The organism is Nocardia sp. NPDC005366, from assembly GCF_040606855.1.
Taxonomy (GTDB): Bacteria; Actinomycetota; Actinomycetes; order Mycobacteriales; family Mycobacteriaceae; genus Nocardia.
On record NZ_JBEXFQ010000024.1, the window covers coordinates 1 to 57358 of the forward strand.

The 57358-nt window shown below is 66.9% G+C and carries 52 protein-coding genes and 2 pseudogenes (1 of these 54 cut by a window edge); 31 read left to right on the top strand and 23 right to left on the bottom strand.

Going from position 1 to position 57358, the window contains the following annotated elements:
• Positions 1 to 41: 41 nt before the first annotated feature.
• The 3 genes from ABZS43_RS24755 to ABZS43_RS24765 form a co-directional block, all read right to left on the bottom strand.
• Positions 42 to 932, bottom strand: a complete 891-nt coding sequence (locus ABZS43_RS24755; RefSeq protein ID WP_355038334.1) for a hypothetical protein — start codon at positions 930 to 932, stop codon at positions 42 to 44.
• Positions 933 to 1032: 100 nt separating this feature from the next.
• Positions 1033 to 2181 carry a nucleotide pyrophosphatase/phosphodiesterase family protein gene (locus tag ABZS43_RS24760; protein WP_355038335.1) on the bottom strand — a complete coding sequence of 383 codons (1149 nt, stop codon included), beginning with the start codon at positions 2179 to 2181 and terminating at the stop codon, positions 1033 to 1035.
• Between the two features lie 43 nt (positions 2182 to 2224).
• Complete coding sequence (locus ABZS43_RS24765; RefSeq protein ID WP_355038336.1) at positions 2225 to 2536, bottom strand: nuclear transport factor 2 family protein; 312 nt, start codon at positions 2534 to 2536, stop codon at positions 2225 to 2227.
• 201 nt (positions 2537 to 2737) lie between these two features.
• Here ABZS43_RS24765 and ABZS43_RS24770 point away from each other — a divergent pair, with 201 nt between their 5' ends.
• Positions 2738 to 3628 carry an LLM class F420-dependent oxidoreductase gene (locus tag ABZS43_RS24770; RefSeq protein ID WP_355038337.1) on the top strand — a complete coding sequence of 297 codons (891 nt, stop codon included), beginning with the start codon at positions 2738 to 2740 and terminating at the stop codon, positions 3626 to 3628.
• Between the two features lie 109 nt (positions 3629 to 3737).
• Here ABZS43_RS24770 and ABZS43_RS24775 read toward each other — a convergent pair whose 3' ends face one another.
• The 5 genes from ABZS43_RS24775 to ABZS43_RS24795 all read right to left on the bottom strand — a co-directional run bounded on the left by ABZS43_RS24775 (position 3738) and on the right by ABZS43_RS24795 (position 8707).
• Positions 3738 to 4343: an HAD hydrolase-like protein gene (locus ABZS43_RS24775; protein WP_355038338.1), complete on the bottom strand. Its 606-nt coding sequence runs from the start codon at positions 4341 to 4343 to the stop codon at positions 3738 to 3740.
• A gap of 121 nt (positions 4344 to 4464) precedes the next feature.
• On the bottom strand, positions 4465 to 5058 hold the full coding sequence (locus tag ABZS43_RS24780; protein ID WP_355038339.1) for a hypothetical protein: 594 nt from the start codon (positions 5056 to 5058) through the stop codon (positions 4465 to 4467).
• Between the two features lie 162 nt (positions 5059 to 5220).
• Positions 5221 to 5361 carry a hypothetical protein gene (locus tag ABZS43_RS24785; protein WP_355038340.1) on the bottom strand — a complete coding sequence of 47 codons (141 nt, stop codon included), beginning with the start codon at positions 5359 to 5361 and terminating at the stop codon, positions 5221 to 5223.
• A gap of 1649 nt (positions 5362 to 7010) precedes the next feature.
• On the bottom strand, positions 7011 to 7418 hold the full coding sequence (locus tag ABZS43_RS24790; RefSeq protein ID WP_355038341.1) for a nuclear transport factor 2 family protein: 408 nt from the start codon (positions 7416 to 7418) through the stop codon (positions 7011 to 7013).
• A 143-nt stretch (positions 7419 to 7561) separates the two neighbouring features.
• Positions 7562 to 8707, bottom strand: coding sequence for an LLM class flavin-dependent oxidoreductase (locus ABZS43_RS24795; protein ID WP_355038342.1), 1146 nt, complete (start codon positions 8705 to 8707; stop codon positions 7562 to 7564).
• Between the two features lie 280 nt (positions 8708 to 8987).
• Between ABZS43_RS24795 and ABZS43_RS24800 the strand changes: the two genes are divergently transcribed.
• Entirely contained in the window at positions 8988 to 10493 is a 1506-nt protein-coding gene (locus ABZS43_RS24800) for an NAD(P)/FAD-dependent oxidoreductase (RefSeq protein ID WP_355038343.1), read from the top strand.
• A gap of 8 nt (positions 10494 to 10501) precedes the next feature.
• Here the strand turns inward: ABZS43_RS24800 and ABZS43_RS24805 are convergent, their stop codons facing one another.
• Entirely contained in the window at positions 10502 to 11125 is a 624-nt protein-coding gene (locus ABZS43_RS24805; protein ID WP_355038344.1) for a helix-turn-helix domain-containing protein, read from the bottom strand.
• Positions 11126 to 11166: 41 nt separating this feature from the next.
• On the opposite strand from ABZS43_RS24805, the gene ABZS43_RS24810 reads away from it, so the two are divergent.
• Both ABZS43_RS24810 and ABZS43_RS24815 read left to right on the top strand, forming a co-directional pair.
• A complete protein-coding gene (locus ABZS43_RS24810) occupies positions 11167 to 14406 on the top strand; it encodes a carboxyl transferase domain-containing protein (RefSeq protein ID WP_355038436.1) in 3240 nt (1079 codons plus the stop codon).
• A gap of 144 nt (positions 14407 to 14550) precedes the next feature.
• Positions 14551 to 16389, top strand: a complete 1839-nt coding sequence (locus tag ABZS43_RS24815; protein WP_355038345.1) for a long-chain fatty acid--CoA ligase — start codon at positions 14551 to 14553, stop codon at positions 16387 to 16389.
• A gap of 9 nt (positions 16390 to 16398) precedes the next feature.
• Here ABZS43_RS24815 and ABZS43_RS24820 read toward each other — a convergent pair whose 3' ends face one another.
• The 3 genes from ABZS43_RS24820 to ABZS43_RS24830 all read right to left on the bottom strand — a co-directional run bounded on the left by ABZS43_RS24820 (position 16399) and on the right by ABZS43_RS24830 (position 21499).
• Positions 16399 to 16827 carry a hypothetical protein gene (locus ABZS43_RS24820; RefSeq protein WP_355038346.1) on the bottom strand — a complete coding sequence of 143 codons (429 nt, stop codon included), beginning with the start codon at positions 16825 to 16827 and terminating at the stop codon, positions 16399 to 16401.
• Positions 16828 to 17040: 213 nt separating this feature from the next.
• Positions 17041 to 19878, bottom strand: coding sequence for a TIR domain-containing protein (locus tag ABZS43_RS24825; RefSeq protein WP_355038347.1), 2838 nt, complete (start codon positions 19876 to 19878; stop codon positions 17041 to 17043).
• Positions 19879 to 20254: 376 nt separating this feature from the next.
• A complete protein-coding gene (locus tag ABZS43_RS24830) occupies positions 20255 to 21499 on the bottom strand; it encodes a patatin-like phospholipase family protein (RefSeq protein ID WP_355038348.1) in 1245 nt (414 codons plus the stop codon).
• A gap of 915 nt (positions 21500 to 22414) precedes the next feature.
• Here ABZS43_RS24830 and ABZS43_RS24835 point away from each other — a divergent pair.
• The gene (locus ABZS43_RS24835; protein ID WP_355038349.1) at positions 22415 to 22828 is read left to right on the top strand and encodes a YciI family protein; all 414 of its coding nucleotides are present in this window, start codon (positions 22415 to 22417) and stop codon (positions 22826 to 22828) included.
• Positions 22829 to 22837: 9 nt separating this feature from the next.
• Positions 22838 to 24094 (top strand): DUF6596 domain-containing protein, encoded by a 1257-nt coding sequence (locus ABZS43_RS24840; RefSeq protein ID WP_355038350.1) that lies wholly within the window; start codon positions 22838 to 22840, stop codon positions 24092 to 24094.
• A 2-nt stretch (positions 24095 to 24096) separates the two neighbouring features.
• Here ABZS43_RS24840 and ABZS43_RS24845 read toward each other — a convergent pair whose 3' ends face one another.
• A complete protein-coding gene (locus ABZS43_RS24845) occupies positions 24097 to 25476 on the bottom strand; it encodes a phosphatidylglycerol lysyltransferase domain-containing protein (RefSeq protein ID WP_355038351.1) in 1380 nt (459 codons plus the stop codon).
• Between the two features lie 231 nt (positions 25477 to 25707).
• Between ABZS43_RS24845 and ABZS43_RS24850 the strand changes: the two genes are divergently transcribed.
• The 3 genes from ABZS43_RS24850 to ABZS43_RS24860 all read left to right on the top strand — a co-directional run bounded on the left by ABZS43_RS24850 (position 25708) and on the right by ABZS43_RS24860 (position 28532).
• Complete coding sequence (locus ABZS43_RS24850) at positions 25708 to 26355, top strand: pentapeptide repeat-containing protein (RefSeq protein WP_355038352.1); 648 nt, start codon at positions 25708 to 25710, stop codon at positions 26353 to 26355.
• Between the two features lie 113 nt (positions 26356 to 26468).
• On the top strand, positions 26469 to 27578 hold the full coding sequence (locus tag ABZS43_RS24855; protein ID WP_355038353.1) for an AraC family transcriptional regulator: 1110 nt from the start codon (positions 26469 to 26471) through the stop codon (positions 27576 to 27578).
• Between the two features lie 93 nt (positions 27579 to 27671).
• Positions 27672 to 28532: an SDR family oxidoreductase gene (locus tag ABZS43_RS24860; protein WP_355038354.1), complete on the top strand. Its 861-nt coding sequence runs from the start codon at positions 27672 to 27674 to the stop codon at positions 28530 to 28532.
• Positions 28533 to 28800: 268 nt separating this feature from the next.
• Here the strand turns inward: ABZS43_RS24860 and ABZS43_RS24865 are convergent, their stop codons facing one another.
• Together ABZS43_RS24865 and ABZS43_RS24870 are read right to left on the bottom strand one after the other, a co-directional pair.
• Complete coding sequence (locus ABZS43_RS24865; protein WP_355038355.1) at positions 28801 to 29400, bottom strand: YdeI/OmpD-associated family protein; 600 nt, start codon at positions 29398 to 29400, stop codon at positions 28801 to 28803.
• A gap of 164 nt (positions 29401 to 29564) precedes the next feature.
• On the bottom strand, positions 29565 to 30002 hold the full coding sequence (locus ABZS43_RS24870) for a carboxymuconolactone decarboxylase family protein (RefSeq protein WP_355038356.1): 438 nt from the start codon (positions 30000 to 30002) through the stop codon (positions 29565 to 29567).
• Between the two features lie 80 nt (positions 30003 to 30082).
• On the opposite strand from ABZS43_RS24870, the gene ABZS43_RS24875 reads away from it, so the two are divergent.
• Together ABZS43_RS24875 and ABZS43_RS24880 are read left to right on the top strand one after the other, a co-directional pair.
• Positions 30083 to 30658, top strand: a complete 576-nt coding sequence (locus ABZS43_RS24875; protein ID WP_355038357.1) for a MarR family transcriptional regulator — start codon at positions 30083 to 30085, stop codon at positions 30656 to 30658.
• A 631-nt stretch (positions 30659 to 31289) separates the two neighbouring features.
• Complete coding sequence (locus ABZS43_RS24880) at positions 31290 to 31598, top strand: hypothetical protein (RefSeq protein ID WP_355038358.1); 309 nt, start codon at positions 31290 to 31292, stop codon at positions 31596 to 31598.
• Positions 31599 to 31728: 130 nt separating this feature from the next.
• On the opposite strand, the gene ABZS43_RS24885 is transcribed toward ABZS43_RS24880, so the two are convergent.
• Positions 31729 to 31923, bottom strand: a complete 195-nt coding sequence (locus ABZS43_RS24885; RefSeq protein WP_355038359.1) for a helix-turn-helix transcriptional regulator — start codon at positions 31921 to 31923, stop codon at positions 31729 to 31731.
• Positions 31924 to 32142: 219 nt separating this feature from the next.
• Between ABZS43_RS24885 and ABZS43_RS24890 the strand changes: the two genes are divergently transcribed.
• Positions 32143 to 32493 (top strand): hypothetical protein, encoded by a 351-nt coding sequence (locus ABZS43_RS24890; RefSeq protein ID WP_355038439.1) that lies wholly within the window; start codon positions 32143 to 32145, stop codon positions 32491 to 32493.
• A pseudogene (locus ABZS43_RS24895) lies at positions 32475 to 33543 on the top strand (IS3 family transposase); the annotation flags it as partial. The gene ABZS43_RS24890 and the pseudogene ABZS43_RS24895, both read left to right, overlap by 19 nt.
• 119 nt (positions 33544 to 33662) lie before the next feature.
• Here ABZS43_RS24895 and ABZS43_RS24900 read toward each other — a convergent pair.
• The gene (locus ABZS43_RS24900; protein WP_355038360.1) at positions 33663 to 34235 is read right to left on the bottom strand and encodes a hypothetical protein; all 573 of its coding nucleotides are present in this window, start codon (positions 34233 to 34235) and stop codon (positions 33663 to 33665) included.
• Positions 34236 to 34862: 627 nt separating this feature from the next.
• Between ABZS43_RS24900 and ABZS43_RS24905 the strand changes: the two genes are divergently transcribed.
• Genes ABZS43_RS24905 through ABZS43_RS24935 form a run of 7 tightly spaced genes read left to right on the top strand, consistent with a single transcriptional unit; the run spans position 34863 to position 43968 of the window.
• Positions 34863 to 36134, top strand: coding sequence for a hypothetical protein (locus tag ABZS43_RS24905; RefSeq protein ID WP_355038361.1), 1272 nt, complete (start codon positions 34863 to 34865; stop codon positions 36132 to 36134).
• A complete protein-coding gene (locus ABZS43_RS24910; RefSeq protein ID WP_355038362.1) occupies positions 36131 to 37096 on the top strand; it encodes a glutamate ABC transporter substrate-binding protein in 966 nt (321 codons plus the stop codon). Before ABZS43_RS24905 ends, ABZS43_RS24910 begins: the two co-directional genes overlap by 4 nt.
• A gap of 34 nt (positions 37097 to 37130) precedes the next feature.
• Positions 37131 to 38315 carry a hypothetical protein gene (locus ABZS43_RS24915; protein ID WP_355038363.1) on the top strand — a complete coding sequence of 395 codons (1185 nt, stop codon included), beginning with the start codon at positions 37131 to 37133 and terminating at the stop codon, positions 38313 to 38315.
• Positions 38312 to 40687 (top strand): tetratricopeptide repeat protein, encoded by a 2376-nt coding sequence (locus ABZS43_RS24920; protein WP_355038364.1) that lies wholly within the window; start codon positions 38312 to 38314, stop codon positions 40685 to 40687. The genes ABZS43_RS24915 and ABZS43_RS24920 overlap by 4 nt, the downstream gene beginning before the upstream one ends.
• Entirely contained in the window at positions 40684 to 41958 is a 1275-nt protein-coding gene (locus ABZS43_RS24925) for a phosphatase (RefSeq protein ID WP_355038365.1), read from the top strand. The genes ABZS43_RS24920 and ABZS43_RS24925 overlap by 4 nt, the downstream gene beginning before the upstream one ends.
• A gap of 22 nt (positions 41959 to 41980) precedes the next feature.
• Positions 41981 to 43267 carry a VWA domain-containing protein gene (locus tag ABZS43_RS24930; RefSeq protein WP_355038366.1) on the top strand — a complete coding sequence of 429 codons (1287 nt, stop codon included), beginning with the start codon at positions 41981 to 41983 and terminating at the stop codon, positions 43265 to 43267.
• 5 nt (positions 43268 to 43272) lie between these two features.
• Complete coding sequence (locus ABZS43_RS24935) at positions 43273 to 43968, top strand: FHA domain-containing protein (protein WP_355038367.1); 696 nt, start codon at positions 43273 to 43275, stop codon at positions 43966 to 43968.
• 15 nt (positions 43969 to 43983) lie between these two features.
• On the opposite strand, the gene ABZS43_RS24940 is transcribed toward ABZS43_RS24935, so the two are convergent.
• Entirely contained in the window at positions 43984 to 44703 is a 720-nt protein-coding gene (locus ABZS43_RS24940) for a MerR family transcriptional regulator (RefSeq protein WP_355038368.1), read from the bottom strand.
• Positions 44704 to 44817: 114 nt separating this feature from the next.
• On the opposite strand from ABZS43_RS24940, the gene ABZS43_RS24945 reads away from it, so the two are divergent.
• Positions 44818 to 46035, top strand: coding sequence for an erythromycin esterase family protein (locus ABZS43_RS24945; RefSeq protein ID WP_355038369.1), 1218 nt, complete (start codon positions 44818 to 44820; stop codon positions 46033 to 46035).
• Here ABZS43_RS24945 and ABZS43_RS24950 read toward each other — a convergent pair whose 3' ends face one another.
• From ABZS43_RS24950 to ABZS43_RS24960, 3 genes are all read right to left on the bottom strand, one after another.
• Positions 46036 to 47022, bottom strand: a complete 987-nt coding sequence (locus ABZS43_RS24950) for a glycosyltransferase family 9 protein (RefSeq protein ID WP_355038370.1) — start codon at positions 47020 to 47022, stop codon at positions 46036 to 46038. It abuts the gene before it with no gap.
• The gene (locus tag ABZS43_RS24955; RefSeq protein WP_355038371.1) at positions 47019 to 47327 is read right to left on the bottom strand and encodes a hypothetical protein; all 309 of its coding nucleotides are present in this window, start codon (positions 47325 to 47327) and stop codon (positions 47019 to 47021) included. Before ABZS43_RS24955 ends, ABZS43_RS24950 begins: the two co-directional genes overlap by 4 nt.
• Positions 47328 to 47495: 168 nt before the next feature.
• Entirely contained in the window at positions 47496 to 47780 is a 285-nt protein-coding gene (locus tag ABZS43_RS24960; protein ID WP_355038372.1) for a hypothetical protein, read from the bottom strand.
• Positions 47781 to 47891: 111 nt separating this feature from the next.
• Here ABZS43_RS24960 and ABZS43_RS24965 point away from each other — a divergent pair, with 111 nt between their 5' ends.
• Positions 47892 to 49073 (top strand): MFS transporter, encoded by a 1182-nt coding sequence (locus ABZS43_RS24965; protein WP_355038373.1) that lies wholly within the window; start codon positions 47892 to 47894, stop codon positions 49071 to 49073.
• Here the strand turns inward: ABZS43_RS24965 and ABZS43_RS24970 are convergent.
• A complete protein-coding gene (locus ABZS43_RS24970; RefSeq protein WP_355038374.1) occupies positions 49033 to 50271 on the bottom strand; it encodes a glycosyltransferase in 1239 nt (412 codons plus the stop codon). The genes ABZS43_RS24965 and ABZS43_RS24970 overlap by 41 nt on opposite strands.
• 187 nt (positions 50272 to 50458) lie before the next feature.
• On the opposite strand from ABZS43_RS24970, the gene ABZS43_RS24975 reads away from it, so the two are divergent.
• The 9 genes and pseudogenes from ABZS43_RS24975 to ABZS43_RS25015 form a co-directional block, all read left to right on the top strand.
• Positions 50459 to 50872, top strand: a complete 414-nt coding sequence (locus tag ABZS43_RS24975; protein ID WP_355038375.1) for an STAS domain-containing protein — start codon at positions 50459 to 50461, stop codon at positions 50870 to 50872.
• 138 nt (positions 50873 to 51010) lie between these two features.
• Positions 51011 to 51436: an anti-sigma factor gene (locus ABZS43_RS24980; protein ID WP_355038376.1), complete on the top strand. Its 426-nt coding sequence runs from the start codon at positions 51011 to 51013 to the stop codon at positions 51434 to 51436.
• Between the two features lie 4 nt (positions 51437 to 51440).
• Positions 51441 to 52226, top strand: a complete 786-nt coding sequence (locus ABZS43_RS24985) for an RNA polymerase sigma factor SigF (RefSeq protein WP_355038377.1) — start codon at positions 51441 to 51443, stop codon at positions 52224 to 52226.
• A gap of 697 nt (positions 52227 to 52923) precedes the next feature.
• Entirely contained in the window at positions 52924 to 53130 is a 207-nt protein-coding gene (locus ABZS43_RS24990) for a hypothetical protein (protein WP_355038378.1), read from the top strand.
• 248 nt (positions 53131 to 53378) lie between these two features.
• Positions 53379 to 54092, top strand: coding sequence for a response regulator transcription factor (locus tag ABZS43_RS24995; RefSeq protein WP_355038379.1), 714 nt, complete (start codon positions 53379 to 53381; stop codon positions 54090 to 54092).
• Positions 54093 to 54261: 169 nt separating this feature from the next.
• Positions 54262 to 54786: a diaminobutyrate acetyltransferase gene (gene ectA, locus ABZS43_RS25000; RefSeq protein ID WP_355038380.1), complete on the top strand. Its 525-nt coding sequence runs from the start codon at positions 54262 to 54264 to the stop codon at positions 54784 to 54786.
• Positions 54783 to 56093, top strand: a complete 1311-nt coding sequence (ectB, locus tag ABZS43_RS25005; RefSeq protein ID WP_355038381.1) for a diaminobutyrate--2-oxoglutarate transaminase — start codon at positions 54783 to 54785, stop codon at positions 56091 to 56093. Before ectA ends, ectB begins: the two co-directional genes overlap by 4 nt.
• Positions 56090 to 56485, top strand: a complete 396-nt coding sequence (locus tag ABZS43_RS25010) for an ectoine synthase (RefSeq protein WP_355038382.1) — start codon at positions 56090 to 56092, stop codon at positions 56483 to 56485. Before ectB ends, ABZS43_RS25010 begins: the two co-directional genes overlap by 4 nt.
• A 3-nt stretch (positions 56486 to 56488) precedes the next feature.
• Positions 56489 to 56812, top strand: a pseudogene (locus ABZS43_RS25015) (hypothetical protein); the annotation flags it as partial.
• 126 nt (positions 56813 to 56938) lie between these two features.
• On the opposite strand, the gene ABZS43_RS25020 reads toward ABZS43_RS25015, so the two are convergent.
• Positions 56939 to 57358, bottom strand: the end of a protein-coding gene (locus ABZS43_RS25020; RefSeq protein WP_355038383.1) for an epoxide hydrolase family protein. 726 nt of this gene lie beyond the right edge of the window; the window shows 420 of its 1146 coding nt (coding positions 727-1146); the start codon falls outside the window, past its right edge; it ends in the stop codon at positions 56939 to 56941.

The window sequence follows — 57358 nt, forward strand, 5'->3', positions numbered from 1 at the left end:
CGGGGACTCCCCGGCCTCCGCGCGCACCTCGGTCGTATCAGTCACTTGGCTTCTCTCCCTTGACTATTGAGATCCGCCGTTAATTGGACACTCCCGGCCCCCGCGGTCACAAGCTTCACGAACGCGCTGCGAACGACGGTCGTGACGGCATCCCCACCAAGTCCTGACCATTGACAATCGGCAGAAGCGATCGGTGAAATAGTCCGGCGATGATCGAACCTGACCCCCAACTCGAAGAGGAACTCAAAGCCGCTCACAGCCTTTATCCGATCGGCGACCATGTGACTGGAGTAGTCACGCTCATTCCACGACCCGGCGTCATCGGGCTGTTCGTCGACTTGGGCCATCCTCCAACCGGATTCGTCGACGTCCTGAATCTGCCGTTTTCCTCCGACCAATGGCCGGCCGTCGGCACCGTGACCGAGTTCGAGGTCCTCCAGCACAATCGCGGTCAGGTTCGCCTCTGGCCCCTTGATCCCACCCTCCGATCGAGCACCACGAGCTATCCCGCCATGAGCGAAACCGAATGGCGCGCCGCCAAGAACCGCCACCCCGTCGGCTCCGAAGTCACAGCCGAGATCACCGACGTCTTCCCCATCAACCGCGAATACTTCGTCGAATTCGATGGCATCTGGTCCTGCCTGTTCTGGTCCGGCACGCCACCCGTCGTAGGCACCACCGCACAGTTCATCGTCGACCGACATCTCGACGCGACCAGAAGAATTCGGCTGCGCAGCGCCTGATAAGCCCGATGACGCCCAACGACTCGCCCCGGCGATGGTGCAGAGAACCTTGAAGAAGGGGTTCCCGTAGAACTCGCCGAATTTCGGGCGGATTTGAGGTCCCGCAGCGAACGGCGGGGTGGTAGCCCTGGTTGCGGCTCCTCCTGATACGGTGCGCCAGAGGCTGATCGAGTAGTAGAAAATGCGCATTGACCAGCATATGCGTTGTATTTTCCGCCGATGCTACGGCGACCCCGTCTTCGACCGCTCGGCGCGAACGGGACGCACCGTTCGGCGCGAACGTCGCTCATCAGGTCCCGGCGACGAAGGTGCGCAGCGGCACATTCGACTCGGCGGCGGTCAGCGAGCCGTGATGTCCGATCATCGCCGACTGCAATGGTTCCGCGCCGGATCGCACGACGGCGCGCGGGCCGGACGCTGCCACAACGAGATCCCCTATCCGGTCCGCGATTTCGTCGGTGACGACGGGGCCGAACCAGCCCCGCTCGATGATCTCCGCGCGCGGCAGCACTTCGAAATCCGCCCCGAGGTTCGCCCGCCAGGCGTCGGCGACATCGGCGACGGCGCCGTCGACGGTGTAGACGTGTCGGGCTCGCGGTTCACCACCGAGTTGCGCGACACCGTCGCGCAACTCGGCGACGTGATCGAAATCTACGGTGGATTTCAGTTCGACCATGCCGTGATCAGCGGTGACGAGGAGGGCCGAATCCGGGGGCAGATGAGCGGCGATGGTGTCGACCAGCCGGTCGACATGCGCGAGTTCGTACAGCCACGCGTCCGAGGACGGCCCGCGCACATGCCCGATGGTGTCGAGATCGCCGTGATAGGCGTAGACCAGGCAGCGATCGCTCGCGCGCAGGGCGGTGACGATGCCGTCGACCAGATCTCCGATGGCGAGACTCGGACGGAATTCGCAGCCGCGCAACACCGCTCGTGTGAGGCCTGATCCCGCCTGGTAGCCGGGGGCGACCTGGGTCACCGTGATGCCGTCGGCCGTCGCCCGTTCGAAAACGGTCGGGGTCGGCTGGAATCGCTCGGGGACGAGCTCGCGCAACAGATCGATCCGCGGCCCTTCGCCGTGCAGCCGCCAGCGCAGTGAATTCACCATCCGGTCGTACCCGGGCACATTCATCAGATATCCGACGATGCCGTGCTGGCCGGGCGGCACCCCGACCCCGAGCGAACCGAGACTCGTCGCGGTGGTACTCGGAAAACCCGCCGTCAGTGTGACGGCGGCTCCGCCGTTCAGTACCGGCGCGGCGTCGGCTCGCCGCGCCAACGCCTCGGCCCCGAGGCCGTCGACCAGCAGGACGCAGACACGCCGGACGGTCAGGTCGAGACCGAGGCGGTCCACCTCACCCGGCACTCCGAGGCAGGCCAGCACGGAGGGGAACACGTCTGCGAGGGAGCCCGAACCATAGCGGGGCGCGTCGAACACGGTCTTCAGCCTGCCAAGGCCGACGCGTCGCGGGCAAGCGAAATCAGGCCTGCCCGGTTTCGAATCTGCTGATTTTTCCGTCGCGCACCACGAATCGCCAGTTGGTGCGCATCGAACCCCAGCGTGTGTTCGTATAGTCGGCCACGAGTTCGGTACCGCCGTCGGTGACGGCCTCGACTCGCATACGGCCGTTGCTGTCGAAAACCTCCGAATCGGTCCACTGCGCGAGATTGCGCTCCACGCCGTCGTCGGACATGGTCGCGTCATCGGTGAGCAGGTCGTAGAAGCGGTCGCGGTCGTGGTCGTTCAGCGCGGTCACGAACCTTTCGACCACGGGATTCAGCGGTGCGGTCATTTCGGTCGTCCCTCTCCAGATCGGTATCGGCGCGAGCAACGAGAAACGAATATCCCGCACCCACTCTAGGGCCAGGACAGTGTGAGGTGCGGGCGCGACGCGTCGACGAAGTGCGGCGATGAGATCGGTGCGGGCCGCCGTCAACTCGGGTGAGAGTTTTCCGGATGGCAGACTCGCGGAAGGTTCGGTAGACAAGTACCCGTGACTGCACAGCGTGGATTCCGGTTCGGTGTCAATATGTTGGTTCCCAAATCGCGTTCCGAGTGGATCGAAAAGTGCAGGCGGGCCGAGGAACTCGGCTTCGACGTGATCGGCGTCGCGGATCATCTCGGAATGCCAGCCCCCTTTCCCGCGATGATCTTGGCGGCCGAGGCCACCGAGCGGGTCCGCCTCAACACCTTCGTGCTCAACACCCCCTTCTACAACCCGACCCTGCTGGCCCGCGAAGTCGCGACCGCGGATCAGTTCACCGACGGCAGGGTCGAACTCGGTCTCGGCGCCGGGTATGCGAAAGCGGAATTCGACGCGGCGGGCATCCCGTTCGAGAGCGGCGGTCAACGGGTCGCGCAGGTGGGGCGGACAATCACCACGCTGAGGAAACTCTTCGCCGACCCCGACTATCTGCCGCGTCCGGTGCAGCGACCGGGTCCGCCGCTGCTCGTGGCCGGTTGGGGTGACAAACTGCTGTCGGTGGCCGCCGAACACGCCGATATCGTCGGATTCACCGGCGCGGTGACCACGGCGGCCGGAACGTTGCAGATCGCCGGTCCCGATCGGATGGCCGAGCGCGTCGCCTTCACCCGCGATCGGCTCGGTGTTCGCGCCGATCAGGTCGAATTCAACCTTCTGATCCAGTGGGTGCTGCCGAGCCGAGATCTTCCGGCACTGCTCGAGGAATTCGGTTCCGCACTCCCCCCGGAAGTCGGCGGTCGACCCGAGAAGTTGCCCATCGCCCTGATCGGATCACCCGAGGAGATCGCCGAACGCGTCGGTGAGCTGCGGGCGAGTTACGGATTCAGCTACATCACCGTGCTGGAACCGAGTATGGAAGCGTTCGCGCCCGCCATGGCGATAGTGCGCTCGGCCGGCTGAATCCGGAGATGCGCGCGGCTACGTCCGTTGTCCTTCGTTGTGCCAGAGCACGGTGTATCACCACATGAGGCGACGGCGAGGTGCTGCGCGCCTCGATGACATGGCGGGTTCACGGTGTGCGTTCGGCCAGCCAATCCGGGAATTCGGTGAGGTCGCCCAGGATCACGTCGGCGCCCGCGTCGCGCAACTCCTCGGCGTCGCACGGACCCGTGGTCACGCCGACCGCGACCGCGTCCGCGGCTCGCGCGCCGACCATATCGCCCGCGTGATCGCCGACGAAAACGCTCGCACCGTACGTGCGCAGCACATCGGCCTTGCCCGCCGACCAGAGATCACCCGCAAGATGATGGACTTTCCAGCCGAGTTCGTCCAGATGCAATTGGGCGAGCGGTTGGTGTTTACCGGTGACGACGAGAACGCGCCCGCCGCGATCGCGGACCGCGTCCAACGCCGCCTCCGCGCCGGGCAGCGGCGGAACCTGCGGCACGATCGAGGGATACAGTTCGCGATACCGGGTGACCAGGGCCGGGATGAGTTCGTCCGGCGCGCCCGCGTCGGCGAGTAGTAGCGCCAACGGCGGGCCCAGGCGAGTCGAGAATTTCTCTCCGTCCAATGGCAGTTCGAATTCGACGCCGACCCGGTCGATGGCCTGTGCGACGCCGGGTCGCGAATCGATCAGCGTCATATCCAGGTCGAATCCCACCGTGAACGTCACCGATCGACTCTATCCCCGATCGGCGACCGGCCCGGCGTGAGGTTCGGTACTCAACCGACCACTGCCGCGCTTCCGCCGCGCTTCTGCGGCGGTGTCCACTGCCGCGCACCTTTCCGCACCATCACTGGTCACTGCTTTCGTTCTTTACGCCCGGGAGGTATTTGGTCCAGTCGATCCGGGCGAGCAGGACGACACCGACGAGTAGGACGACCTGAATCGTGATTCCCCAGGGCGAAGTGAACGAGGACATGAGCGTGTCGCTGAGATTTCGCTCGGCAACGCTGGTCGCGCCGATATAGAAGGAGAAGCTGACCAGTCTCCCCAGCACATGCGCGGCCGTCACCGGAAGCAGTCGAACGCCCATCAGTCCGGCCGCCTCGAACATTTGCGCCGACGGCAGTGGGGACAGCAGGAACAGCCCGAGCCCGGCGAACGAGCGGCCTCGGTGGCCGGTCAGGTAGTCGTTAGCGGCTTGCAGGCTGGCTTTGCGCTGTGGACCGAGATGGTCGCGGACGCGGTTGGTCGCGGCGGCGAGCATATAACGACCCGCACCCGAACTGAAGGCGCCGATGATGACGAGAGGGACCGGGGCGAGGTGCCAGTTCAGCTTGAATAACACCAGGACCAGCGCGTTGGGTGGGCCGAACGCCGGCATCAGGTTCACCAGGAACACCACGGCGAAGACGATCAGGAAGTGCAGCAGCGTCGTGTTCATTGCAGGCCAGTATCGCGCTGTATGGCAACGAAACCGGTAAGCGCTGGCGACCGAAGGGTTGAACCTGGGCGATATGGCGGGACAGACCTCGGCGGCGAGACCGTCGGGTAGGTCGGCGAGGGCCTGCGGGCCGATGCCGGTGTCGCGGTGCTCGCGGTTGTATCAGCGAGTGCAGGAATCCATGAAATGTCTTTCCTGGGTGAGCAATCCGAGGCGCTCGGGGAATTCCGGCCCGTACCTCGGAGTCTTGGACAGCGACTCCGAGGTGATCTCGTAGTCGGCAGTGATCGGCGCGAGGGCCATGCCGCCGAACTGGCGGTGCCCATCCGTATCAATCGCCGACGAGACAGGGCCATATGTCAGGGTAGATCGAATGGGATGTTCCCTTCGGCCCCGGCTCGTCTGCGACTCGGTGATGGGTCGGTGAGTGGTCAGAGGCAGAAGACGACGCTGCCCAGAGGGATGCAGAAGACGACTGATCCGGCTTGGGTTACGCCGGGGGAGGTGGACGGCGAGGTCGTGGCGGCCGATGCGATCGGAGCCGCGATAACACCCAGGGACAACGCGATGGCGGTCGCTGCGGCCGCCTTACTCACTTTTGAAGACATTACGTGACTTCCTTTATTCGTACGAGCTCTATTCTTCGGGCACTTTCGCTCCTCAGTGTTCGCCGGGAATGCGGCAGATACTAGACAAGAAAACGTCAAGCTCGGCAGTGGGAAATATCGGAGTGGTCACAGAAGGGGTGCTGAACAGTTATCCGGAAAGAGACATCCAAAAAAACGTGAGGCCAGTGAAATCACCTATAAACCGACCACAACTAGGAATTCTGCCCGCGTATGTGGCCGTTACCCGTCAGTGACTGTATGGCATTTCACTGTCGACACTCCGGGTGACTTCCGCGTGCTCACCAGGGGTTGCTGCGCGATCTGTGGCCGGGGCGCGAACAGGTGATCGTCGTGAGTGATCCGTGTCCGGACGCAGACAAGGCGACTTGACGTTTCAGGTGCTGTGGTTCGGATTCAGGGTGCCGAATCAGCGAATCCGCTGGTCACCACCCACGGCAGTTGGCTGGAGGTGGCGAAGAATGCTGGAACGGTCGCTGGCGAGGCCCATCGTTCGCCAATGAATCCGGCAGGCGTGGAAGTCATGTCCGGAGTGCCGGATCCCGTGGCTGCTGTTGTCTGGTCGCTGTCAGCACTTCCAAGGTGACGGGTTCGGTGAGCCGTCCGGCTGGGTCGATGGCGAGCAATGTGTTGCATCCGATCGAACCCTCGCGTCGGCCTCGTCATCTCTCGTGAGGCCGGATTGCGCGCCACCGCCGCCGCTCGATCTCCCGATTCTTCAGGGGTGCTCGTCACTATCACTTCCGCGCGAATCTGCGCACTCGCCGATTTCTGATTCCTCCGGATCGCGCACCGTCGCAACATCTCTCAACCGCATTCCGAATAGTCGCGTGGTGCTGCGCGCCGCCGAACGCGAGCGTATGCGGTATGTGAGAACTCGCGACCGACGTTATCGACGGGGAGCGCCGGAGCGAATCCGGATGAGCGCCAACGCCGCGGGGATGCCTGGGTGCGCAGGCCGCCGACACCGTCCCGAACGCATCGCAGGTGAGCAGTCGGCGCCGACCGCTCGGACGCGAGAAGACGCTGGGTGTGTGTCTGCTCGCGGCGGCGGTATGAACGGATATGCGTCCCGGCAGCTTTCGAGCTGCTCGGCCAACCACGCCACCGCCGCCGACCCCATCGGGGCCAGGCGGGCGGTGACGAGCGGCGGTGGTCGGCGGAACGTCGACGCGCGGCACGGCGACCCGCCGTGCTGATTCACGTGGAACTCCCGATGCACCGAGTGCCGATTCACGGAGCATTCGAAAAATGCGGTGTGACGTGGACATTCGTGATTCGTTGCACATCGTGCGGGTGCGCGTTCGGCGCAACTGCCCGACTGTGCTACCCCTCTTCGAGCTCCAATGGGAAGGAGTGATGTTCGTGGATCACCACCCAGCGACCCCGTTGCCGCCGCAGGCCGAATGTCAGCCGCAGGCGTTTCGCGGGGTCGCGCGCGAAATCCTCGGCGGTGCCGCACAGTAGGAGTGCGTAGGCGAATGCGATATCGCCGCCGACCTCGATATCGAGTGAAACGATGTCGAATGTCGCGCCCTGCGCCTGCCAATCGAAGAAGGCGGGCCACACATCGCGGTAGGCGTCGATTCCGCGCACACCCTCCTGAGGCGGCGGCACATCGAACATCACGATGTCTTCGGCGTGGTCGGCGACGGTCCCGGCGATATCGCCCGCGTGCACCGCCGCCGCCCATCGTTCGATCAGGATTCGGATCTGCTTTTCGTCATCGGACATTCGACTCGTCGTCCCTTCCGTACGGCCACTGAGGCTGCGTGGCCGTCGCTTTCCGAAGAGCGTGCCGAAAACCGCACGGTCGCGCAATGAAAGACGCGCGACGAAACATGTTCGGAATACGGTCGAGGGTCCGATGGGTGGGATCAGCTACTGGAGGACGCGGCGAAGGGGGTGGAGACGGCGGCGGCTTCGCGGCGGTGGGGGTGGCGCCACAGGCCCTTTCGTTCCAGGATCGGCAGCACACCTTCCCCGAACCAGTACGCCTCCTCGAGGTGGGGGTAACCGGAGAGGACGAAATGGCTGATGCCAACCTTCGAATACTCGACGAGGCGTTCGGCGACCTCCTCGTGGGAACCGACGAGGGCGGTGCCCGCGCCGCCGCGGACCAGGCCGACGCCCGCCCACAGGTTCGGGGCGATTTCGAGTCGGTCGGTGCTGCCGCCGTGCAGGTCGAGCATGCGGCGCTGACCTTCGGATTCACTGCGGGCCAGATTCGCTTGGACACGCTCGATATCGGCCGGGTCGATACCTTGCAGCAGGCGATCGGCCTCGGCCCACGCCTGCTCGGAGGTGTCACGGCTGATGACGTGGACGCGCAGGCCGTAGTCGAGGATGCGGCCCTCATCGACCGCGAGACGGCGCACCGCCTCCAATTTGCGGCTCACGGCCAATAGTGGTTCACCCCAGGTGAGGTAGGCGTCGGCGTAGCGGGCGGCGACCGGGAGCGCGGCGTCGGACGAGCCGCCGAAGAAGACGGGAGGCAGCGGATCGGGACGGTTGCTCAGCAGCGCGTCGACGACGCGGATATGTTCGCCCGCGAAGCTGATCGGCTCATGGGATGTCCACAGCTCTCGCACTACGTGCAGGAATTCGGCGGTACGCGCGTACCGCTGTCGTTTGTCCAGGAAATCGCCGTAGGCCTGCTGTTCGTGCGGTTCGCCACCGGTGACCGCGTTCAGCAGTAATCTGCCGCGCGAATGTCGTTGGAAGGTGGCCGACATCTGGGCGGCGAGGGTGGGGCTGACCAGACCGGGTCGGAAGGCCACCAGGAATTTCAACGTCTCGGTGGTCTCCACCATCATGGCGGTGGTGAGCCAGGCGTCTTCGCACCAGGCGCCGGTCGGGGTCAGCACCGCTTCGAATCCGTTGTCTTCCGCGGCCGCGCCGATCTGGTTGAGGTAGCGCAGCGACGCCGGTCGATCACCGGACATGAATGTGCCGTGCCCGCCCGCGACGAGGCCGCGGGAATCGCCGTAGGTGGGCAGGAACCAGTGGAACGACAGACTCATCGAAGCCACTCCCTTCAGGAGCCGGGGGGGACAGGTCGTTGCGATCGCCGGCACACGACACCGCGTTTGCGCGGCATCGCGGGCCACCTTCCGGATGCACCGCAGTCGTCCATGGTGCGCGCCGGATCGGGGGGTGTCACGGGTTGAAACCAGCGTGGTTCGAATTCGTGCGTCCGGGCGTCGGCGAGGTCCGCCATTAGGCGTTACTCTGAATAACATGTAGTCTTCGGCTGCGCTCGCACGAGGGTGCCCGGAGGACCGAGACGAAACGAGTAGCTCCATGACGCGGCATGTCGACGTACTGATCATCGGCGCCGGCCTATCCGGCATCGGTATGGCCTGTCACCTGTTACGCGAGAAGACCGGACGCAGTTTCACGATCCTCGAACGCCGCGAGGCCATCGGCGGAACCTGGGATCTGTTCCGCTACCCCGGCATTCGTTCCGACTCGGATATGTACACCTTCGGCTACGGATTCCATCCGTGGACCGGCACCAAGATCCTCGCCGACGGCCCGCATATCCGCCGCTATATCGCCGACACCGCCGAGGAGTACGGCGTCACCGACCACATTCGCTTCGGCCGCAAGGTGACCATCGCGCGCTGGTCGAGCGAGAACGCCCGCTGGACGGTCGAGGCACTCGATGAACGAACCGGACGCACCGAGACGTTCACGAGCGACTTCCTGGTCGGCTGCACCGGCTACTACGACTACGACAACGGCTACCGACCCGAATTTCCCGGTGAGGCGGAATTCGGCGGCCGGATCGTGCACCCACAGCACTGGCCGCAGGATCTCGACTATCGCGGCAAGCGGGTCGTGGTGATCGGCAGCGGCGCCACCGCCATCACGCTGGTCCCGGCCATGAGCAAGGACGCCGCGCACGTCACCATGCTGCAACGCTCGCCCACCTACATCACGGCCCTGCCCGCCGACGATCCCGTCGCCGTGGGCATGAAGGCGGCCAGGGTGCCCGCGAAATTCGCCTACCGCGTCGGACGCGCCCGCAATATCGCGTTGCAGCGCGCCAGTTTCCAACTGTCGCGCACCAACCCCGAGGCCGCGAAGAAACTGTTGCTCGGCGCGATCCGTCTACAAGTCGGCTCCGATATGGATATGCGCCACTTCACCCCGTCATACAACCCGTGGGATCAGCGGCTGTGCGTCGTTCCCAACGGCGATCTGTTCAAGGTGCTGCGCGGCGGGAAGGCCTCGATCGTCACCGACCGCATCGACACGTTCACCGAAACCGGAATCCGCCTGGTGTCCGGCGAGGAACTGGACGCCGACATCGTGATCACCGCGACCGGGCTGAAGGTGCAGATGTTCGGCGGCGCTGCCATCGAGGTCGACGGCGAACCGGTGGTCACTCGGGACAGAGTGGTCTACAAGGGCTCGATGCTCAACGACATCCCCAATATGATGATGATCCTCGGCTACACGAACGCCTCGTGGACGCTCAAGGCCGATCTATCCGCCGAATATTTCTGTCGCGTGCTGAATCACATGCGTGAGCACGGGTACACCTCGGTCGTGGCCGTCGGCCGCGAGGGGGACCGGTCGCCCGATTCGGTCATGGGCGGCGCGCTCACCTCCGGCTACATCCAGCGCGGTGACGCGGTGATGCCGCGTCAGGGCTCGCGCGGTCCGTGGCGGCTGGTCAACAATTACTTCCGCGACAGGCGGTTGCTTCGCAAAGAAGCGCTGGCCGACGGAGTGCTGAGCTTCGGTCGTGTCGAGCGCTCCCACGACGTCGGCGAACCGGCCACCTCACGCACCGCCTGACCGGCAGTTCAGCGCTGGAGCCCGAGCAGCGATTCCGCGACGACCCTGATGTGCTCACGGAATTCAGCCCGCGCCGCGGGGGAGGCGGTGCTGCGGGCCAGTGTGCCGTGAGTGAGGGTGTAGCCGACGGTTTCGGCGATGACGCGGGGTGGCGCGACCGGGGTCACCGTGCCCGCGTCGAGGTGTCGTTGCAGGTAGCGGGTGAAACGACGGATCGGACGCTCGGCGATCTCGTCGGCCAGCGGTGCGAGCGCGGGGTCGACGGCGCCGCGCTCCTCGATGAGGCGCAGCAGCGGTCCCGCGGTGTCGACGGCCGCGGCGAAGGATTCGATCGTGGCGCGCAACATGATCCGCGGATCGTCGGATTCCAGGTCGGGTTGCTGCGCGGCGAGGAAATCGTCGCGCACCCGGGCCGCCAGCGCGTGAAAGATCTCTTCCTTCGAGGCGAAATAGACATACATCGTGGCCCGGGACACGCCCGCCTCGGCGGTGATGGCGGCGACGGTGGTGTTCGCGAATCCGCGCGCGACGAAGACGCGAGCGGCAGCGTCGAGCAGGGCGCGATGCCGATCGGTATGCGAACGTTCGCGCGCTGACCTGACCGCCCAGGTGGAGTGGGTCACGGCATTCATGGTGGTTGACGTTGACGTCAATGTCAACGACACTTGCTGGCATGCGCGTCGCTGTGGTGAACCGAGGTGAGATCGCGGTCCGGGTGCTTCGGGCCGCCCGCGAATACGGTTACGAGACCCTCGCGGTCTACACCGACGACGAATCCGACGCCGCACACCTACGCCTCGCCGATGACACCGTGCTACTGCCGGGCCGGGGCGCCGCCGCGTATCTCGACGTCGGTGCGGTGGTCGCCGCCGCGCGCAAAGCGGGCCCCGGCGCGCTGGTCCACCCAGGATACGGATTCCTCAGCGAGAGCGCGGATCTCGCGGCGGCGTGTACCGCGGCCGAACTCACCTTCGTCGGTCCGACACCCGATGTGCTGCGGATATTCGGTGACAAGGTGGCCGCGAGGGCCGCGGCGAAACTGGCCGGCGCACCGGTACTTCCCGCCACGGCCGCCGGCGGCGGACTCGCCGAGATCGCCGCACTGCTGGATCGCTACCCCGATGGTGTGATGGTCAAGGCCGCCGCGGGCGGCGGTGGACGCGGTATGCGCGTGGTGCGCGATCCCGACCGGCTCGCGGCGGCATACGAGCGCTGCCGAGCCGAGGCGCTGGCCGGATTCGGCGACGACACCGTCTATGCCGAGGCGCTGGTGCCCGCCGCCCGGCATATCGAGGTGCAGATCGTCGCCGACGGGAAGAACGCGGTCGCGGTGGGCGATCGTGATTGCAGCGTGCAGCGCCGCCAGCAGAAATTCCTCGAGATCGCGCCCGCGCCGGATCTCAGCGCGGATCTGCGGGCCCAACTGCATCACGACGCGGTCGACATCGCCGAATCGGTGCGCTGCCGCGGGGTGATCACGGTGGAATTCCTGGTCAGCGGCGAGAACGCGTGGTTCCTCGAAGTCAATCCCCGGCTCCAGGTGGAGCACACCGTCACCGAAGAGGTCACCGGACTCGATCTGGTCGCCATCCAACTCGGTCTCGCACAGGGCCGCACCGTGACCGAACTCGGCGTGGACCTCGCGCGGGACGACTTCGCCTCGGAGACGCCGTTCGATGCCGTGCCGACCCGTTACGCCGTACAGGCCAGGGTGAACGCCGAAATCCTCACCGCGGGCGGGGAAGTGCTGCCCGGCAGCGGCGCCATCAGCCGCTTCACCACGCCGACCGGGGTCGGTGTGCGGGTCGACACCGCCGCGTATCCGGGGATGCGGCAGGGCACGCGATTCGATTCCCTGCTGGCCAAGATCGTGGCCCGCGGCGGGTCCTATCCCGCCGCGCTGAGACGCTGCGCGGACGCGCTGGCCGAGACCGTGATCGTCGGCGTCGACACCAATCTGCCCCTGTTGCGCGCCGTCGTCGCGGAACTGTCCGAGCTGGCAGCACACCCCGGCGGCCAGGCCGTCACCACCTCCTGGTTCGAGTCCAGGCTCGGTGAACTCCTCACCAGGGCAGCCGAATTCGGTGACGAGCCCGCCGTGCCGGACCGCGACGAACCGGAGCGCCCCGGGGTCGAGACCACACTGAGCGAGCACGAGCGGGCACTGCGGTCGCCGATGGGCGGCGCCGTCGTCGCACTCGCCGAGCCCGGGGCGGTGGTGGCGGCGGGAGCCGAGATCGCCGTACTCGAGGCGATGAAAATGCAGCATGTGCTCCGCGCCGAGGAACCGCTGCGAGTACTGCGCCATATCGTCGAACCCGGCGACACCGTCGACCCGCATACCCCGCTGCTGGTCTGGGAGCAGGCCGAGCACGAGGGTGAGGACGTGGACGAGGTGGCGACCGACCTGGACGCGATCCGCCCCGATCTGGCCGAGGTACACGAGCGACACCGCCGCACTCTCGACGCCGCCAGGCCCGAAGCGGTCGCCAAACGACACCGTCTGGGCCGCCGCACCGCGCGGGAGAACATCGCCGATCTCGTCGACGACGACAGCTTCGTCGAATACGGGGGACTCGCGGTCGCCGCGCAACGGGCGCGGCGCAGCCCCGAGGATTTGATCGCGAATACGCCCGCCGACGGACTGATCGCGGGCCTGGCCACCATCAACGCCGAACGGTTCGGCGTCGACGCGTCACGGACTGTGGTGCTGTCCTACGACTATTCGGTTCTCGCTGGCACCCAGGGCATGCGCAACCACGTCAAGACCGACCGGATGCTCGAGATGGCCCATGAGCAGCGCCTGCCGGTGGTGTTCTTCACCGAGGGCGGCGGCGGCAGACCCGGCGACACCGACTACGCGGGCATCTCCGGACTGGACGTCACCACCTTCCGCGCGATGGGCGCGCTCTCGGGCCGGGTGCCGTTGATCGGCATCGTGTCCGGGCGATGTTTCGCGGGTAATGCCGCGCTGCTCGGCATGTGCGATGTCGTCATCGCGACGCCGGAGGCCAATATCGGCATGGGCGGTCCGGCGATGATCGAAGGCGGCGGACTCGGCGTCTACCGGCCCGAGGACATCGGCCCGGTAGAGGTGCAACGCCGCAACGGTGTCGTGCACATCGTGGCCGCAGACGAATCGGAAGCCGTCGATATCGCCCGCCGCTACCTGACCTATTTCCAGGGGGCGCTCGACACATGGGAAGCACCCGATCCGCGGGCGGCGCGGCACGTGGTCCCCGAGAACCGATTGCGCGCCTTCGATATTCGCGACGCCATCGAATCGGTCGCCGACCTCGGTTCGGTCCTCGAACTGCGCAAGGACTGGGGCGTCGGCATCGTGACCGCACTCGTGCGCGTGGAAGGATGGCCGTTCGGCCTCATCGCCAACGACTGCCACCACCTCGGCGGCGCGATCGATGCACCGGCCGCCGACAAATTGAGCATGTTCCTGCGCCTGTGCGACGCCAACGGACTGCCGATCGTCTCCCTGTGTGACACACCGGGTTTCATGGTAGGTCCGGAAGCCGAAACCCACGCGACCGTCACCAAGTTCAGCCGCCTGTTCATCGACGCGGCTGCCCTGTCGGTGCCGTGGGGCACCGTCATCCTGCGCAAGGGTTACGGGCTCGGGGCCCAGGCCATGGCGGCGGGCTCGTTCCGCGCGCCACGTTTCGTGATCGCCTGGCCCACCGGCGAAATCGGCGGCATGGGGTTGGAAGGCGCGGTACGCCTCGGTTTCGCCAAGGAACTCGCCGCGATCGAGGACGAGGACCAACGGCGCGAGGCATTCGACAACCTCGTGCGGGCCGCCTACGACCACGGCAAAGCACTCACCGCCGCCACCGTCCTCGAACTCGACGACGTCATCGATCCCGCCGACACCCGCCGCTGGTTGCGGACCCTGCGCTGAGTTCGGCATTCCGTCGACATTCCGGGCACCCACTCCGGGGTGTAGAGGCAGCCGGATACGTCCGTACTCCGACGGCAGAGAAATGCCGACCGGGCAATTCTAAAAGAGGCCGACGGGGAACGCGGCGCTGATTAGAATGGTGTGATGACGTTCCTCCGAGAATCCGAGGAGCTTCCCAATCTCGGCAAGATCGAGAATCGGGCATTCTCGGTCGCCCAGATACTGCTCGACCGCATCGCCGCGACTCCGGACACGGAGGCATTTCGATTCCCTGACGGCGAGGGCTGGACCAGCGTGACGTGGAAGCAGTTCGGCGATCGCGTCGACATCCTCGCCGCCGGACTGATCGCACTGGGAATCCAGGCCGAGGACCGGGTCGCGCTGGTGTCGTCCACGCGCTACGAATGGGTGCTCGCCGACTTCGCCGTGATGTGCGCCGGTGCGGCCACCACCACCGTGTACCCCACCACCAACGCCCCCGACGTCGCGTTCATCGTCGCCAACTCGGGCAGCCGTGTCGTCGTTGCCGAAAATCAGGCCCAGGTCGACAAACTGATCGAGCATCGCGCCGAGTTGCCTGAGGTGCAACAGGTGGTGATCTTCGATGGCGAGGGCGACGGAACGTGGGTGATCACCCTCGATGACCTCGAAAAGCGCGGCCGCGCACTGCTCGCCGACTCTCCTGACGCGGTCGCCGAACGCGTCCGCGGAATCCGGCCCGAGCACCTGGGCAGCATCATGTACACCTCCGGGACAACCGGCATCCCCAAGGGCGTTCGGCTGCCGCATTCCGCGTGGACCTACAGCGCCGCGGCGATCGACGCCCTGAACGTTCTCGGCCCCGAGGACCTGAACTTCCTGTGGCTGCCGCTGTCCCACGCGTTCGGCAAGGTGATGTTGGCGCTGTCACCGCTGATCGGCTTCCCCACGGCGATCGACGGCCGGGTGGACAAGATCGCGGACAACCTCGCCATACTGCACCCCACCATCGTGGCGGCCGCCCCGCGCATCTTCGAGAAGGTGCACGCCCGTATCGAGGGCTTGGTGGCCGAAGAAGGCGGGATCAAGAAGAGGCTCTTCGACTGGGCGGTCGGGGTCGGCCTGAACGTCTCACGTGCCCAACAGGCGGGCAAGGATCCGTCGCTGCTGGTTTCGTTGCAGCACAAACTCGCCGACAGACTGGTGCTCACCAAGATCCGTGAACGATTCGGTGGTCGACTGCGGTACTTCGTTTCGGCGGCCGCCCCCTTGGACCACGATGTCGCCCAGTGGTTCGACGCGCTCGGCGTCATCGTGCTCGAGGGCTACGGCCTGACCGAGACCGCCGCCGCCTCGTTCATCAACCGCCCGGACGCATACCGGTTCGGTACCGTAGGCAAACCGTTCCCCGGCACCGAGGTCAAGATCGCCGAGGACGGCGAGATCCTACTCAAAAGCCCCGGTGTGATGAGCGGCTATCACGACCGCCCCGACGCCACCGCGGAGGCTTTCGACGAGGACGGCTGGTTCCGCACCGGCGACATCGGCGAGATCGACGCGGACGGTTTCCTGCACATCACCGACCGCAAGAAAGATCTGTTCAAGACCTCGCAGGGCAAGTACGTCGCGCCATCCGCCATCGCCGCCACGTTCAAGGGAATATGTCCGTACGCGGCGGAATTCATTGTCTACGGCGAGACACGACCTTATTGCATCGCATTGATCGGCCTCGATGCGGAAACCATCACCGACTGGGCAGGCAAGCACGGCATGGCAGACAAATCGCTCGCCGAAATCGCGCGGGACGAGAGAACCCGCGACGTGATCGCCGGCTATGTCGACCGCCTCAACGCCCAACTCAATCGCTGGGAACAGATCAAGAAATTCGACATCATCGACCACGAACTGTCCATCGAGGCCGGTGATCTCACACCGAGTATGAAATTGCGCCGCAAGATAGTCGTCGACAACCTCGCCGACAGCATCGACGCCCTCTATCACTGAGGTCGAAACTCAGGTGAGGACAATCGCGAGGAACCCCGAGACGTAGGCGAGGGCGAAGAGGATGGGGATCCACTGCTCGATGTGGGAGAGCGGCCAGTACCGGGACCGATCCTTCCCCTCACCGAGAGCCCACCATTCGGCACGCCAGAACGGTGAGGCGGGAAGTCTTTCCTCGAGGGCGCCGACAACCTGATACTTCGCGCTGTTCAGTAGTCGGTAGCTGCGCACCAGGTAGAACCAGGCGAAACATTGGCCGAGGATCGCGGCGAGCGGGATCGCCAGCCACCATGCCTCGCCGCCGTGCGGAGGGGTTCTGCCGAACGCGGTGACGAGGGTGAAGATGCTGGTATTGAGGGTCAGGAAGAACGAGTTCATCAGCCCCCGGCGGGCGCTGACGCGGTCGGCCATCTCCACATAGAGCCGGTACTGGTCGATCACCGTGCTCTCATATGTCGTGGTGCGCCCATCAAGCCCGGTCTTTTCCGGTGTGTCGTTCCAGAGTCGGTGGTGAAGCTCGGACCGTTGATCGCTGTGGTACACCGTCCACCTCCTGGCGTGGCGCTGTGTCCTGCCGGCGAATCCCATCCTTGCATTGCGGCCAGCGTTTACCCACAGATCTCCGGCCGACCGGGTTCGGCGGCTGCTCGCCTTTCAATTCTCAGCGGAGGTGTGGTCGGGGGGAACCGGAAGTCCGGGGCAGACCTCGGCATAGCCGATGTCCGGCGAGACCCAGTCGTGCCACTGCTGGTGACTCATGTTCAGTGTGAGCTTGTTACACAGCGTCGCTGTCCAGTCCGCGGCTGTGGTCGCCCATATCCAGATCTTGTCGTCCATGCCGCCGGAGACGATCCACCGCCCGTCCGGGCTGAACGCGACGCTCAACACCATGTCCGTGTGTCCGGTGATGGGCGGGCCGATCGGCTGGCCGGTGTCAGTGTCCCATAGCCGCATCGTCCGGTCATAGCCGGCGGTGGCGATGCGCCGCCCGTCGGGGGCGAAGACCACGCTGGTGACCGGAGCGTGTCCGGAAATGGGTGCGCCGATCTGTCGGTGGCTGTCGCTGTCCCAGATCCGCACGGTGCCCTCGAGATCGGAGGAGGCTATGCGCTGCCCGTCGGGGGCGAACGCCACACTCCTCGCCTCACCCTGGTGTCCGGTCATGGGTTGGTCGATTTGCTGGTGGGTGTTCGCGTCCCAGATCCGTACGGTGCCATCCTCACCGCCGGAGGCTATGCGTCGCCCGTCGGGGGCGAACGCCACGCTCGTCACCGCGCCTTTGTGTTCGGTCATGGGTTGGTCGATTTGTTGGTGGGTGTCGGCGTCCCAGATGCGTACGGTGCCGTCGAGACCGCCGGAGACTACCCGGCGACTGTCCGGGGCGAACGCCACGCTCATCACGAAGCCCTGGTGTCCGGTCATGGGTTGGTCGATTTGCTGGTGGGTGTTCGCGTCCCAGATCCGTACGGTGCCGTCCGTAGCGCCGGAGGCTATGCGTCGCCCGTCGGGGGCGAACGCCACACTCATCACTCCGTTTGTGTGTCCGGTCATCGATTCGCCGATCGACGCGCCGGTGTCCACGTCCCACATTTCCAGAGTGCCATCGGCGCCGCCGGAGACGAAGTGCCGCCCGTCCGGGGCAAAGGCCACACTCGTCACAAAGCTCTGATGGGCTGATCCGACCTCGATATCCCATACCCGCACCGTGCCCTCGAGACCGCCAGCGGAGGTGATCCGTCGCCCGTCCGGGCTGAACTCCACACGTTGCACCGGGTCCGTGTGCCCGGTCATGGGTTCACCGATTTGTTGGTGGGTGTTCGCGTCCCATGCCCGCACGGTGCGGTCGGCCCCGCCGGAGGCTATGCGTCGCCCGTCGGGGGCGAACGCCACGCTCGTCACCGCGCCTTTGTGTCCGGTCATGGGTTGGTCGATTTGTTGGTGGGTATCGGCGTCCCAAATCCGTACGGTGCCGTCCTCACCGCCGGAGGCTATGCGCCGCCCGTCGGGAGCGAACGCCGCAGTCAACACCGACCCCTGGCCTCCGTTCATTGGTTCGCCGATGGGTGCTCCGGTGTCCGCGTCCCATATCCGCACGGTGCCGCCGGGGAGAGTGTCCGAAGAGACGACGATGCGCCGCCCGTCCGGCGCGAACGCCGCACTCATCACCCAGCCGTGGTGGCCGGTGATCGGTTCGCCGATGGGTGCTCCGGTGTCCGCGTCCCACACCTGTACGACGCCTTCGCTGCCCAAACTCAGTTCGCCCGAACCGGTGACGATGCGTCGTCCGTCCGGACTGAAGTCGAAACTCCCGACTCTGCCCGCCGGTACTGTTATCGGTTCGCCGATGGGTGCTCCGGTGTCGGCATCCCACACCCGCACGGTGCCGTCGTCCCCGCTAGCGGAGGCGACGCGTCGTCCGTCCTCGCTGAACCCGGCGAATACCGGGCCGTGGTGACCGGTCATGGGCGCACCGATCGGTTGGCGGGTCTTGGCGTCCCACAGCCGTGCGGTGCCGTCCTTACCGCCGGTGACGATGCGGCGCTCGTCCTTCGCGAGCACGATCGAGTGCACTCCCGCGGCCGGGGCCTCCACGATCTCGAGCAGCTCGGGCCGCGCGAGCACGGCCCCGAGCAGGGCCCCGTCGTCCGACGTCGAACCGATCGACTGTGCCGCCAGGATCTGTTTCAACGCGCGCGCATCGCCGCCAGGACGGGCGCCGGTGAGCATGGACTGACCGTCGGCGACCAGCCGCAGGGCGATCGCCTGGTTCCGTTGGCGTTCGGCCTCGTGTTGCCTGTCGAACGCGATCAGCGCCGCGGTGACGGCGACAACGGTCAGCAGTGCGAGGCCCGCGATGGCGGCGCGTCGGAACCGTCGGAAGCGTCGGAGCTCGCGCAGGTCCTCGCCGGCCAGGTCGTACTTGGGTTTGCCGTGGATCGGGGCGGCCAGATCGGTGACCTTCTCCCGGAACAGGGGCGCCGCCGGATCCCACGGCGCGTCCTCGCTGACGTCGACGTAGAACGGCTCGGCGGGAAGAACCCCGGGCTCTGTCAGTACCGGCAGCGCCACGTCGGACCTGTCCGGATCGAACCGTCCGGCGTCCGCGTCCCAGGTCAGGTGCCCGTCGGCGACGACGAACAGCAGTTGGTCCGGTCCGTGCTGGTCCAGCCAGTGGGCGACTTCCTTGTTCACCCAGCCCGAGGCGACCGCGTGCGGGGAGAGCACCACGATCAGGTAGCGGGTGCGGTCCATCGCGTCGGAGACCCTGCCCCACAGATCCGGGCTGGCGGTCAGGTCCGTGGCGTCACGAAAGACCCGCAGCGCATGCAACCGGCCGACCCGTCGGCCGATCCGGTGCAGTCCCTTCTGGATCCCCGCCGCGACGGGTCGATCGCCGTGCGCGTAGGAAATGAAGGCGTCGAAGTCGAACGAGGCTACTGGCGCTCGCCCCGCCGGTGCCTCTGGTGTGGTGGTCGCATGGCCGGTACTCATCTGCCGCTGCCTCCCCGCCCCGGCATCACCCAGTCGGGACTGGTTGGTACTCCTAGTGATCGTCCTCGCCAACGCCGCCGATGCCGTGGGCGATTCCATTTGCTGACCATGTGGCACCGCCAGGTCCGCAGCGCCTGACACGGTGTTCCTCGCGTCGTGCCGTGTGTGAAAGCTGGACATTGCGAGGGTCTTCCGACCGCCGCCTTCTTCCTTCGCGATCATCTCGAGCCTGACTCGAGTGGCACACCGATGTCGCGAGTAGTCCACTACCCGACTGGCACGGATAGCCGCACGGCCGGCGAGGATCTCGGCCACGCCGGGTTCCGGGGATGGTTCGGTTCCCACGAAGCTGTGCGGTGCCCGCCCCGACGATTTCTCAGGAGACCGACAGCGGCTGCAGGAGCTCGGTCTGCCATGGCACCTCGTTCGTGGGCAGACCGTCGAATACGGCTTGGGCGTGACACCGACCGAGTTCGATCGACGCCTCGATGAATTCGGGATCGAAGTACAGGTAGCTGAACAGATCGCCGCGGCGTGGGCCGTCGCCGCTGAGCGCGTGGCCCAACATCCGTAGCTCTGTCAGCCGGAGCCTGTGCGCGATTCCGCGCGGCTTGTGGCACTGACTGGCGAATACTTCCTCCGCGAGGTCGGCCAGCGTTGCCCGTGCCGGTGGGGTGATGGGAAGAAATGGGATGACGACTTTTCGCGATTGTTCGGTCGTGGTGTCGCGTGCCGTCGAACCGACCAGGGCGTTGACCTTGGAGAGCGTCCGCAGATCTTCGATCATCCGGTCTACCAGCGTCGCGTCCATCAGGCGCACGACAACGTCATCCACGTCGGGCGGTGGGTTGTTCGCGGGTGCGGTGGCGGCGGTGTCGACCGCGGGGTGGGTCGCCACGACGGCGATCGCGTCGGCGCCCATCGTGATCGCCGGTTTGAGTGGGGTGTTGAGCCGTATTCCGCCGTCGAGATACGAACCTTCCCACCGGTCGGGTTGGTGAATGTGCACGGGTGGAAACACGATCGGCATGGCCGATGATGCGAGCACATGCTCGGCGGTGATTTCGGCGGCCACGTAATCGATCGGCCGTTCGTCGTCGGCCGGTGGCACAGATTCGGCGGAGGCCCGGTCGATGAAGACGACAGTCCTGTTGTCCGCGCCGGATGTCGTGACCACCGCGAGGGTGACCCGGCCCTCGGCGATGTTGCGCCGCAGCCGAATCCAGTCGACCGCCGATTCGGCCGTGCGGTGCAGGGGGCCGGTGTCGAGCAGACCGGTCAGCCGCACTCCCGGAATCCGCAGCAGCTGACCGGCGGCGCGCGCGGCTGTGCCGGGAAACGCGAGGGTGGGGGACCGGAACACGTCGGAGACGGTGATGTCGCGCCAGACTCGGAGTGCCTGTTGTGCCTGCTCGGCCGGTGGCAGATGGGAGAGAGCGGCGAAGATCGTCGAGTTGATGGCGCCGGCGCTCGTCCCGATGAACTGCACCGTATCGACACCCGCACCGCGCAGGCGCGGCACCAGGACCGACAGCACGCCGGCCTCGTACCCGCCGCGAGCCCCCGCACCGGCGACCACCACCCCGACGCGGCGGGGTAGCGCCCCAGGCGACTGCTTCATCGGTGAGCTCCTTCCCCGGCGAGTTCGGCGCCGGGTCGGTCAGCCACGTTCCGCTGCATGGAGACGGTGCGCGTCATGGTTCTCCTCGGGAGTTCCGTCGAGAGATTTCACAGAGCACGTTGCGAATCGCGTCACGACTCGATCCGCATCCTCGAACTCCGAGTCAACGAACCGGTAAACCTTCAGCGCTGGATCCGAAAACGATCTGACCTGCATAGATAGCTATTCGATATAGTAACGCAAGAGTGCGGGCAGTCGGATCGATTCGGTATCCCGGTGCCCCTTCTCATCCCGAACGTGGTCGGTCACGAAGGCGTGCCGGATACGGCTGCGGTCGTCGCCTTGGAATGGTCACCGAGGTGAGCGCTCAGGTCCTACTCGAGGCGCCTCGTCCGCCTCACGACCACCAGTAGCGCCATGCGCAGTGTCAGGAGCGCGACGCTGCCGACCAGGTAGTCCAACGCTCAGGCCGTCGGGCGAACCGAACCCGTGTCGCTGCGACAACACCGCCACGACCGGATACAGGGCGAGGTACGACACGACCAGTATCACCGGCATACGAACCAGCCGCAGACCCGCGAGCAACCGCGAGGTACCGGTAAGTCTCATCGCGCCAACTCCGGTCCGGAGGTGAGGAATGCCAGTAGCAGGGCGTTGCCACGATGCCGGCCACTATCGCGAGCGGTCGGCGGAACCTGGTTCTCGACGCGCCGGGCCGGCCGGACTCCTCACGGCCCGAACGCATTTCCATACCTCACCGTACATTGCACGAGAATCGCTCCCGACGTTCTCGGCACGCCGACAGCGACCGCTCGCGGTCCATGCTTTCGGCCGGAATGTCCGAGAATGGTCGACGGCTTCGACGTTCCTGACGAGCGACGCCACCGCGGTGTCGACGATCCCGAGGAGTTCCACATGAAATACATGATTCTGAGCTACGCCTCGCAGCAGGACTACGACGGCATGGTCGGCAAGGAGACCGGCAAACCCGCGTGGACGCGCGAGGAGTTCGAAGCCATGGTGGCGTTCATGAACGATTTCAACGGCAGACTCGAGGAATCCGGCGAACTCGTCGAGACCCGCGGCCTGCTCGAACCAGTGCATACCCGCAGGATCGGCGCCAAGGATGGTCAGCCGTTCGTCACCGACGGTCCCTACGCCGAGACCCAGGAGGTGCTCGCGGGATATTGGATCGTCGAATGCGAGAGCTTCGATCGCGCCACCGAAATCGCCTCCGGAATGAAGGACTGCCCGTCGCCCGCGCACCTCGCCGACTCCGTATACGTCGATGTGCGCCCGCTGGCAGACGAAGCGCCCGAATTCGACTGAGCACAACCGGTGTCCGACATCGCGAACACGGACCTGCTGCGCGTACTGGCGCCGCGGGTCCTTGCGGCGTTGGTGCGCCGTTACGGCCATTTCGACACCGCGGAGGACGCGGTTCAGGAGGCCCTGCTGGCGGCGGCCACCCGGTGGCCGACCGCCGGAATCCCCGACGATCCGCAGGCGTGGCTGATCACGGTGGGCTCCCGCAAACTCACCGATCTGCTGCGCGCCGAACAGGCGCGCCGTCGACGCGAAGAGCAGGTCGCGCGTTGGGCGTTGCCGCAGGACTGGCTGACCCCGCCCGCCGATCGCGGGCCTGCCGATTCCGATGACACCCTGATCCTGCTGTTCCTGTGCTGTCATCCGGCGCTGACACCGTCCTCGCAGGTCGCGCTCACGCTGCGGGCCGTCGGCGGTCTCACCACCGCCGAAATCGCACGGGCCTTCCTGGTCCCCGAGGCGACGATGACCAAGCGCATCGGCAGGGCGAAGAAGGCCATCGGGGATAGCGGCGGCGCGTTCGCCGCGCCCTCGTCCTCGAAGCGGGACGCCCGATGGGCGGCGGTACTGCACGTGCTGTATCTGATCTTCACCGAGGGCTATGGCGCGACTTCCGGTCCGCGTCTGCACCGTGTCGAATTGTCCGCCGAGGCGATTCGGCTCACCCGCCTCGTGCATCGACTGCTGCCCGAGGACGACGAGGTCACCGGATTGCTCGCGTTGATGCTGCTCACCGACGCCCGCCGCCCCGCCCGCACCGGCCGGGGCGGCGAGTTGATCGCGATGGAGGATCAGGACCGCGCGCTGTGGCAGTCCGAGGCGATCTCCGAGGGCGTCGCACTGATCACCGCGTCACTGCCGCGTGGCGTGCCGGGCCCGTACCAATTGCAGGCGGCGATCGCCGCGGTGCACGACGAGGCCCCGACCTACGCAGACACCGACTGGGCGCAGATCATGCTGCTCTACCGGCGTCTGCTGCGGCTGGTGGACAATCCGGTGATCGCGCTCAACCATGCCGTCGCGGTGTCGATGGCGACGGGTCCGCACGCCGGACTGGCGTTGGTGGAGAAACTCGCGGACGACCATCGCCTCGCCGCCGACCACCGCCTGTCGGCGGTCCGTGCGCATCTGCTCGAGCGGATCGGCGATCACGAGGCCGCGCACGCCGCCTACCTTCGTGCCGCCCAGCAGGCGACGAACCTGCCGCAGCGGCGCTACCTGGTGACGCGGGCCGCCCGGGTTCGCGGCCCCGCCATGCCGCACGAGTAGGGTCAGTACTGCTTACGGTGCGGCACGAATTCCAGTGTCAGCAGCGCCGCCACCGCGGGGAGCGCTTCCCACCACCGGATCAACACGTAGCGCCGCTCGGCCATCGAGTGGAATTTGCGCAGGAACCGGTACAGCGATTCCAGCCGGATCAGTGGATCACCGAGGTGGGCGAGTACGTAGATCAGCCGCCCGGTGCGCGAGCGGTCTTTGTCGGCGAACAGTTCGGGAAACGGCGCGAACGCCAACGAGATCCGGGTGATGCCGCTGCCGCGCGCGTAGTCGACCAGATCCACGATCATGCGTTCGTCCAGGCCGTTGGGCGCGTCCTTGCGACGCCACGGCACATCCAGGCTCAACTCGGTGCCGCGGGCGGCGATTCCGTAGCGTTGGAATCCGGCGACCCGCCCCTGTGCGTCGCGGGCGAGCACCAGCAGCATGCCCGGATGACATCCGTCGAGCAGGTGGTCGAGGATCATCGAGAATCCGCGACTCTGGCGGCCCACCCGCCACTGGTCGACAATGTCGAGCAATTCGGCGCGCAGTGGTTCGGTGAGCGCCGATTCGAGCATGATCTCGGTGGTGACGCCGAAATTCCCGGTGCGGTTCACCGCCTGGCGCAGATTCCGGAAATCGCGGCCGACCATGGCGAAATCGCCGACCTCGATCACCACATCGCGTCCGATCGGGACAGCGCGCAATCCGCGGTGCTCGCCGGCGCGGAGCCGCCACAGTTCCACCATTTCGGGACTCGACCCGAGAACCGCGATCCGCCAACCGTTCTCGGCCGCGAAAACCGAGAATTCGCCGAGCAACGATCCGAATGCCGCGCGGTCGCCGATCGGGTCGCCCGAGACGACCGCGATCCCGAAGCGGGTGCGGTAGGCGAGCGCGGCCGAATCCGCCGCGTCGAAGAAATAGCTTTTGGCGGAGTGCAGCGCGAACGCCGCGAGCGGGTCGCGTTCGGTGCGGCCGACCAATTCGGCGATCCGGTATCGGTGTGCGGGATGCGGTCTGCTCGCGTGCGGCAGCATGAGCACGAACCCGGTCCCGGCAAGGAATACGAATCCCGCGAGGGAATGTTCGGCGCGATAGGCCAGATTGGCGCAGGCGAGCATGAGCACCGCGGCCGCGACGTGCGGAAGGGTGATCGGACGGCACAGGTGCAGTCCGCGCACCACGAACAGTCCGGCCAACGACACCGCGACGAACCAGCCGCGATTGACCCCCTCGTGTGCCGCCCGGTTGGCCGCGTAGAGCAGTAGCGCGCTGACCAGCAAAAGGCTGACCGTCAGCGCGGGCCGCAGGGCGGGTGCCGCGTACACGGCGATCTGACGGTGGTCCGCGGCCTGACCGCTGACGGCGACCTCGCGTTCCTCAGGCATGCCACCTCCTCGATACCCCAGGTGCCATTGCGCCCTCCGACTAATTATGTCCCCTGCACGAGGCCGTGCTATGGGTCATACGGGAGAACCACGATTCCCGTCAATCCATTTCCGAGGCTAACGATCGCACTGTCGGAGCCGCGCGCTGCCCGCGCGTGCGGTAGCTGTCGGTGGGTGTCCGTAGCGTGAGGCGGATGTGCCGCAGAGTCCACCGCATCGTGGGAGGCGACCATGCCTCGTGATCTCGCCGACCTGCCGTGGGCCCGCGGGCTGGAACCGTTCGACGGTGCTCCCGAAGCCGAGGGCGACTACGAACGCACCCATCTGACCGGCGTCGATATCATCGACGCCGATATCCGCAACGCGCGTTTCAGCGAATCGGCCATCACTGATTTCGCGATGAATCGCGGCAGTATGCGCCACACCCGATTCGACGATGTCTGGCTGCGTGACGCGCGCTGGGTGGGGACCGAACTCGCCGATACCGCGTGGCAGGACGTCGAACTCCTCGCGGGGGCCCTTTCCGGTGTCGATGCAGGCGGCGCGGTTCTGCGGCGGGTGCGGTTCGAGGGCTGCAAACTCGATTCGGTCAACCTGCGTTCGGCGACGTTGCGGAATGTGAGCTTCGTCGACTGCGTGCTGCGCGATACCGATCTCGGCGGTGCGACGCTGACCGATGTCACCTTCGATGGCTCGCGGCTGCAGGGTCTGCTGCTGAACAACGCCCGTTTGACGAGGGTGGATCTGCGCGGCGCGGTCGGCATCGATATCGCCGACGGAATCGAGTCCATGCGGGGCGCGACCATCACCACCATGCAATTGGTGGATCTCGCGCCCGCGTTCGCGCGCGCCATGGGAATCATCGTCTCCGACTCCTGAGCGGGAACCGTATCGAAGCGGTCGAAAGTTTGTCGTTTCACACTTGCGGTGGTCCGGTCGTTGATAAGTTGCGCCAATCCGTCTGGTACACGTTCGATCGGAATTGCGGGTTCATGTTCGACTGGGATCTTCGCCGCCGTACCTCCAGCGCCCATATTCTCCTCGGGCTCGCCGAAGAACGCGGAATCCCCGTGGCGGCATGCCTGGAAGGAACGGCACTGCCGCCGGAAGCGCTGTCCGGTTCCCTCGCCGAGATCACCGCCCGCCAGGAACTGCGAATCGTGCGGAACCTGGTGCGGCGGTGCGGTCGCGAGCCCGGTTTGGGTGCGCTGGCCGGTAGTCGCTCGCATTTGTCGCTCGCCGGGCCGTGGGGTCTGGCGATGCTCAGCAGCCGGACGGTGCGCGAGGTGATCGAGGTCGCGCGGCGCTACCTCGATACCGCTTTCGTCTTCGGGCGGCTCACCTTCGAGGAAACCTCCGGCGAGGCCCGCCTGCACCTGGACGATTCGCAGATCCCACTGGAATTGCGCACCTTCCTCACCGAGCGTGCGCTGGCCGGTATCAGGACGATCGGCCGGGAACTGTTCTCCGCCGATATACCGCTCGCCCGGATCGAGTTCCGGCACGCGGCACCGGAGAACACCGCGATATACCGCGAGATCTTCGGCGTGCGGCCGTCCTTCGGCGCGCAGCGCACCACCGCTGCCTTCGACCGCATGTACGTGGATCTACCGTTGCCGCGCCCGACCGAATGGGCGCGCGCGGCGTGCGAACAAATGTGCCGGGATATGCTGGCACGCCGTCACGTCCGGACCGGGGTAGCCGGATCCGTCCGTGATCTGCTGATCCGCAATCCCGGTGCGATCCCGGATCAGATCGCGGTCGCCTCCGAGATGTTCATGAGTCCGCGCACGCTGTCGCGGCGGCTCAACCACGAGGGCACCTCGTTTCGCGCGCTGCTCGACGAGGTGCGCCAGACATTGTCCGAGGAACTGCTCACCCACACCGATATGACCACCGAACAGCTGGCCGCCCGGTTGGGTTACGCGGAGGCCGCCTCCTTCATTCGCGCCTTCCGGCGCTGGAAGGGCTGCCCGCCACAGGAATTCCGGCTGCGCACATCCGATATCGGATACCGGATCCCGGCGATGAGCGCGGCATTGCGCACCCCGCAGGCCATGGCGTCCGCTCGCCGACCCATCGGACCGGTCGCGGCGCGGTGATCCGCGGGGCGTGAATACCCCTCTCGTCGCTGTCTCGGACACGCCCGAGTCTTCTATAGACAATGATGTTCGCAGAACGTTATGGTCGATGACATGACACATCTCGACAGTAAGCGCTGCCTCGTCACCGGCGCTGCCGGCGGCCTCGGTCGCAGCACGGCGCTGGCGGTCGCGGCCAAGGGGGCGTCGCTGGTGCTCACCGATATCGACGACGAGGGCCTGCGGCGCACCGCCGACGAGGTGCGCGCCACCGGGGCGACGGTGCACCTCGCGGCGGTCGCGGATATCAGCGAGCACGCCGAGGTCGTCGCCCTGGCCGCGCAGGTGCACCGCGAGGTCGACAGCGTCGATGTCGTCATGAACGTCGCGGGCATCGCCACCTGGGGAACCGTCCAGCGGCTGACCGACACGCAGTGGCGGCGCACCATCGATATCGACCTGATGGGCCCGATCCACGTCATCGAGGAGTTCGTGCCGCGCATGATCGCGGCCGGACGCGGCGGGCACCTTGTGAATGTGTCCTCGGCCGCAGGGCTTTTCGGCCTACCCTGGCACGCGCCGTACAGCGCGGCGAAATTCGGGTTACGCGGCGTCTCGGAGGTGCTGCGCTTCGATCTGCGCCGATATGGGATCGGTGTCAGCCTGGTCTGTCCCGGCGCGATGGCGACACCCATGGTCGACAGCGTCGATATCGCGGGCGTCGACCGGGAATCGGAGGCACTGCGCCGTGCGATGGCGATCTTCGCACGTCACGCTGTCACCCCCGACGCGGCGGCGAAAACCATTGTGCGCGGGGTGGAACGCAACAGGTACATGGTTTTCACCTCGCCCGACATCCGGGTCGGGTACTGGGCGCAACGCTATGTCCCGCCGTCCTACGACCTGGCGATGCGGGCAATGAACTGGGCGATGTACCGGTACATCGATAGGCCCGCCGCCCCGCCCGCGCCATAGCTCCCGCCGCCGCGACAGGCGTCACGATCAGCGATCAAGGGCTGGCGGAACCGGATTCGCTGATCGGCTGCGACCCGGCCGGAAGGAACATTCGGTTCGGTCTCACGGCCGGGGGAGCTTCCCCGGCGCTGACCTGGCGATTCGGTGTCGCTCGGCGCATTCGGGCGGAATCCGTCGCTAAGGATTTGCGGCAGATAGTGGCATACCATCTGCCGCAAATCGTGAGTCGTCCTGCCGCGATACCCCTTCCGGGTGGCTGCGGCGGCATTCAACTGCCGAGGGCGCGCTTTTGTGGGTGGATCGTCTCGCCGCGGGCGAGCATTTCAACGAACTGGGTGATACGGCGGGCTCGGGTCTCGGCGCGTTTGGCGTTCGCGATCCGATAGAGAACGGCGTAGCGGTTTTGGGAGGTGAGGATGTCGAACATCGCTTGTGCCTCGGGTTTCGCGGCCAATGCGGCGGCCAGGTCGGCCGGTACCTCGATGCCGGCTTGTCCCGCGTAGGCCGTGTCCCAGCGGCCGTCGGCCTTGGCGCGTTCGACCTCGGTCATTCCGGCCGGATGCATCCGGCCCTCGCTGATCAGACGGGTGACGATCGAAACGTTCCGCGCTGACCAGGGACTTTGCCTTCCGCGAGGGGTGAAGCGCCGACAGAAGGTGATCTCATCCCGCCGTCGTAGCCGACCATCGATCCAGCCGTGGCACAGGGCTTCGTCGAGCGCCTGGTCATAGGTCAGGCTGGTGGGCCGGGTCGTGTTCTGCTTGGCGAGAACCAGCCACACTCCTGCCGAGCTGTCGTGGTGCCTGCTGAGCCACTCCCGCCAGGCTCGGGTATCGGTAACGGTTAGTTCCAGTTGTTCGTCGCTCATCGTCATCTGCCCTGATGATCATCGATTGGGGTTGCTTGGGATCTCGCCGCATAGAACGGGGTCCGTCGGAAGTGGCGGTGGATCGGTCAGCGGTGGAGCTGACCGATCACGTCCTTCGCCACGTCGACCACCGCGGCCTCCGGACGGATGACGCCCGCCCGCCTTCACCAGGTCTTGCCGGCCTGTTCCCGGATCGTGTGGTTGATCCGGTTGAAGAAGTTGGTGAGTGCGATATTCAGGATGATCGCGAAGATCTGCTTCTCGTCGAAGTGGGTGGCAGCAGCGTCCCAGATCTCGTCGGTCACGCCCGGCGAGCCGTCCTGGATCCGGGTGGCGGCCTCGGCCAGCGCGAGCGCTGCCCGCTCCTCCTCGGTGAAGAACGGGGTCTCCCGCCAGGTGACCACGCTGTGCAGCCGCTCCTCGGTCTCTCCATGCTTCTTCGCCTCCTGGACGCCGGCGAACACACACGGGCTGCAGCCGTTGATCTGGCTGGCCCGCAGATGGACCAGTTCGAGCACGAGCGGGTCGACACCACCGGCGTGAATCGCCTTTTGAAGATGCTGGATCCCTGTGATCAAGTCGAGATTCGCCACGCTCTTCATCCGTGCTTCCACGGGTTCCGCCGTCGACTCCCCGCGCTTCGCAGTAGAATATGACTGACTCATACATATAAACTAGGGCTATGCCGCAAACCAAGTCAAGCCGCCAGCACGCGGCCAACGTCCTGGGCGCTTTGAGCCTCGTAGTCGCCGACCGGATGAACACCGCCGTCGAAGCGATTGCGGCGCTCGGCCCGTCGGCCCCGGCCACCCTCGCCGCGATGCACGAGTTCCTCGACGGCGGATCGGTCACACAGCTGAGCTCCGTACTCGGCCTGACCCACTCGGGCACCGTCCGCCTCGTCGACCGCCTCGCCACCGAGGGCCTCGTCGAACGCGTCGGAGCACAGGACGGACGGGCTGTCTCCGTTGTCCTGACCCAACATGGCCGGCGCACGGCCGAACGGATACTTCGAACGCGCGAGGAGTCACTGGCGACCGCACTGTCCGCGTTGTCTCCGAACGAGATCGACAATCTTGCAGCAGCGCTGGACACGATGTTGACCACAGTGACCCTCGCCAGAGCCGAGGAACGCTCCACCCGCATCAACCGCCGTCCACAACCTTGGCTGTGTCGCCTCTGCGACTTCGCCGCGTGCGGCCGTAGCGAGGGCGACTGCCCAGTCGCCAACGTGGTGACGGCCGGCAAGACGAGTTAACCGAGACTCCGCGTTAGCACAGGTCAGCGATATTCGTTGTCGGACTTCGTCCTGGGAACGACGAATTCTTCTACCTCGCCATGACCAGTCGATTGGGACAGCCTGTTCCCCCGGTCACCGACTGGCGCGCAGCACTGTGGAGTCTGCCCGGTGTCACCCAACCCGGCGCGAAGCCCCGGAGCGACGATCCGAGCAGTGAGAACCGATCTCCGGTTGCCGGGTGTGCCGACCGTCGACACCGACGCACTTGGGCACCACGGCGATTCGCACACAGTCGCGGAAGGTCTGCGGCACCGGTGTCACAGCGTCCAGGACTCGTCGTCCAGTACGACGCCGTTCGCGCGGGCCCATTCTTTTGCACGGTAGTCAACCTCTTCAGCAGACTCACCTGCGGATCGCGCCGTTCTCGGTCAACAAGTTGGGCTCGGTCACTGCGAACATCTGGACTGTCGGCGTTGCAGTGTGGCCGTTGTGCAGCGTGCGCCGATGCAGACCTGCCCAGTTGCGGGACCAGCGGCCTACGAGGCCCGGAAATACTGGTCCGTACGCTCGCGCACGAGAGTGCGCACGTTCATCGATACGTGAAGGCAACATCGATTCGATGACACATTGTCCGGAGGAGCAAACGTACGTGGCCGAAGATGTCATTGTCGAGACCTGGTGTAGGAGATCGCCGTTGACCAACGAGGTTTCACGGATGGTTGTCGAGCGGGTCGATGTTCTCCCGAGCCGCGCCGGTTGGATGTTTGTCACCGGTGTGCTCACCGGCGAGCCGGTCAACGTCGGCGACCAGGTGTCGATCCGCAACGGTAACCAGGCGACGGTCACGACGATCAAATCGGTCGAACTGCACAGTCGGCCGGAAAAGACGACGATTGTGTTGGATGCCGAACTCCGGTCCATCGTCACCGTCGGAACCGTTGTTCAACGCCAGCAATGACACGGACGATCAGCCACACGCAGCAGAACTCCTTCCTGCAGGAATGCGGGGTCGATGACGTGTTCGCGGCCGACGACATAGGTCCACCGCCCACGCGGGTCCGTATCGGGCGTGTTGGGTTTTCGCGGTGTCATTGGCTGTGATCCACCAGTGCGGCAAGCCCTTCGCGGCTGCTGATGCCAGTGCGTTGAGATGCCCGGAACAGGTGGCCTTCCACGGTCCGGACCGAGGTGACGAGTTGTTCGGCGATCTGACGATTGGACATCCCAGCGGCGACCAGGGCGATCACCTCGCGTTGCCCCGCGCGGTCAACGAGCAGCGACATTGCAGGGCACGGAGTGCGGGTGTCGCCGCGCCGGTCGCTGCTGCGAGCCGCTCAGCCGACGCCGCTGCGGTCAGCGCGGCACCGCGAAGACCACGGGCCCGCAACAGGTTCGCCGCTTGGGCGAAAGTGTCGGCCGCGGCGACCCGGTCACCGAACCGCTTATAGCGCCCCGCGGCCTCGCACAGACCCTCGGGGGGCGCCGCGCTCCAGCGACTCGGCATGCAGCACGGCGGCCATGACGCGTGGTCCTTCGATGATTTTTGCGAGTTCGGTGAGGCGTTGCGCTTGCTTGTGGTCGCCGAACTGGACCGCTGTTTGTCGGCACAGGACCTCGTGGGCGAAGAATTGCTGCTCACGCGCCATCTCGGCAGCCTGATCGGCGAGCGATACAGCGCCGCTGGTGACCCCGGCAGCAGCGTTGACCCATGCTGCAGCGCTGGCCTATGCACCGGCGGGCCCGGTTTTCCGGCCTTGCCGCGGCGACGTTTGCCGAACACGCTTTACCACCGATTCGCCGAGCAGATCCGCCACGCGGTCCGCCCAGCCATCATTTCGGGATCCATCCGATGACGTTGTCGAAATGGATGCGTCGAGCCGACATCGATGCGGGTGACAAACTCGGAACCAGTAGTGGCGAGTCGGCCGAGTTGCGGGAATTGCGGCGCCGCAACCGCCTGCTCGAGCAGGACAACGAGGTCCTGCGCCGGGCGGCGGCGTATTTATCGCAGGCTCAGTTGCCGGGAAAATGGTCTACCCGCTCGTGAAAGAGCTCGCCGCCGATGGGATTCCCGTCGTGGTGACGTGCAGGGTATTGAAGCTCGCCCGCCAACCCTATTACCGGTGGCTGGCCCGACCGGTCATTCCGACCGCGATCGTCGAGGCCTACCGAGCCGACGCCCTGTTCGATGCCCACCGCGACGACCCGGAGTTCGGATACCGGTTCCTGGCCGATGAAGCCGAAGCGGCGGGTGAGCCGATGTCAGGGCGGACCGCGTGGCGGATCTGTTCGACGAACAGGTGGTGGAGCGTGTTCGGCCACCACGCCGTGGGAAGAGCAGCAGACCGGGCCCGCCTGTCCATGACGATCTCGTCCACCGCAAATTCACCGCGGACCGGCCGAACATGTTGTGGCTCAGCGATATTTCCGAGCATCGGACCGGTGAAGGCAAGCTCTATATCTGCGCGGTCAAGGACGTGTTCTCCGGGCGGATCGTGGGCTATTCGATCGACTCACGCATGAAGTCACAGCTGGCGGTGAACCCGTTGAGCAACGCAGTTGCTCGTCGTGGTGAGGTGGCCGGCTGTGTCCTGCACACCGACCGCGGCTCTCAATTTCGCTCCAGGCGGTTCGTATACGCGCTCAACAGGTTTCCACATGATCGGGTCGATGGGCGGGTCGGTGCGGCCGGTGACAACGCCGCGATGGAGAGCTTCTTCAGCCTCCTGCAACGCAATGTCCTCGACCGTCGCCAATGGGCGACCCGCGAACAACTCCGGATCGCGATCGTGACCTGGATCGAACGCACATACCACCGCCGACGACGTCAATCCCGACTCGGCCGCTTGACCCCGATCGAATACGAAACCATCATGACCCCAGCAGCCGTGCAGGCTGCCTAACTCCTGTCACCACATCGTGCAGCAGCCCCGCCCTCGGGCGCGTGGGCTGCTGATGCCCAATTGTTCACCGTGCCATAAATACGTGGCAGACCACTGGCCGATCTGCGGCAGAAGAACGGCTACTCGACATGTATTGGCAGCTCGATGCACAAGCTGCACGCGACGCAACCTGCGTAGCTTCCGAGTGTGCAGAGCAAGCATGCTGCTGCGCACGCAGCATTGGCCGCGTTTGAGATCCTCTCTGCCACCAAGATCCGCAACCCGAACTCGGTATTCTCCTTCAGCGCATTCCGCAGGTGGGTGTTCCTTTTGAGCTCTTCGCCAAGCCGATCAATGTGGTGACAGTCCGGTATTACTCGCTTCTTCAACTCGCCGCTCAGGTGCTCCACATGCCCATCGCCTGAAATCTCGACAAGGTATTCCTCGTCGTTCTGCACAACCCGGCTTATCGGGCTTTCCCCTGATGGGATGAACGCGATGAACACCCGGTTGCCACTGCGGTCGATGGACTCCAAGACAACCTCGTGTATCGCACGAGAGATGCTGCTCGTCTCGATGAGTTCGCCGCCCTCGAAAGCCGACACGGTCAGTCTCGATCGGAAGCCTTCGACGATGTACCTGATCTCGGGGTAGTCAGAATCTGCGACTTCCACGGTGTTTTTGCGAACAGGTTGGACTTCCCACGTACCCATAGCATGCCCCTTTCACCCAAGGAACGACATGGCCCGAGCCCTCCTCACACATGCCACCTACCTGCCCATATTGTAGGTGGGCGGGGCGCTGAAGAACCCAGAACGCGGGCACTCGAAAGGGGGCTAATCTTCAGGATTGGCGTGCCGTTGACAGGTCGTTTGTTATCCGATTCTTTCCCGACTCGCAGACATCGAGCCGCACACCGCCCTCGATGACGGCCCCATGGAGACGCATACCCGGGAGCCAACCGAGCGCGGCAACTACTGACTTGTCCATCAATCGACCGCTCTGATCGATGCGCCGAAATCCGTAGGTCCATCGCTGTTCACGCGATGGGGCGGGAAGGCGCAATTCGATCACCGGGAGTGCCGAGTACGCGGTCGGCCTGACACTCGGGCTGCTCACGGTCGAAGCGGTCGCATCCGGTGTCAACGGCGAGATCAGCGAAACGTTCATCGACGCCCGCTTGACCCTGCGGCGAGCAGTTCGGGTGCTGCAACGAGAGATGAAGTGGTGTCAGTCGGGTGGTAGGACACCGAATACGAGGGGTATGCGCTGCAAAAGAGTGCCAGATCTCCCGTACTATCGCGGTCGGATACTCCGCCGGGTGATCGAAGGGGGACGGTGTGGGACCACGGCTGCCGACGACCATGCACAACGGTGCGGCATGGTCGCGGCGCTTCGCGGGGACGACGCCTGGTGTGATAGTCGCGGTCGTCGTCGTGTCGGTAGTGCTGTGTCTGCTCGCCGGATTCACCGGCGCGAATCAACTGGGCGGCAAGGTATCCCGGCACGAGCAGGTACTCGAGCACACCGAGCCGCTCGCGTTCGCCGCGCAACGACTCTATGTGGCGCTCTCGGCCGCCGACGCGGCAGCCGCGGAAGCCTTCCTCTCCGGTGGTATCGAAACCCCCGCCGTGCGCGCCCGCTACCAGCAGGCCCTCGCCGACGCCGCCGCCGCGCTGGCCGAGGCGACCGCGGGCGCTTCCGATGCCAGGACCAGGTCCATTGTCGCGCGCATCTCCGCCGAACTGCCCTCGTTCACCGGTCTGGTGGAAACGGCACGGGCCAATAATCGTCAGGGATTCCCGGTGGGCTCGGCCTATCTGCGCGAGGCGTCGGCACTCATGCAGGACTCGCTGTTGAAGAACGCGCAGGACCTGAGCACGACCAGATCCGCCGCGGTGCGCGACGATCAGCGCCGGATCGCCGCCATGCCAGTGACCACCATCGGATTGCTGCTTCTGGTGTTACTCGCCTGCGGCGGCGGCTCCTACCTGTTGTTGCGGCGCACCAATCGACGGATCAACCTCGGACTGGTCGCCGCGGCGGGCGCGACCGCGTTGGCGCTGGTGTGGATCGTGGCCTCCACCGCGTTCGCGGCCGCGGCCATGGATAACGACGATTCCGGCGCGAGCAAGGAATTCCAGACACTCGCCGAGGCGCGAATTCTGGCGCAGCAGGCGCGAACCGACGAGACGCTGCAACTCATCACCCGCGGCGATATCGCGGCGGGCGAGGAGAGTTACAGCGCCCATGTCGCGCAATTGCGTGAGCGGGTCGTGACCGTGCTCGGCACCGGTTCGCCCGCCGACACCAGCCTCACCGAATGGACCGAGGGCCACCGGGTTCAGGTCGAGGCATACCGCGCGGCGAATTACAACGCCGCGCTGGCGCAGGCCATCGGCGCGGGACCGGAGAGTTCGGCGTCCCGATTCGCCCTCGTGGACAAGACACTCGGCGCCGATCTCACCCGCACCCGAAACGAATTGCGCGGCGGTGTCAACGACGCGGGCGACGCGCTGAGTTGGAGTCCGGCGGTGACACTGCTGCTCATGCTCGGCGCGGCCGCCGCCATCGTGGTCGGCCTGTGGCCTCGGCTGAAGGAGTTCCTGTGAACCACGGGCCGATACGCGCCGCACTCGCCGCGGTATGTCTGCTGATCGCCGGATGCGGTGCGGGCATACCGGCTCCCGACCCGCTGCCCGCTACCGCGGTGAATCCGGCGCCGCACGAATTCGCCGAGATCACCACGCCGCCGCAATCGGCGACCGACTGCGACTCCGAGGCCACCCTGCGCCCCGGCGCGCTGCCGAGTCCGGGTGCGATGCCCGCGGGTTCGGCGATGGCGGCGATCATCGCGAACGGCCGGGTCCGGATCGGCGTCGACCAGAACACCTATCTGTTCGGTTTCCGCAACCCCGCCACCGGCCAGCTCGAGGGTTTCGACATCGATATCGCCCGCGAGATCGCCCGCGCCCTGTTCGGGGATCCGGACAAGGTCGAATTGCGTTCGGTCACCGCGGCCGAACGCCTTACCTCACTACGGGAGAAGAAGGTCGACCTCATCGTGCGCACCTTCTCCGCGACCTGCGAGCGCCGCCAGGACGTCGACTTCTCCGCTGTCTACTACCGTGCGAGCCAGCGCATCCTGGCGCCGAGGGGGTCCGGTATCCGCTCCAAGGACGATCTCGGCGGCAAACGTGTCTGCGTCGCGAAGGGCACCACCTCAGCGGCCCCGCTGTTCTCGCTGCCCGCCCGGGTGACGGTGCTCGGGGTGACCAACTGGACCGACTGCCTGGCCGCGCTGCAACAGGGGCATGTCGACGCCATCAGCGGCGACGATCCGATCCTGTTCGGGCTGACCGCCCAGGACCGAAATCTGGAAGTGGTCGGCGATTCGATCGGTGAGGGTGCCTACGCGGTCGGCGTGGCCAAGGGCACCCCGGATCTGGTCCGCTTCGTCAACGGAGTGCTGGAACGAATCCGCCTCGACGGCACCTGGCAGCGGATCTACAACGAGCGGCTCGGCGTGCTCGGCACCGCCCAGAGCCCGCCCGTTCCCCGGTACTCGGATTGAGGTGGCCCGTGCCGACCGCACCGGATCGGGACCGATGAACATGGTGGCCGGGCCGATCCTCACCCTCGCCGAAATCGACGCCGAGTTGACCTTCCGCACGAATGAGTTCGCCAAGATCACCGCGACGCTGCTGGAACTGGACAAACACCAGGGACTGACCCTGATCCGCCGGTTCCCGCCGACCGGCCTGACCGAACGGCAGTGGCTCGCGGTGCGCGACGCGCTGGAATTGATGTGGCAGGACTACGGGCGGATGCGGGGGATCCTGGATTCCGCGCGAACTCTGCGCGGCACCCGCTCCCGGCTCGACGACAGCGATCGCGCCGAACTGACGCGATTACTGCGCGGACGCCCCTACGAGGCGTCGCGCACCCCGATTCCGATGGCCCAACGTTCGCTGACCGGGCCGAGTGAGTCTGTACTGTTCGTCGGTCTGGCCGATACGTTGGACCGTATGCGCACGACCTTTCCGCGTATCGCCGAATTCCTGGACGCGGTGGACGCGGTGAACACCCGCGTCATGTCGGGGCTCGCACCGCTGCAGGACCGGCTGGACCGGGCCGGTGTGATCGCGGGGGAAATGGATGCCGTCGAATCCGGAATCGCCGAGCTGCTGCGGCGTTCGGCCACCGACCCGCTCGCGCTCACCGGCGACGAGATCGATGCGCGCCTCAGCGAACTGGACGCGGCCCTGCGGCACGAATCGGCGCGGTTGTCCGAACGCGCCGCGTTGGCGGCGAACTGGCCCGAGGCCATCGCGCACACCCGAGCTCGCTGGGAGGCGTTGCGCGACACGACGGTACGCGCCGCGCAGGCCAGGACCGAGGTCGAGGCGAAGATCAGCACCGGGCCGCTGCCGCCGGACGCGCAGACGATCGCGCCACTCGGCGCGGAGCTCGAGGCGCTGGGGAGACGAACGGGCGCCGTCGCGGACCTGGTGGCGTTGCGTGGGCGTATCGCCGAGGCAGCCGCGCGGGCCGCGGCCACCGCCGAGCTGTATCAGGGTCTGCTGGATCGGCGTGACGAATTACGTGGACGGCACGCCGCCTACCGGGCCAAGGCGGCGCGGCTCGGTATCGACGGCGACGCCGATCTGGTCGCGGCCGATCGGATCGCGGGCGGGCTGCTGTCGCGGCGCCCGTGTGACCTGGCGGCGGTGACCCGTGCGATCGCCGACTACCAACAGCTCATCGGGGAGAAGTCGGGGAGGAAGCCATGATCTGTGCTGAGCCGGGGTGCGGAGGAACCGTCGAGGACGGATATTGCGTGGTCTGCGGCACCGCACCGGCTGCCATCGCGGCTACCGCCGGCGCGAGCGTCGGCGATGGCCACGGTTGCCCCGAACCGGGCTGCGCCGGAACGATTTCCGACGGGTACTGCGATACCTGCGGCACCGCCCCCGATCCGCAGCCCGCTACGGTCGCCGCGGTATCGACCGCGACACCAACGGCGACGACGGCCACAGCGGGGACGGCCACGGCGGGGACGCGGTCGTCGGTACGCACCGGTCGCTCGTCGTCGTCGAAATCCAGTTCTCGGGGTCATCTCGGCGCAGGCATGGTAGACGTCCCCCGGGTGCCACGCGTCGATCCGATGTCGGCGATCATGTCCGATCCGCTGGTCGCCGAGTCGAAGCGGTTCTGCGGTCAGTGCGAACGTCCGGTCGGCCGCAGTCGCGACGGGCAACCGGGGCGCGCCGAGGGGTTCTGCCCGCACTGCGGCACCCGATTCTCCTTCACGCCGAAACTGTCTCGCGGCGATCTGGTCGGCGGGCAGTACGAGGTGGCCGGCTGTCTCGCGCACGGCGGGCTCGGGTGGATCTATTTGGCCACCGACCGCAATGTCAACAACCGCTGGGTGGTATTGAAGGGCCTGCTGAACGCGGGCGATGTCGACGCCATGGCCGCCGCCTTGGCCGAGCGGCGCTTTCTTGCCGAGGTCGAGCACCCGAGCATCGTCAAGATCCTCAATTTCGTCGAGCACGTCGGGTCCGACGGCGTCGCGGTCGGCTACATCGTGATGGAGTATGTCGGCGGTACCTCGCTCAAACAGATCCTGCGCGACCGCCGCGACACCGGCGGCGGTTACCTGCCGCCCGCGCAGGCCATCGCCTACGTCCTGGAGATGCTGCCCGCGTTGGGCTATCTGCATTCGCTCGGGCTGGCCTACTGCGATTTCAAGCCCGACAATGTCATGCAGACCGACGAGCAGCTGAAACTGATCGATCTCGGCGCGGTGATCTCGATGGACGATCGGCACAGCGCCATCTACGGCACCATCGGTTACCAGGCGCCCGAGATCGCCCATACCGGCCCGACCGTCGCCACCGAGGTGTACACGGTCGGGCGCACTCTGGCCGTCCTCACGATGCATGTGCCGCAGCAGGGCGGGCATTTCGGCGCGCTACCGGGTCCCGACGCCGAACCGCTGCTGGCGACCCACGACTCGCTGTACCGGTTGCTGCTGCGCGCGACCGATCCCGATCCCGACGCCCGATTCGCCTCGATGGAGGAATTGGCCGACCAGCTCACCGGTGTGCTGCGCGAGGTGCTTGCCGCCGAGGACGGGCGACCGCGTCCCGGTATGTCGGCCTTCTTCGGACCACCGCGCGCCGTCTTCGGGGTCGGCGGGGGCGTCGCGCCGGCGGATGTGATCGCCGCGCTCCCGGTTCCGCTGGTCGACCCGGCCGATACCGGTGCCGCGCTGCTCGCGACCACCGCGGGAACCTCCCCGGCGCAACTGGAACCGGCATTCGCGGCCGGCTTGCGTTCGGTGGTCACCGGGCGCGCGGAATCGGTGGAGATCCCGCTGCGGCTGGTGCGCGCCGCACTCGAGATCGGTGATCACGGCGACGCGCTGCGCCGAATCGACGCACTCGCCGCCACCCTGCCGGGTGATTGGCGCCTGTCCTGGTATCGCGCCCAGGCCCTGCTGCTGGGAGGCGACTTTCCCGGCTCCTTCGCCGAATTCGACGCCGTGTACGGCGCATTGCCCGGTGAGCCCGCGCCGAAGCTGGCTCTGGCCGTGGTTGCCGAACTCGCCGCCGCTGACACCGGCGGCGACGATCACGGTGCGGCCGACGTCCACCGTGCCACCGGCTTCTACGACACGGTGTGGCGTACCGACCGCGGTTTCGTCAGCGCGGCTTTCGGCCTGGCCCGCCTGCACGGCGCCGCGGGCAGGCGCGAGGACGCGGTGACCGCGCTGGATCAGGTGGAGCCCGTGTCGGCGCTGTATACCGAGGCCCGTATCGCGGCGGTGGACACGATTCTCGCCGGACGCGGCGCGGCCGAGTTGAGCGAACCGGTGTTGCGTGCGGCGAGCGACCGCGTGCAACAACTCGCGATCGATTCCAAACGGCGCGGCGCCCGAATTCGCATGCGCGTGCTCGAGGCCGCGCTCTCGTGGCTCGAGGCAGGCGGGACGCCGAGTAGTCGGGCCCCGCTGCTCGGCGTCGGCCTGGATCGCGAAGGTGTGCGCACCGGTCTGGAACGGTGCTACCGCGAGCTGGCCAGAGAGGCCGACGACATGTGGGCCAGCATCGAGTTGGTCGATCGCGCCAACTCCATTCGACCGAGGACGACGTTGTGAACACCGACCGCGACGCCGACGAGCGGTCCGACCGAGACCCCGACGCGCCCACGCTCCCGTCCACTACACCGCGTCCGCCGCGAGTCGACCGGGCACGCGGCGTCCCCGACGCACGGGTGAAATCCGGGGAGGAACCCCCGATCACCCGGATTCCCCCGACCGAACCGTCCCCCGCGACCACTGCCGAAAGTGCCCCCGTGAACCCGACCGCGAGTATCGATCCGAGCGTATCCACCGCGGCGCGCCCGCCGATCACCTCCGTATCCCGCTGCCCCGGCTGCGAATCCGCGGTCGCCGCCGCCGATCGGTACTGCGAGTCCTGCGGTCGTGAACTGGGCACGCGCCGCGTCGCCCTGCCGCGGACCGAGCCGCTGCCCGAGGCCGATTGCGACGCCTGCGGACAGCACTACGATACCGACGGATACTGCCGGGGCTGCGGACAATTGCGGCCGCAACCCGACCGTTTCGAGGCCGATCTGGGTGCGGTGTGCGTCGTCACCGACCGGGGTATCTCGCACGCGCGCAACGAGGATTCGGTGGCCGCCGCCGTACTCGACGATGCCGCGGGCGCGCCCGCGATCACGGTGATCGCGGTCTGCGACGGGGTGTCCACCTCCGAGGACCCGCAGGCGGCCTCGGGTGCGGCGTCCCGCGCCGGGGTCGATGCCATGCTCGCCGCCTTGAGTTCGGGTCGCAGCCCGGCGGAGGCCGCTTTCGCGGGGCTGGCCGGCGCGGCGCAGGCGGTCCGCGAGGTCGCGGTGATCGAGGGACATGCGCCGTCGAGCACCTACGTGTCGGCGATCGTACGTGGTTACGGCACCGGCGTCGTCGAGATCACCGTCGCGAATGTGGGTGACAGCCGGGCGTATTGGCTGAACGAGGGCGTCTCGTCGGATATCTCCTCGCGCGCGCTGTCCTCCCAGCGGCTCACCGTCGACGATTCCTACGCGCAGGCTTTGGTGGACGCGGGCGCGATGGACGAGGAGTCGGCGATGAGGGATCCGCGTGCGCACACCCTGCTGCGGTGGCTCGGCGCCGATTCCGGCGCGAAGCCGTGGTCGGACAGCTGTGTGCGGACTTTCCGCACCGGCGGCGCGGGCGTGCTGCTGCTGTGCAGCGACGGATTGTGGAACTACCGTCCGGACGCGACGGATCTGGCGGAACTGACCGCCGGCCCCGACCGGATGGCCGTGGCCCGCGAACTGGTGGAATTCGCGCTGCGCTGTGGCGGCAACGACAACATCACGGTCGCGTTGGCCCCCATCTCATGATCGACCAGCCAGGAGAAGTACTGTGAGTTCTGTTGCGGAAAACGGCATTTCGGTGGCCGTGGACCAGAACGAATACTTGGCCGACGGCGCGGGCACCGTCGACGCCGTTGTCACCATCGAGACCGGCGCCGAATTCGTCGCGACCGGACAGCCCCCCGAACGGGTGGAAATCCTGATCATCGACTGTTCGGGGTCGATGGGGACCGGCGGGAAATTCGACGGCGCCCGCACCGCCACCCTCGCCGCGTTGGACGTGCTGCCCGACGGCACCCGTTTCGCGATCGTGCAGGGCACATCGATGGCGAAGTTGATCTATCCCACCCATGTACCCTCGGTGCCCGCTGACCGCGAGACCCGCGCGGCGGCGCGCCAGCACCTGCAGAAGTTGCGTCCCACCGGCGGCACCGCGATGGGCACGTGGCTCGGCCTTGCCAGGCAACTGGCGAAGAAGCACGAGGGTGCGATGGTGCACGCCATCCTGCTCACCGACGGCAAGAACGAGCACGAGGATCCGGCGACCCTGGCCGCGGAGATCGAGCAGTCCGAGGGCGCGTTCACCTGTGACTGCCGCGGTGTCGGAACCGACTGGCGGGTAGAGGAATTGCGCGCCATCGCCTCCGCGCTGCACGGAACGGTCGATATCGTCGCCGATCCGGCTCGACTCGCCGAGGATTTCGCCGCGATGGCGCGGTCATCGATGGCGAAGGCGATCCCGGAACTCACTCTGCGCGTGTGGACGCCCGCGGGTGCGGCGGTCCGTTTCGTGAAACAGGTCGCGCCGACCATCGAGGATCTCACGGGCCGGCGCACCGAGGTGGGCGGGCAGGTGGGGGAGTACCCGCTGGGCGCGTGGGGAGCGGAGGAACGCGACTACCACGTGCAGGTGCGGGTGGAACCCGCCGCACCCGGTCGGGAGAAACTCGCCGCCAGGGTCAGCGTGGTCGCGGGCGAGGAAGTCGTCGGTCAGGGGTTGGTGCGCGCGGTGTGGACCACCGAAACCGATCTGTCGGCCCGGATCAGCAGGCGGGTAGCGCATTACACCGGTCAGGCCGAACTGGCGCAGGCCGTGCGGGAGGGTTTGGCGGCCCGCAATTCCGGCGATGCCGAAACCGCGACGGCGAAATTGCGCCGCGCGGTGGAACTGGCGGCGGAATCGGGTAACGAGAGCACGGCGAAATTGTTGCGCGGCGTGGTGGAGGTGGACGAGCACAATGGCACGGTGCGTCTGCGCGCGTCCGTGAACGCCGCCGACGAGATGGCCCTCGACGCCCGCTCCACGAAGACCAAACGGGTCCGCAAGGAGGGGTGAGACAGATGGTTACCTGCCCGGACGGGCATCGTTCACTGGCCACCGACTATTGCGATGTGTGCGGTTCGCCGATCGAGGGCCCGGCCACCGGCGTGGCGCTGTGCCCGTCGTGCCGCCAGCCCAGCAGCGGCCGATTCTGCGAAGCCTGCGGCCACGACTCGGCGCTCGGCGCGAGCGGGGAGCCGCTACCGTCGGTCGGCGACGCGCGACCGACGGTCGTGGAGCGCGCACCCGACCCCTCCACGGTGCCCGAGAATCCGCCGGTGATCGCGACCGTGACGGAAGTGCGTCACATCGCCTGGATCGCGACCATCACCGCCGATCGCGAATTCTATGACCGGGTGGTGGCACGCGAGGGCCCCGACACCGACCGGGTCGATTTCCCGAGCTACTTCCCGCAGCGACGAATCACGTTGCGCGGCACCGATATCCTCATCGGAAAGCGCAGCGTGTCCCAAGGGGTGCAACCCGATATCGACCTCGGCCTCGCCCCCGCGGACGCCGGGGTGTCCCGCGCGCACGCCATGTTGCGACTGACCCCGACCGCGCTGACGATCACCGATCTCGGTTCCACCAACGGCACCAGTCTCAACGGAAGCGACGATCTGATCCCCGCCGACACCCCGGTCCCGCTGCGCAGCGGCGACCGGATCCACCTGGGCGCGTGGACAACCATCACCCTGTCCACCGAACCGGGCTGACGCGCATCGCCTCGGCTACCTCTCGCCCGCTGCACTCGGCTCCGTCTGATCGAGCATGGTGAGGTAGGTGTCGAGCTGGGCCGCGCCGGCGAGCAGGTTACGGCTGCGCGTGCTCAGCCGGTCCTGCCAGGAGTCGAGGAAGGCGCTCAACGCGTCCGCCCCGCCCGCCTCGCGCAGCGAATCGAGGAACTGGGCGACCTGGGGCAGCGGGTAGCCGCCCTGGCGCAACTGCCGTGCGATCTCGGCGTCGCGCACACAGTCCGGTCCGTATTCGCGATAGCCCGTTGCCCGCTCGCGTACGGGGTGCAGGATGCCCTGGGTCTCCCAGGTGCGCAGCGTGGCCGGGTGCAGGCCGAGTCGGCGCGCGAGTTCGCCCACGGTCAGCGGTCGACCATGGACAGGGGTCGGTGCCGTGCTGGACAGGGCGCCGAGGGCCGTTGCGACCTCGGCACGGGTATCGCGCTCGGCGAGCAGCGCGATGTGTGCGGCATCGATGAGCCGGTAGACGGACTCGGTGTCGCCGCGGTTGACCGCGCGCATGATTTCCACTGCCCGCTGGTGCCGGTGGCCACCGCGCAACGCGAGGAAGGCGCGCAGAGCCTGCGCGTGCAGGGGAGTGTAGCGCCGGTAGCCGGTCTCGCTGCGTGCGGTCGGCGGGAGGACGCCCGCGTCGTCGTAGTTACGGATCGCCTGTGTGGACAACCCGTGTTCCCTGGCGAGGTCGATGGGTCGCAACGTTCACCTCCGATTGAGACTTGACTGCGTTCAGCCCCAGGTAGACATCGCTCGAGCCTCACTCGGATCTTCAACGATACGGTCGAGAGTAATGCAATTCCGGAAGGGGTGTTCATGTCTTCTGCCGTATCACCGCGTGAGATCGGCCGCCAACTCGACGACCCGGCAAGCCTGGGCCGCGCCGTCGATGAGCTGCTCGCCGCACGGACCGAGCCACCGGCTCTGCTCGCCCTCGGCGAGCCGACACACGGGATCGAGGCGTTCCCGTCGCTGCGCAACGAACTACTCGGCCACCTCGTCGAACGGGGGTATCGGTCGATCGTGTTGGAGACCGATTTCTTCGCCGCGTCTGTTGTCGACGACTATGTGGGCGGGGCGACGGCGGAGATCGACACGGTGCTCGCGACCGGGTTCAGCCACGGGTTCGGCGCCGTGCCGGGCAACCGTGAACTCGTCGAATGGCTCCGCGCGCACAACGCGGGCCGCGCGCCGCGGGATCGGGTTCGCTTCTACGGCTGCGACGCGCCGGTGGAGTACTCCGGCGCACCGAGCCCGCGACGCGCACTGTCCTGGGCTAATGACTACCTGCCCGTTGCGCTGCGGCCCGGATCGGTCCGCGACCTCGAGGTATTGCTCGGCGAGGACACGGACTGGACGAACCAGGCGGCCATGTTCGACCCGGCGGCGTCCATCGGCGCCTCCGACCGCGCGCACGCCCTGCGTATCGTCGCCGACGACCTCGCCAGCGCGCTACACCGCGCGGCACCGGCCCTGCGCCCCGCCGACCCGACCGGCTACGACCACGCCGTCGCGCACGCGCGCACCGCACAGGGCCTGTTTCGCTATCACGCGGCCATGGCCGACCCAGCACCCGATCGCATAGCGACCCTGCTCAGCCTGCGCGCCGAGATGATGGCCGAGAACCTGCTCGCGATCCTCGCGCAAGAGCGGCGACGCGGGCCAAGCCTGGTGTTCGCGCACAACGAGCACCTGCGGCGCGCGCAATCCCACGCGCGGGTCGGCGCGGACGACGGGAACTGGTGCAGCGCTGGCGCGCTCGTCGGACTCACCCTCGGTGAGCGCTATGTGTTCCTGGCGACCGACGCCAACCCCGCCAGCGATCCGGGCACCCTTCAAGGCGTGTTGGCCGAGGCGACCACGCGACGCGCGCTGTTCCCGACACCGGCTCTGCGCGCCGCGCTCGCCCCGTCGATCGGCACGGGCACACCGATAGTGCCCGGCCACATCCCGCTCGAACCGGCAGACTTGGACGGCGCCGACGCGGTCATCTTCATCGCCGACACCGACGGAAAACGGCATCAGTACTGGTGACTATCCGCGAACCGATTCCGTGACACCGGAATACGCCGCCTCCCGCTGGACCCCGAGGAGTTGCCGTTCGGCGGCGTCGATCACCTCGATCGCGGTGATCGACAGCAACCCCGGATCCGGCTCCGTGGACCGCACGTCACCGGCTCGGCCCGACCACAGGGCGATATGGGCCATACGCTCCGGCGGCGGCCCGGACAGCTCCGGCGGGGTCGGGCCGAAGATCAGCACCGACCGGGTTCCGAAGGCGGTGGCGAGATGACCGACGCCGGTATCGCCACCGATCACCAGCGCCGCCCCCGCCACCGTCGCGGCCAGTTGACCGAGCGTGAGTTCGCCTGCGACGACCGCGCTTTCCGGTAGGCCCGCGTGTTCGGCGACATAGCGCGCCAGCGGCGCCTCGGCGGCGGTGCCGGTGATCACGACCCGATACCCGGCGGTGTGCAGATGGGCGGCGACCAGCGCGAAACGTTCGGCCGGCCATCGCCGCGCGGGCGAGGCGCCCGGGTGGATCACGACGTGGGTGCGCGCGCCGAGCGATTCCTCGGGCGCCGCCAGCGCGAGGTCGGTCGGATCAGCGGGGATTCCCGCCGACTCCAGCAGCCGACACCAGCGCGCCGTCTCGTGGATGTGGCTCGCCCACAGCGGACCGCGTACCTGCGGATAGTCCGGGTTGCGGTAGCTGATCAACTGGGCGGGCTCGGTGCCGAGCAGGTCGGTGATCGCCTCGGACCCCGGGGCGTGCAGATTCACCGCAGAGGTGGGCGGCGGGGCATTCCAACGCAGATCACCCACGAGGGGTGTCGCGTGCAGTTCGTCCACGCAGCCCGACAAATCCACGATCGGCCGTAGCCAGCCGGGAGCGGCGAGAACCAGGTGATGGTGTGGTCGGGCGGCGCGCACCGCACGTAACGCCGGCAGCGCGGTGAGCAGACCACCGAGGCCGCGCGCACGCAGGATCAGGGTGACAGCCGTCGTCGGTCCCCTCATTTGGGCACCAGGATGCCGGTCAGATCCGCCTCGCGGATGGGGGTGTCCGGATTGGCTTGGGCCGAGCACATCAACTGGATCGCGGCCAGGGACGCGTCGACCGCCTGCTGGCTCGGCGCCTCGTCGCCGCTACTCTCCTGTTCCAGGAATTTGGTGACGGTCACCCTCCGCTTGTCCTGATCCTGGGCGACGAATTCGCTGCACGGGGTGTCGCCGCCCTTGTTGACGGCCTTCTCGGCCTCGTCGCATCCGGTGACGGATAACGCCACGGCGACGGCCGCGATGGCCAGTAGGCTCGGTCTCATGTGAATCTCCTGCTGCTGCATCTGTTTCCGGACGACTCGGGGGCCAGAATCCCGGGAGTCCGGAAGCCGGGTCGGGGATATCGAGCGCGCTGAGCGCACGGTCTCGCATCCTTTCGGCGCCTATAGCGGCGTTATTTCCGATCGGATACCCCGCGCGGTGATCGACAATCAGTGGCCGTGGTCGTCGAATTGCCGCTGATCTTGGTTCTTCTGAACGCGCCGATGTTCGGCCCAGACGAGAAGGACGCCGCCGGCGAGGCACAGCACTGCGACGATCGCGCCGATCACGGCCCACCCCGCGAACCCGTAACCGGCGGCGGTCAGCGTCAGCGCGATGGCGACGATGCCGGCCGCGGCGAGGAACATGCCCGGCCAATTCCGGGTGTCTTCGATCGATTCCCCCGCGTGTGTGCGTGTGGTCCGGGTGTAGTCCGGAAAATTCTCCTCGGTCACGATGCCCTCCTCGGTGGTGGCATAGTCGAACTGGGTCGGTCCCCGACATACCCTCGATCCGGCCGCGCAATCACCGGATGGCGCCGACTCGTCCACAGATGGGGTGCCGTAATGGCCGTTCCTGCCGAAATCCTCACCATCCCGCCCCGCCGACAGATGTGGCCGCTGTACGCGGCGGGCTTCACGACCGCGTTCGGTGCGCACGGCATCGCCGCGAACCTGGGTTCGCAGACCGGTGACCTGCGCGGTTCGCTGCTGTACCTGGGCGTGTTGCTGGCACTGTACGACGGCGCCGAGGTCGTGCTGAAACCGGTGTTCGGCTCGATCGCGGACCGGGTCGGCGCCCGGCCGGTATTGATCGGAGGGCTGGTCGCATTCGCCGCCGCCTCCGCGCTGTTCGTCGTGGTCGACGACCCCGGCTGGCTGTGGCCGGCCCGACTCGGCCAGGGCGCGGGCGCGTCCGCGTTCTCACCCGCCGCCAGCGCCCTGCTCGCCCGCATGCACCCGAAAGTCAAGCAGGGCAGTGCATTCGGCAGCTACGGATTCTACAAGAGCATCGGCTACACCCTGGGTCCGCTCCTCGGCGGTGCCGTCGTCTGGGCAGGCGGTCTGTCGCTGCTGTTCGCGGTCATGACGGCCATCGCGGTCACGGTGGCGGTCTGGGCGGCGTGCGCGGTCCCGTCGGTTCCCCCGCTACCACGCGCCAGGCAGACCCTGGTGGATCTGGCGCGGCGACTGTCGGAGGGATCGTTCCTGCGGCCGACCGCCGCACTCGCCGCGGCGACTGCCGCCCTGTCGGTCGGTGTCGGATTCCTGCCCGTATCGGGGGCGGCCGCCGGTCTCGGACCGGTGGTCACCGGCGCGGCTGTCTCGGTCCTCGCGGCGTGCGCCGCGCTGGTACAGCCGCGGGCGGGGCGGGCGTTGGACGCGCGGCGACTTCACGCCCGCACGGGTATCGCCGCCGGGCTGGTCATCACCGCGGCCGGGCTGGGGGCTGCGATGCTGCCCGGCTTGGCCGGGATATTGCTCGCCGCCCTCGGGATAGGGATCGGCACCGGCCTGATCACACCGCTGGCCTTCGCCGCCCTGGCCGCGTCGACGCCCGCCGAGCGGATGGGGCAGACGATGGGCGCCGCCGAACTCGGCCGCGAACTCGGCGACGCGGGCGGGCCTCTACTTGTCGCCGCTGCCGCCACCGTCGCCACTCTCACCACCGGCTACGCGGTCCTGGCCGTGCTGATCGCGGCGGCCCCTATAGCTGTGGCCCGGCGTGCACGACCTCGCCACCTGTGACGACGTCAGCGGCGCGGTGGGGCGCCGCCCGGTGGTAGGCGTGCAGGGTGGCGGCGGCCACCCGGTCCCAGTTGTAGCCGCGTCGGGCCCGGTCGTCGGCCGCCGCACCCCAGGTTTCGCGCAGAGTCGGATCGTCGAGCAGCGGCCGCACCGCCCGCGCCACCTCGGACGGATCGGGCGCGTGGACGAGCTGCCCGGTCACCCCGTCGACCACGGTGTCACGCATACCGCCCACCGCCGTGGCGACCACGGGCCGGTGGCATGCCATCGCCTCGAGCGGTACCAGGCCGAACGGCTCGAACAACGGCGTGCACAGCACCACGTCGGCGGAGCGGTACAGCCGCGCCATACTCACGTGCGAGACCGGTCCCAATATCTGGAACCGTTCCTGCACACCGTGTTCCACCGCGATACGACGCAATCGCCTTCCCTCTCCGTTGTCATCGATATCGTCGCCGACGGCGCTGCCCGCGAGCACCAGTTCGGTGTCGGGCAGCTCCGAGAGCGCCCGCACCGCGATATCGAATCCCTTGCGCCGCAACAGTCGCCCAGCCGACAGCAGCCGGTGCCCGGCGCCCCGGCTCGCGCTACCGCCGGTGCCGGTGAAGGCGCCGGTATCGACACCGCCTGGCACCACGGAGGTACGCGAGCGCGGCACGCCCATGCGGACGAGTTCAGCGGCCTCGTCGGAACAACTGGCCAGCACATGGGCGGCGCGCAGGGCGATGAGTCGTTCGAACCGGATCCGCGATCGCGGGCTGGTATCGGCCAACCCCTGGTATCGCCGCCGCACCGTGCCGAGTCCGTGGAAGGACACGATCACCGGCAACCGGTGCGAGCGCGCCGCCAATTCCGCCGCCAGCGCGGAACTCCAGTAGTGGGCGTGCACCAGATCCGCCGGGTGCAACGACCAGTGCCTGCGCAGGAAGGTCCCGAACTCGCCCAGATGCGGCAGGATCTGATCGCGCGGCAGCGGCGCGGCCGGTCCCGCGGGCACGTGCACGACGATATATCCCTCGCGGGTCACCACCTCTGTCCTGGTATGCGGATCATCGCGGCGGGTGTACACCGTCACCTGGTGCCCGGCCCGCACCAACGCCGCCGACAGCGCGGCCACATGGACATTGCGGCCACCTGCCTCGGGACTGCTGGGCTCGGCGAGCGGGCTGGCGTGGGCGGACACCATGGCGATTCTCACGGCTGACTCCGTTCTGTTCCGGCCCGTCCCGAGCCGCGTGCGGCATGTGCCCGTTATGCCCGGGGGCGGGTGCCCGCAAACACCGAGGCCCCGCTTCGGCAGGACGCGGGGTGGGCAGGTGCTCGGTCCTCGTGCCACACTGGGGGGAGGTTGAGACGACAGCCGCCCCCTTCCCGGGAGGTATGTCATGTCCGTAGAACCCTTGCTGCGCGTCCATCTCGCTGCGGCGCGCCCCAACGGGTCGAGTCCACCGAATCGCCGTCGCCGAATGTGGAGTCGACGTGTCGATCGGCGCAGGCGCACCGTCGTCGTGCGGGTGGAAGGGGAACTCGACGCGAGCGGCCAACCCGAATTCCGTTCCACTCTCGAGCGGGCGGTGCGGGAACCCTGCCGGGCCGTCGTCGTCGATCTGCGCGCTACCCGGTTCCTTGGAATCCGTTGCGCGGCAACAATTCTCGAAGTGGCGAAGCGTGCGTCGGGTCAGGGCGTCGCCGTTCGGGTCGTAACCGGAGCACCCGCTGTGGAACGTGCGCTCGAGATCACCGGCGTGCGTTCACGCTGTGGCCGCCACCCATCCATGCGGGCGGCGCTGGACGGGTAGCGGGCGGTGATCGACCGCTCGGTTTCGGCCTTCGCCCACCGGGTAAGCGCACTCCAGAGGAAAGCTGCGGTCGCTCGACTTCAGCTGCCGCCGGCAGCTCATGACCGCCCCGTACCGGCGGCGCGAGACAAGGTGGTGATGGGCATGGGGGACTGGGCTTCCCGATCCTCGACGACAACGACGACGGTGGCGGTGCGAGTACCCGCGCAGCTCGAACAACTGATCATGGTCCGCGCGCTGGCCGAGACCATTTCGCTCATCGCCGATTTCGCGTTGGACGAGGTGACCGATATCCGGCTGGCACTGGACGAGGTGGCGACCTCGCTGATGCTGGACGCCGCGCCGGGCACGAATCTGGAATGCCAGTTCAGCTACGACGACAACCGGATGTTCGTGCACGTGTCGTCGGTGGCGACGTCGGAAACGGCGATGGGCAGGGACGGATTCGGTTGGCATATCGTCCGGACGCTGACCGATTCGATCGCCGCGGTGCAGCGTCCCTACGACAGCGCGATCGGCGGATATCCCACCCTGGTCGATTTCAGTTGGGTGCGCGCGGGGTAGAACGATGGCAGGTATTTCCAGATCGCCCGGGGACAGCTACGACAATATCGAGCCGCTTCTGGAGAAGGTGGCGTCCTTGGCGGCCGACGATCCGCGCCGCGCGGTGCTGCGCGACGAAGTGATCGAGCGGTGCCTGCCGCTGGCCGAACATATCGCCCGCAAATTCGCCGGGCGCGGCGAGATGTTCGATGATCTGCTCCAGGTCGCACGCCTGGGTTTGGTGCAGGCCGTCGACCGCTTCGATGTGACGCGCGGTTCCTCTTTTCTCGCGTTCGCGGTGCCGACCGTCATGGGTGAGGTGCGCAGACATTTCCGCGACCACACCTGGGCGGTGCGAGTTCCCCGGCGCACCAAGGAAATCCAGCTCGGAATCGGCCCCGTGGTGGAGATGTTGTCGCAGCGGCTCGGCCGTGGGCCGCGCGCCAGGGAGATCGCCGCCGAACTCGGGGTCGATCTGGCCGAGGTCACCCAGGCCTTGATCGCGGGCAACGCCTATCAGGCCGCCTCCATCGACACGGTCACCGGCGACGACACCGAGGCCAGCGCGCTGCCGTTACTGGACAACCTGGGCGTCGAGGAGCCCTCGTTCCATCTCATCGAGGACTATTTGGCGGTGCGGCCGTTGATCGAGGCATTGCCCGAGCGTGAACGCCGCGTGCTGATCATGCGATTCTTCGAATCCAAGACGCAGTCCCAGATCGCCGAATCGCTGGGGGTTTCGCAGATGCACATTTCCCGCATCCTGTCGGGGACCCTGCAATCGCTGCGCGAGCAGGTGTTGCGGGACTGATCCCGGGCCGGTCCCGCGCGGGGGAAGTCAGTGCAGATCGGGCGGCGTCGGATCGGTGGGTCCGGGCACCGGGGGCAACGGCCGATTCGGTGTCGGCCCCGGCACCGGCCTGCCCGGTTCTGGCCTGGGATGGGGGACCGGTTCGGGAACAGGCGGCACCGGCGAGGGATCCGGTTGCGGAAAAGGTTCCGGGGAAGGGGCCGGATCGGGTTCGGGGATCGGTGGCACCGGATCGGGGATCGGTGGCGCCGGTTCCGGTCGATCACCAGAGTTCGTGGCGGAACTGTGCATATCGATCATGTATTGCGGGTACCCCGCGGCCCATGGGCAAACCACAGGAAGCCCCCGGTTCCCCGATCCGAGTCCCCGCGCGGCGCGGCTCAGATCGGCGCGGCTCAGATCACAGTCGACGCCGCGTTTGCCCGCGTGAACCGTCGGGTACGCCATCACCAACCGGACATCCGACGTTCACGGCTCAGGGAGGGGCGTCATGAACTATCAGCGACGACCGAGTACCCGGTCTCCACTTCCCGGGTCGGGCCGCGCACGGTCGCTACCCACCAGCCAGGATCCCGACTCGCCAGGTGCTAGATCGCAGTACGCCGAAAGAGCGCCGCGCACGGTCCAGACCAATGTCACCCGCAATCACGAGGTGATCCGGCGCTGGGCCGAGCAGCGCGGCGCACGACCGGCCACGATGCCTGGCAGCGAATACAACGGTCATCTCGGAGTGCTTCGCTTCGATTTCCCCGGTTACGGCGGGGCGGTTCTGCGCCCGGTGGACTGGGAGGAGTGGTTCGCCACCTTCGACGAGCGCGGGCTCGAGTTCCGCTACCAGGATCAGCGCGCCGACGGCAGCCGCAGCAATTTCAACCGTTTGGAAAGTCCGCCGGACCGGTCCTGACCGCCCCGGCCCGCTGCCCCCGCGCGAAACGCGCGGGGGCAGCGCCGTCGTGTCCGAGGACAGCAGCGCGCCGACCTGCGACGAAATGTGACGTTTACCGAAAGGTAGGTTCGGGTATTCCGGCGCTTGGCAAGTTTGGCAGGAAGGCGGAATGTCGCGTCGGCACGGGGATGCGATTCTCCGCAGGGGTCGCGCGTCCGCGTGTGTGTTACCGGGATGAGGACGAGGGTGCGCAGCGAGGTGTGGTCATGACGACGAATCTGATGATCGTGGACGACGACGCCGAGGTGCGCGGAGCCTTGCGCTCGGCCATGGAGGACGAGGGCTACGAAGTATCCGAAGCCGAGGAGGCCGAGGACGCGCTCACCCATTTGCGCAGCAACGGTGCCCCGGATGTGATGATCGTCGAGTTGATGCTCGGCGATATGGACGGTTTCGACTGCATTCGCGAGATCCGGCGCGACCACGACGTGCCGATCATCGTGATCAGTTCCCGCGACGACACCCACGACGTGGTGGCCGCGCTGGAGGCGGGCGCCGACGACTACGTCACCAAACCGTTCGAGATCAAGGAGATCTCGGCGCGGATGCGCGCATTGCGTCGCCGCGCCCGCCTCACCGCGGAACGCGAAACCTCGGCCAGGGAACTGCTCCTCGACGCCCACCCCGATGCCCCGCTCGTCCTCGATCGCGACGGCGGCGCGGTGCGCCGCGGCGACGAGGAGATCCGTCTCACCATCACCGAATTCCGATTGCTGTGTGAACTCGCGGAAACCCCGGGCCGGGTATTGAGCCGTGCGGTGCTGCTCGAACGGATATGGGACGACAATTTCTTCGGCGACGAACGCATCGTCGACGTCCATATGCGTCGGCTGCGCACCAAAATCGAGCTCGACCCGTCCAGTCCGTCGATTGTCGTCACCGTGCGCGGACTCGGCTATCGGCTCGATATTCGCCGCTGACCCCGAATTCGCCGACCGCGCGGATTCAAACGTCGCACGCGTCACAAAAAATGGCCGACTGCCTGCGGATGTGATCTGTTCGTAATACAACCGTAAAGAGATCGACTACTTCACCTCAAAGTTGCCGGGCAAACCTGGATAAGTACTGCAGACCCGACCTGGGAGTTGTATGTCACTACCAACTTTGTCCGATCGGCTCGCCACCACGGTGCTGCGACCCCCACGGGTCGGCGACGGCGCCCAGATATGGCGGATCGCGAAGGATTCACATGTTCTCGACGTGAATTCCAGCTACGCCTACCTGCTGTGGTGCCGGGATTTCGCGGGCACCTCCGTGGTCGCCGAAGTAGACGGCAGGGTGGCGGGTTTCGTCATCGGCTATCTCCGTCCCCGTGATCCGGAGACCGTTTTCGTCTGGCAGGTGGCGGTCGACCGCTCCCAGCGGGGGCGAGGCACCGGTACCGCCTTGATCGAGAATTTGCTCGACACCGTCGCCCCGCAAGGTGTTTCGGCGCTCGAAACGACCATCTCGCCGGACAATCCGGCATCGATCGCGATGTTCGCCTCGGTGGCCCGCCGCCGTGGCAACACCATGACACGGCAGCCGCTGTTCGATCCGGGCGCTTTCCCGGACCGCCACGTCGCCGAGGATCTGTACCGCATCGCACCGACCGCTCAGGAGGAACTCCGATGATCACCGCCGAAACCACCGTCTTCGACGAGCTGGAATCGAATGTGCGCGGCTACTGCCGGGCGTGGCCGACGGTATTCACCACCGCCAAGGGCAGCTGGTTGCGCGACGAGGAAGGTAGGGAATACCTCGATTTCTTCGCGGGTGCAGGCGCACTCAATTACGGGCACAACAATCCGGTGCTCAAACAGCCGTTGCTCGATTACCTAGCCGGTGACGGCATCACTCACGGCCTCGATATGTCGACCGCGGCCAAACGCAGGCTGCTCGAGACATTGCGCGACACCCTGTTCGCGCCCCGCGGCCTGGATTACAAGGTGCAATTCCCCGGTCCGACCGGCGCCAACGCGGTCGAGGCAGCGCTGAAATTGGCGCGCAAGATCACCGGGCGCGAGACGGTGCTCAGTTTCACCAACGCCTTCCACGGTATGACTCTTGGCGCGCTCTCGGTGACCGGTAACGCCGCCAAACGCGCGGGCGCGGGCGTGCCCCTGGTACACGCGGCGCACATGCCCTACGACGGCTATTTCGACAACACCACCACCGATTTCCAGTGGATGGAGCGGGTGCTCGATGACACGTCCTCCGGTTTCGACCGTCCCGCCGCCGTGATCGTGGAAACGGTGCAGGGTGAGGGCGGTGTGAATGTGGCGCGCGCGGAATGGCTTCGGCATCTGGCCGGGTTGTGCGCCGAACGCGAGATCCTGTTGATCGTCGACGACGTGCAGATGGGTTGCGGACGCACCGGACCGTTCTTCTCCTTCGAGGTCGCCGGGATCACCCCCGATATCGTGACGCTGTCGAAGTCGATCGGCGGCTACGGTCTGCCGATGGCGCTGGTGTTGTTCAAACCCGAACTCGATCAGTGGGCTCCGGGCGAGCACAACGGCACCTTCCGCGGTAACAACCCGGCCTTCGTCACCGCGCACGCCGCGCTGCAACACTATTGGTCCGACGACGCGCTGCAGATCTCGACCGAGACCAAGGGCGCGCGGATCGCCGAGGCGCTGAGCCAGGCCGCCGATCATTTCCCCGGCATCAGCACGCGCGGGCGCGGACTCGTGCACGGCATCGTCTTCGAGGATCCCTCGCAGGCGGGCAAGGTGTGCCAGGTGGCCTTCGAACGCGGACTGCTGGTGGAAACCTCCGGGTCCAGCGACGAGGTGGTGAAACTACTGCCGCCGCTGACCGTCACCGACGACGAGATCGATCGCGGACTGCAACTGCTCACCAGTTCCATCGAGACGGTGTGCACCGGCTGGGGCCGGTTGCACCATCGCGGCCCGGCGCAGACAGGTGCGCGCGCATGATCGTCCGTACCACCGACGAGATCACCGGCACCGAACGCGATGTCGAGGGCCCCGGCTGGCGCAGCAAGCGCATCGTGCTCGGCGGCGACGGCGTCGGATTCTCTTTCCACGAGACCACCATCGCCGAGGGCACCGAACACCTGTTCCACTACCAGCACCACGTGGAGGCGGTCTGGCTGGTCGAGGGCGAGGGCACTCTCATCGACCTGGACAACGACGTCACCTACGAACTGGCCCCCGGTTCGATGTATCTGCTCGACGGCCACGAACGGCACCGTCTCCTCGCGCGCACCAGAATGCGGATGATGTGCGTGTTCAATCCTCCGGTAACCGGACAGGAGGTCCACGACAGCAACGGCGTCTACCCGCTGGTCGCAGCGCAGGCCGGGTGAGCAATGGTATTGCGGCACATGGCCGATCCGGCCGACCACTATCCGACCCGGCTCGGTGAGCCGGGTCGGCGGGTGCGACGTCGCGATCCCACGGTCTGGGGGACGATCGAATTCCCCGAACTGGCCGGATTCGACGCCGACGGCTTTGCCGCGGTGGAGGATCTGCTGACACCGGCCGAGGTGGCCGAATTCAGCGCCGAGATCCGCCGGGATTCCGCGGTGCGGGCTTCTACTGGCATTTCGGATTTCGAGACCTGGCACGCCGAAGACGGGATGCCCGTGCCGCGCGCGGTCAGTCTGTCCATCGCGTTGACCGACAACTATCCGGTCGCCCCGTTCTCCGCGCCCGCGCCGCGCCCCACCTGAATCGCGGCCAGGGATTTCACCCCCGTAGGCAGTGTGCCGTGCGTGGTCCGTGCGGGTGGGCCACGCACGGCACGGGCGTACAGCGGTTCAGTGCTGATTCAGGGTGCGGAAGAAGGCGCGGATGTCGTCGACGAGGAGATCGGGGGCCTGGAGAGCGGCGAAATGGCCGCCGCGGGGGTATCGGGTCCAGCCGACGATGGTGTTGGAGAGTTCGGCGAGTCCGCGCACGGCGTGGTCGCCGGGGAAGTTGGCGACGGCGGTCGCGACCGGGGACGGCCGGTGTTGCCGACCCCAGACTCGGGCGGCTTCGCGGTAGAGGCGGGCCGCTGATCCCGCGGTGTTGGTGAGCCAGAAGATACTGGTGTCGGTGAGGATGGCGTCCCGGTCGATGGGGGTTTGCTCGGTTCGGGTGGGGTCGTAGTCGACGAACCATTCGAGATTCCAGGCCAGTTGGCCGACCGGAGAATCGTTGAGGGCGTAGGCCACAGTCTGCGGCCGGGTGGACAT

Excerpts from the sequence above, each read along its gene's own strand:
- ABZS43_RS24965 (WP_355038373.1), top strand. The coding sequence starts at position 47,892 with ATGGCCGTTCCTGCCGAAATCCTCACCATCCCGCCCCGCCGACAGATG.
- ABZS43_RS24955 (WP_355038371.1), bottom strand. The coding sequence starts at position 47,327 with ATGAGACCGAGCCTACTGGCCATCGCGGCCGTCGCCGTGGCGTTATCC.
- ABZS43_RS24780 (WP_355038339.1), bottom strand. The coding sequence starts at position 5,058 with ATGAACACGACGCTGCTGCACTTCCTGATCGTCTTCGCCGTGGTGTTC.
- ABZS43_RS24870 (WP_355038356.1), bottom strand. The coding sequence starts at position 30,002 with ATGAAGAGCGTGGCGAATCTCGACTTGATCACAGGGATCCAGCATCTT.
- ABZS43_RS24985 (WP_355038377.1), top strand. The coding sequence starts at position 51,441 with ATGGCAGGTATTTCCAGATCGCCCGGGGACAGCTACGACAATATCGAG.
- ABZS43_RS24855 (WP_355038353.1), top strand. The coding sequence starts at position 26,469 with ATGTTCGACTGGGATCTTCGCCGCCGTACCTCCAGCGCCCATATTCTC.
- ABZS43_RS24805 (WP_355038344.1), bottom strand. The coding sequence starts at position 11,125 with ATGAATGCCGTGACCCACTCCACCTGGGCGGTCAGGTCAGCGCGCGAA.
- ectA (WP_355038380.1), top strand. The coding sequence starts at position 54,262 with ATGTCACTACCAACTTTGTCCGATCGGCTCGCCACCACGGTGCTGCGA.
- ABZS43_RS24755 (WP_355038334.1), bottom strand. The coding sequence starts at position 932 with ATGCGCATTTTCTACTACTCGATCAGCCTCTGGCGCACCGTATCAGGA.
- ABZS43_RS24890 (WP_355038439.1), top strand. The coding sequence starts at position 32,143 with ATGCAGCACGGCGGCCATGACGCGTGGTCCTTCGATGATTTTTGCGAG.
- ABZS43_RS24800 (WP_355038343.1), top strand. The coding sequence starts at position 8,988 with ATGACGCGGCATGTCGACGTACTGATCATCGGCGCCGGCCTATCCGGC.
- ABZS43_RS24945 (WP_355038369.1), top strand. The coding sequence starts at position 44,818 with ATGTCTTCTGCCGTATCACCGCGTGAGATCGGCCGCCAACTCGACGAC.
- ABZS43_RS24845 (WP_355038351.1), bottom strand. The coding sequence starts at position 25,476 with ATGCCTGAGGAACGCGAGGTCGCCGTCAGCGGTCAGGCCGCGGACCAC.
- ABZS43_RS24990 (WP_355038378.1), top strand. The coding sequence starts at position 52,924 with ATGCCTGGCAGCGAATACAACGGTCATCTCGGAGTGCTTCGCTTCGAT.
- ABZS43_RS24835 (WP_355038349.1), top strand. The coding sequence starts at position 22,415 with ATGAAATACATGATTCTGAGCTACGCCTCGCAGCAGGACTACGACGGC.
- ABZS43_RS24795 (WP_355038342.1), bottom strand. The coding sequence starts at position 8,707 with ATGAGTCTGTCGTTCCACTGGTTCCTGCCCACCTACGGCGATTCCCGC.
- ABZS43_RS24950 (WP_355038370.1), bottom strand. The coding sequence starts at position 47,022 with ATGAGGGGACCGACGACGGCTGTCACCCTGATCCTGCGTGCGCGCGGC.
- ABZS43_RS25010 (WP_355038382.1), top strand. The coding sequence starts at position 56,090 with ATGATCGTCCGTACCACCGACGAGATCACCGGCACCGAACGCGATGTC.
- ABZS43_RS24815 (WP_355038345.1), top strand. The coding sequence starts at position 14,551 with ATGACGTTCCTCCGAGAATCCGAGGAGCTTCCCAATCTCGGCAAGATC.
- ABZS43_RS24915 (WP_355038363.1), top strand. The coding sequence starts at position 37,131 with ATGAACATGGTGGCCGGGCCGATCCTCACCCTCGCCGAAATCGACGCC.
- ABZS43_RS24995 (WP_355038379.1), top strand. The coding sequence starts at position 53,379 with ATGACGACGAATCTGATGATCGTGGACGACGACGCCGAGGTGCGCGGA.
- ABZS43_RS24810 (WP_355038436.1), top strand. The coding sequence starts at position 11,167 with ATGCGCGTCGCTGTGGTGAACCGAGGTGAGATCGCGGTCCGGGTGCTT.
- ABZS43_RS24980 (WP_355038376.1), top strand. The coding sequence starts at position 51,011 with ATGGGCATGGGGGACTGGGCTTCCCGATCCTCGACGACAACGACGACG.
- ABZS43_RS24860 (WP_355038354.1), top strand. The coding sequence starts at position 27,672 with ATGACACATCTCGACAGTAAGCGCTGCCTCGTCACCGGCGCTGCCGGC.
- ABZS43_RS24825 (WP_355038347.1), bottom strand. The coding sequence starts at position 19,878 with ATGAGTACCGGCCATGCGACCACCACACCAGAGGCACCGGCGGGGCGA.
- ABZS43_RS24935 (WP_355038367.1), top strand. The coding sequence starts at position 43,273 with ATGGTTACCTGCCCGGACGGGCATCGTTCACTGGCCACCGACTATTGC.
- ABZS43_RS24875 (WP_355038357.1), top strand. The coding sequence starts at position 30,083 with ATGCCGCAAACCAAGTCAAGCCGCCAGCACGCGGCCAACGTCCTGGGC.
- ABZS43_RS24920 (WP_355038364.1), top strand. The coding sequence starts at position 38,312 with ATGATCTGTGCTGAGCCGGGGTGCGGAGGAACCGTCGAGGACGGATAT.
- ABZS43_RS24785 (WP_355038340.1), bottom strand. The coding sequence starts at position 5,361 with ATGGCCCTCGCGCCGATCACTGCCGACTACGAGATCACCTCGGAGTCG.
- ABZS43_RS24975 (WP_355038375.1), top strand. The coding sequence starts at position 50,459 with ATGTCCGTAGAACCCTTGCTGCGCGTCCATCTCGCTGCGGCGCGCCCC.
- ectB (WP_355038381.1), top strand. The coding sequence starts at position 54,783 with ATGATCACCGCCGAAACCACCGTCTTCGACGAGCTGGAATCGAATGTG.
- ABZS43_RS24830 (WP_355038348.1), bottom strand. The coding sequence starts at position 21,499 with ATGAAGCAGTCGCCTGGGGCGCTACCCCGCCGCGTCGGGGTGGTGGTC.
- ABZS43_RS24900 (WP_355038360.1), bottom strand. The coding sequence starts at position 34,235 with ATGGGTACGTGGGAAGTCCAACCTGTTCGCAAAAACACCGTGGAAGTC.
- ABZS43_RS24765 (WP_355038336.1), bottom strand. The coding sequence starts at position 2,536 with ATGACCGCACCGCTGAATCCCGTGGTCGAAAGGTTCGTGACCGCGCTG.
- ABZS43_RS24885 (WP_355038359.1), bottom strand. The coding sequence starts at position 31,923 with ATGTCGCTGCTCGTTGACCGCGCGGGGCAACGCGAGGTGATCGCCCTG.
- ABZS43_RS24790 (WP_355038341.1), bottom strand. The coding sequence starts at position 7,418 with ATGTCCGATGACGAAAAGCAGATCCGAATCCTGATCGAACGATGGGCG.
- ABZS43_RS24850 (WP_355038352.1), top strand. The coding sequence starts at position 25,708 with ATGCCTCGTGATCTCGCCGACCTGCCGTGGGCCCGCGGGCTGGAACCG.
- ABZS43_RS24865 (WP_355038355.1), bottom strand. The coding sequence starts at position 29,400 with ATGAGCGACGAACAACTGGAACTAACCGTTACCGATACCCGAGCCTGG.